This window comes from Acetobacter syzygii (assembly GCF_000964225.1).
GTDB classification, from domain to species: domain Bacteria; phylum Pseudomonadota; class Alphaproteobacteria; order Acetobacterales; family Acetobacteraceae; genus Acetobacter; species Acetobacter syzygii.
Map to the genome: position 1 here is coordinate 1 of NZ_BAMZ01000082.1, position 57,671 is coordinate 57,671.

Sequence of the window (57,671 nt, forward strand, 5' to 3'; positions counted from 1 at the left end):
GTGACGTGCCTGCCGTTGTATCTGGCGCATCATTCGGCGGTGCATCCGCAGGGGGAGCCTTTGCAGTCTGGGTCGGCGGTGCCGAGGGCTGCTTGGGCGGCGTGCGGGCCACATGCTTCATGGGGGGTTTGGGTGGAGGTGGCACCTCAATCTTTGGCGGCGGAATAAACGGCGGCGGCGGCACCGTCATCACCGGCGGTGGCGGAGGAGGAGGTGGTGGCGGCGGTGGCGGCGGTGGGGGTGGCAGAATGCGCGTCTGAATAGGCGGCTTGGGAGGCGGCGGTGGGCTATCGCCCTTCCCCATCCCACTGATCAGCCCCCATATGCCCAATATGTGCATCAGCAGCACAACCAGGAACGCAGTCACACCAACAGCAGCACTTGCCCGAAAGGCATATTTTGCCGAACCTGGCTGCTGCTCAGGGTTACTCATTTTGGCCCTCCCTTTTCAAACCGCCAGAACAGAAACAGTCTGTTCCGTTTTCCAATCACGAAAACATTCAGGAACTTGATCTGGCCGCTCGGACCAAAACTGGCATGTCTGCTGACCTGCCTTATCCATTGTGTTGATTGGGCAATCTGGCAAGGCAGATGTCAAGCCGGTTGTCAGAGAAATATTTGTGTATGAATCTTATGGTCTTAGCTGGCACGTATAAAAGAATAAAGGCGGCCTCCGGTGGGAGACCGCCTTTTTTTCTACCCGGATCAGAGCAGCCGGGTCCAATGCTGTGCAGGCTATTGCGCGCTAGCACTTGCCTCCGAACGGGTCGCACCCACCCGCATGGCCAATGCTGCAGCCATAAACGCATCCAGATCACCATCCAGAACGGCATCAGGATTACCTGTTTCCACACTGGTCCGCAGGTCCTTGACCATTTGGTAGGGAGCCAGAACATACGACCGGATCTGGTGCCCCCAGCCAATATCGGTCTTGGCGGCCTCAGCCTCTGCAGCCGCAGCCTCGCGCCTTTGCAGCTCGGCTTCATACATCCGCGCACGGAGCATCTGCATGGCCGTTGCACGGTTCCGGTGCTGCGAGCGGTCGGTCTGGCACGCCACCACAATCCCTGTGGGAATGTGGGTAATACGGATGGCAGAGTCCGTTTTGTTCACGTGCTGACCACCCGCACCAGACGCACGGAAGGTATCGACCTTCAGATCCGCATCATTGATTTCAATTTCAATCGAATCATCAATAACCGGATAGACCCAGACGGAAGCAAAAGATGTCTGCCGCCGCGCTGCCGCATCGAAAGGAGAGATGCGAACAAGGCGGTGTACGCCAGCCTCTGTTTTCAACCAGCCATAGGCATTGGGGCCAGAAACCAGAATGGTAGCGGATTTAAGCCCGGCCTGTTCACCTTCCGAACTTTCGATCAGCGTTACCTTGTAATTGTGCGCTTCCGCCCAACGGGTGTACATGCGCAGCATCATTTCGGTCCAGTCCTGCGCCTCCGTGCCACCGGCTCCAGCGTTGACTTCCAGATAGCAGTCGTTGCTATCTGCCTCGCCCGAAAGCAGGCTTTCAATTTCCCGCCGTTTGGCTTCCTCCGCCAGAGCGCGCAAATTCGCCACACCTTCGGACACCAGCTCGGCATCCCCTTCGGCTTCGGCCATCTCAATCAGCTCGGATGTATCGCGGACATTGGTTTCCAACGCCTGCACACCCTCGATCTGGTTTGCCAGAAGAGTGCGTTCACGCATCATTTTCTGCGCGGCTTCGGGGTCATTCCACAGATCAGGGTCTTCTGCCTGGTTATTCAGTTCCGCCAGTCTGGCTTCAGCGACATCCCAGTTAAAGATGCCTCCTCAGCAGTGCAACCGACTGCTTGATCTGCTCATTAAGGGCTTCTGTCTCGGCAGACATTGGGCCTGTTCTCCATCTTCTTGCTGGAAATTATCGTTTTGTTCCGCATCAATCGGCCTTCAATAAAGGCCGCCCATGCCAATGTCACCCCCAGAAGGTGGGGGAGGAGCCGCACCGGTCCCTCCGGGCTGGCTGGTACCAGCTGTTCCCTGCGCGCCCGCACCATTAACACTGGCTGCCATATCGCTTTCCGAATCTGGCATATTCTCGGCCCCTGTATCGCTCGCGCTCAGTTGCTGGGCTTCCACATTGCTCAACAGGTTGGTGCTGACACCGGGGAGCTGACCATCCTTAAAGGCATCAATCGCCACGCCACGCCCTGTGTCGTAGCTGACCAGTGTTACCCCATCGGGGGCGGCAAAATCCAGTTTGGGCTGGCCTTTCAAGGCGGTCTTCATCACCTTGTTCCACAACGGCCCCGCAATGGCACCCCCGGTTTCGTTCCGGCCAAGGGACTGAGGTGTATCAAACCCGACCCAGACCACCGTCACCAGTTCCGGCGTGTACCCAGCAAACCAGGCATCGTTAAAATTCTGGCTGGTACCGGTCTTGCCCGCCACGGGCACATCTATGCCCTCACCCGCCCGCACACCTGTGCCGCGACGAATAACATCCTGCAACATGGTCGTAATCTGGAACGCACTCTGCTCGGACGCCGCTCTTGGGCGGTCATCGCGCAGTGCGGGCAGGTCATCGGGCGTTAACACCACCACGGCGGGCTGGGCCACAGAAGCGTTATGAGCCGGAGCATTGGCCTCCGTATGCGGCTGTGGGGCATCCGGATGGATGGCGGCCTCCGCATCGGATTGAGCCGCAGGTGCAGTACCATCTGCCCCATTGACCAAGGATGCGGCTGACACAAGCGACAACCCCGATGCAGGCCGCCAGATCACACGGCCATCGCGGTCCTGCACATCATCAATCAGGGTTGGGGTAATTTTGCGCCCACCGGCGGCAAGGGCTGCGTAGGCTCCGGCCTCCTTGAGCACGGTGGTTTCAACCGCGCCCAGTGCTGCAGGCAGCACATGAGGCATATTATCCACCAGCCCCAGCTTGATGGCCGTATCCGCCACGGTGTTCATGCCCAGATGGGCAGCAAGGCGGATGGTTACAAGGTTGCGCGATTCACGCAGGGCATCATGCAGGGAAGTTGGTCCCCAGAAATCCTTTTCGTAGTTATTGGGGTGCCATGTGCCATAGGATACGGGAGAGTCATCAAACTCCTGAGACGGCGATATGCCCTGCTCCATAGCCTGCAAATAAACAAACGGCTTGAAAGACGACCCCGGCTGACGCAACGCCTGTGTTGCCCGGTCGAACTGTGAAGCCTGAAAAGACCAGCCCCCCACCAGTGCCAGAACACGCCCTGTGCGGGCATTCATGGTCACAATGGCTCCTTCCACAACGGGAATTTGCATTAAAGCCACTGTGGCCTGCCCGGTCTGGGGTTCAACCATGACAATATCCCCCGTCCGCAAGGGGCGGGAGCGACGGACCCAGGCCATATCCTTGGTCTGTATCTGCCCTGTATGGGGTTCACCGCCCTGCATGGTATTGCGGCGGACCACGCTGCCTTCCAGCCAGCCAACCTGCCCTTTATTCCCATCAAGCACGATTGCCAGCCGCCACTGGTCCAGCATTCCCGCAGGCGCACTGACTGTTCGCAGTGCCCGCACCCACTCCTCCTGCGACAGGGGAATCGGTGTAGACAGATGCGTAACAGGGCCATGCCAGCCACGATGCTGGCGGTCATACGCCATAAGACCCTGCTGCAAAATGGTCTGGGCAGCCCGCTGCAAGGGCAGGTCCAGACTGGTGTGCACATCCAGACCGCCCTGCATGGTTACGTCCTGACCATATTTTTCCAGCAGTTCGCGCCGGACTTCCTCGGCAAACCACTCGGACCCGGGAGCGGGGCCTGGGCGGGAAAAACTGGTGGTTGTCAGGGGTTCCGCTTCGGCCTGGCGGGCATCATCCTGCGTAATGGCTCCAATATCGGCCATGCGCTCCAGCACCCAGTTCCGCCGCCCACGCGCCGCATCGGGGAAGCGCACAGGGTTATAATTCGTGGGCGATTTGGGCAGAGCTGCCAGAAAAGCCGCTTCCGCATTATCCAGCTGATCAAGCGGTTTGTTAAAATAGGTCTGGGCAGCGGCACCAATACCGTAAGCGCCATTACCGAGATAAATTTCGTTCAGATAGATTTCGAGAATTTTTTCCTTAGGCAACACCTGCTCAATACGCATGGCCAAAAAAGCTTCCTTGGCTTTGCGTTTGAACGAGACAGCGTTGCTCCCCAACAGCATAACGCGGGCAACCTGCTGCGTAATAGTGGACGCACCAATGGGCCTGCGCCCTTTATCGCGCGTCAGGTCAGTCAGACCCGCACGAATGATGGCCGCAGGGTCCACCCCCTTATGGGTCCAGAATTTTTGGTCTTCGGCAGCGATAAACGCGCTTTTAACCCGGTCCGGTATGGCATTGGAGGGCACAAACACACGCCGCTCATCCGCCAGTTCGGCCACAAGCTGGTCGTCCCCCGCATAAAGGCGGCTCATAACCGGCGGCTGGTAGGACCGCAGGCCATCTACGGTTGGCAGGTCGGCAACAATGCTCTGGTACTGCGACCACACAACAACCGCGCCACCAGCGCTCCCCACCAGCAGCACGGCCGCAGCCGTGCCAAGGAGCATCCGCCACTGCCGAAAGCGGGGCCTGCGCAAAGGAGAAGATTGAGTTTTGTCCCGATCTTGCCGGGAAAAAGAATCCGGATCACCAGAAGGCGGAGTGCTTGTCATACCGGTCCTTTACCATTCCCATATCCAGTCGTCTCCTTGCCATCGCCATTCTCTGTACAATCGTGGCGGAATTCCGACCTCTGCTCCAACCTTTACCAGCCCTGGCAAGCTGCCTAACCCAGCAGTTCGCCCAGTATGCGTGCCGTATAGTCCACAACCGGTACCACACGCCCGTAATTAATGCGCGTTGGGCCAATAACACCAATGGCCCCCACAATTCTGTTCGCCTCATTCCGCGCCGGTGCCATAACAACGGACATGCCGGTGGTACCAAATAGCCCGCTTTCCGCACCAATAAAAATACGCACACCTTCCGAATTTTCGACCAGTTCCAACAGACGCAACATGGTCTCCTGCGCTTCCAGCCGGTCAAACAGGGTCTGGATTGCCACCAGCCGTTCCTGCCCATCCACATCCGCCAGCAAGCGGGACTGACCACGCACGATCAACGTGCCGCTACTCTCGCCCCGATCACCATTCCAGATGGCCAGACCACTTTCCACCACCTCGGCTGTCAGGCTGTTCAGCACGGTGCGGTTTTCACTCATCTCGGCACCCACGCGGGTGCGCAGGTCGGGTAGGGAAGCTCCCATGGCGCGTGCGTTCAGGTAGTTGGCAGCCTCTACCAGAGCAGAAGGCGGCGTGCCGGGGGGAATTTCGATCACGCGGTTTTCCACATGCCCGTCTGCTCCCACCAGCACAACCAGAGCGCGATTCCCCCCAAGTGCCACAAACTCAATATGTTTGATCCCGCCTTCCCCCTTTGGGGCCACCACCAGCCCCGCAGCATCGGACATGCCCGCCAGCAGGGAGGATGCCTCGGTCAAGGTATCCTGCAAGGAGCGTCCTCGCGCTTCAAGCGAAAGTCCGATGACCTTCTGCTCATCCTCCGATAAAGCGCCAAACTGGAGCAGACCATCCACGAACAGGCGTAAACCTTTTTCCGTTGGCAGGCGTCCTGCGGACGTATGGGGGGAGAACAGAAGCCCTGCCTCAGTCAGCGAGACCATGACATTCCGAATTGTAGCGGGGGACAACGGTTGCCCCAACCGGCGGGATAAGGTGCGGGACCCCACAGGCTCGCCACTGGCCATATACTCTTCCACAATCTCGCGCAGAATATTCGCGGATCGTCCATCCAGTTCAGGTGGTAACAGTGCTTGGGCGGGCAGCAGGCCACGCTTCATGGCGACAAAGCTCCTTCGTGCGGTCTGATACGCGTTTATAATGGCTTATTGCCGGTTTTACTCCTGCCAAAAGCACTTTATGTGCAGGCACAACCCTTTGTCATTTTTTTCAGGAGCAGCACCATGCGTCCATCAGGCCGCGAGGCCGGGCAGATGCGCCCCATTCTTATTGAGACCGGCTTTTCCCACCATGCGGAAGGCTCAGCCCTTATCCGGGTTGGCGGCACCGAGGTCCTGTGTACTGCCAGCGTGGAAAGCCGCGTACCTGCGTTCCTGCGGGGCAAGGGAAGCGGTTGGGTTACGGCAGAATACGGTATGCTCCCCCGTGCCACCCATGCACGTGGCAACCGTGAGGCCGCAAGGGGCAAGCAGTCTGGCCGTACGCAGGAAATCCAGCGCCTGATCGGCCGCTCGCTCCGTGCGGTAACGGACCTTAAAGCCTTGGGGGAAATCTGCATTACACTGGACTGCGATGTGCTGAATGCTGATGGTGGCACACGCTGCGCCTCCATTACCGGCGCATGGGTGGCGCTCCGCCTGGCCCTTGGCAAACTGGTTGCAAACCGCGTGCTGCCGCGCATTCCCCTGACCGGGCAGGTTGCTGCTGTCTCCTGCGGGCTGACCAATGCCGGTGCCGTGTTGGACCTTGATTACGCGGAAGATAGCGCCGCCTCCGCAGATACCAATTTTGTGCTGAGTGCCGACCACCGTATTGTGGAAATTCAGGCCACGGCAGAACAGGCGCCTTTTGCCGAAGATGCCTTTAACACCCTGTTCACCCTCGCCCGCAAAGGTGCGGGCGAACTGTTTGAAGCCCAGCTAAAAGCAGTCAACGCAGCAGAGCACCCCCGAACATGACCCAACCCATTCTTAAATCCGGTGACCAACTGGTGCTGGCAACCCACAATGCGGGCAAGCTGGCTGAGTTTTCCGCCCTTATGGCAGAATTTGGAATTACCGTTCTCTCTGCGGGGGAATTAAATCTGCCCGAACCGGAAGAGACCGCCACAACCTTTGCTGGCAATGCCGCCATTAAGGCACTGGCTGCGGCACAAGCGGCCAACCTGCCAGCTCTGGCGGACGACTCCGGCCTGTGTGTAAGCGCACTGGGGGGAGCACCGGGTATTTACTCCGCCCGCTGGGCCGGGCCGGACAAGGACTTTAACGGTGCCATGGCACGTATTGAGGAAGGGATCGGGCAAGATGAGCGGGACGCATGGTTTGTGTGCGTGCTCTGCCTTGCCTTCCCCGACGGACGGACCCAAAGCTTTGAAGGGCGGATTAACGGGCAGATTGTCTGGCCCCCACGTGGTGCCAACGGGCACGGATACGACCCTATTTTTCAACCCGAACACGAAACCCGCAGCTTTGCGGAAATGACCGATGCGCAGAAAAACGCCATCAGCCACCGTGCGCGTGCTTTTGCAGCGTTTCGTAAAGCCTGTCTCGCCTGAAGTCCGGCCTGGATAAAAAAATAGCGCCCCGGTGAGGGCGCTATTTTCTGCACGACAAATTTCTTTGCCAAACCGGGGCGGTGCAAACCACCCCGGTTTTTTGTGCTCAGTCTTCGGTGTTACGACGACGGATCGCCGCACCCAGAATATCACCGAGGGACGCACCGCTATCTGCGGAACCGTATTCGTTGATAGCCTGTTTGTCTTCTTCCACTTCGCGGCCCTTGATGGTCAGGGCAACTTTGCGGGAGGTACGGTCAACGGACACAACCTTGGCATCCACGCGTTCGCCAACGGCAAAACGTTCAGGGCGCTGTTCAGCTTTGTCACGAGCCAGTTCCGCACGGCGGATAAAGCCGCTCAGAACATCGTCAACCTTCACTTCAATACCGTTGGTCTGCACAGCGGTCACGATGCAGGTTACGATCGTGCCCTTCTGGATGCTGGCCAGCGCATCGGCTGCCGGATCTTCCTGAAGCTGCTTGATGCCAAGGGAGATACGTTCTTTTTCCACGTCCACGTCCAGAACCTTGGCTTTTACAACCTGGCCCTTTTCGTAGTTCTTCATGGCTTCTTCGCCAGCTTCGTCCCAAGACAGGTCGGACATGTGGACCATGCCGTCGATGTCTGCAGAGAGGCCGATGAACAGGCCGAATTCCGTAATGTTGCGGATTTCGCCTTCCACGGTGGAGCCAACCTTGTGCTCTTCCGCAAACTGTTCCCATGGGTTGCGCTGAACCTGCTTGAGGCCCAGAGAGATGCGGCGCTTGGAGCTGTCCACATCCAGAACCATGACGTCCACTTCCTGGGAAGTCGCAACGATTTTGCCCGGATGGACGTTCTTCTTCGTCCAGGACATTTCGGAAACGTGCACCAGACCTTCAACACCGGGTTCCAGCTCAACAAATGCGCCGTAATCGGTAATGTTGGTCACGCGGCCGGTAAAGCGGGCACCGGGCGGGTACTTCAGGGCAACATTTTCCCACGGATCAGCTTCAAGCTGCTTCATGCCGAGGGAGATACGCTGCGTTTCGGGGTTGAAGCGGATCACCTGCACGCGCACCGGCTGGCCGATCTGCAGAGCTTCGGAGGGATGGTTGATGCGCTTCCATGCAATGTCGGTCACATGCAGCAGGCCGTCAACGCCGCCCAGATCAACGAACGCACCGTAATCGGTGATGTTCTTGACCACGCCGTCAAGGATCATGCCTTCGGTCAGGCCCTGAATCAGTTCGCTGCGCTGTTCAGCACGCGTTTCTTCCAGAACGGCACGACGGGAAACAACGATGTTGCCACGTGCACGGTCCATCTTCAGGATCTGGAACGGCTGGGGCACACCCATCAGCGGGCCGACGTCACGCACAGGGCGGATGTCCACCTGGCTGCCGGGAAGGAACGCCATGGCGCCACCCAGATCAACCGTAAAGCCACCCTTGACGCGGCCATAAATGGTGCCGTTAACGCGCTGGTTGGCTTCGAAAGCTTTTTCGAGGCTGGTCCATGCTTCTTCACGGCGTGCTTTCTCGCGGGAGAGAACGATGCTGCCGTCGCGGTCTTCATAACGCTCGACGTACAGTTCGATCACATCGCCCGGCTGCACTTCCGGCTTAACACCGGGGGGTGCGAATTCACGCAGGGAAACGCGGCCTTCGCTCTTCAGGCCGACGTCAACAATAGCGTAGTCGTCCGTCAGGCGGACAACGCGACCGCGAACAACGGACCCGTCAAAGCCGGAATCGCGACCGAGGGTCTCGTCAAGAAGGGCAGCAAAATCTTCGCCACGGAAATGGTCCGTGGTCTGGGTGGTGGCTGAAGCCATGTGGTACCGTAAATCCTGAGCCCGCCAGCAACATGCCTGCAGACTGTTCCTGCGCCCCGCAACATGCGGCACGGCTTGCCTGACCATCGCAAAGGCATGGTTGCCCCCCGAAGACTTGGCCAGACCAGAGTGTTACCAAGAAAAACCCACCGCTGATGGCGGATTTCTGTTTGCACAGAGAACACCTACCCCCGGTTTGTCAACTCAAACCGCAGGGCAGGCGGCAAATAGGGGAAAAAAATGCGTTACTGTGTGGTTCACCCCACGTACGCACCGTTTGCTCTCAGCCACGTGTGGTCACGAGTCGTTCACGCGCAAACCGCAAGGCTTCGGCCAGAACGGCCTGTACATCCAGCGTATCCGTCTCAATCACATACGCGTCATCCGCCACGCACATGGGGGCGGAATCCCGGCTGGCATCGGCTTCGTCCCGCGCACGCAGGGCCTCCTCCATCTGGCCAAGCTGGGCCTGCGCATCTGCTGCGCTGGTATTCCCACCACTTTGCAAAAAACGCCGCAGGGCCCGTGTTGCGGGAGAGGCGGTGATGAACAGCTTGACATCCGCATCGGGAAAAATGGCTGTGCCAATATCGCGCCCATCCAGTACGGCCCCCCGCTCGGCGGCAAAACGGCGCTGGGTTTCCACCAGTGCAGCCCTTACGGCAGGTTGTGCAGCAACCTTGCTGGCCGCCAGAGCCACCTCCGGCGTGCGCAGGTCCTTGCGCTGCATGTCCGCCGGGGTCAGCGCCTGCGCAAACCTCTGTGCGGGCTGGGCGGGGTCCTGCCCGGCATCCAGCGCAAGCCGCCCAACAGCGCGGTAGAGCAGCCCTGTGTCCAGGTAAGGCAGTTCCAGTGCCTCTGCCAGCTTACGGGCCAGCGTGCCCTTACCTGCCGCTGCCGGACCATCCACGGCAATAACCGGTCCGCCACGCATCACAGTGTAAACCCTGCGCCAAGGCTGTTCATCAGCTGCAAATACCCCGGAAAGCTGGTGTCTATAAACGCGGTGTCATCAATATCCACCGGGTTCTGGGCAACCAGCCCCAGCACGGAAGCGCTCATGGCCAGCCGGTGGTCCATATGGGTCTCCACCACACCGCCACCGGGAATGGCACCATTGGTCCCGTACACCACCAGATCATCCCCTTCGACCGCCGTTTTAACGCCGTTATTTTCCAGCAGTGCCACCGTTGCAGCCAATCGGTCGCTTTCCTTCACACGCAGTTCTTCCACCCCGCAAAAGCGGGATACGCCGGAGGCATACGCGGCTGCCACGGCCAGAATGGGGTATTCATCAATCATGGATGGCGCGCGGTCGGCAGGCACCTCCACACCCTTGAGGGTGGATGCCCGCACGTGCAGATCGCCCACCAGTTCCCCACCTTCCGTGCGGACGTTCGTGACCTCAAGCTGTGCGCCCATTTCCTGCAAGGTCACAAACAGCCCGGTGCGCAGCGGGTTCAGCCCGACTGTAGCAATCACAACATCCGCCCCCGGCACCAGCAGGGCCGCAACAATGGGAAACGCGGCGGAAGACGGATCGCCCGGCACCACCACATCGCGCGCCACAAGGTCTGGCCGGCCCTGCAGCTTAATAACCCGCCCCCCCTTGAATGTTTCTTCCACCTCCACGTGCGCGCCAAAGTGGCGCAGCATATTTTCGGTATGGTCGCGCGTAGCTACGGGTTCTTCCACCCGTGTCTGTCCCTGCGCGTTAAGCCCGGCCAGCAACACGGCGGATTTAACCTGAGCCGATGCCACAGGCAGGCGGTAATCCAGTGGTTTGGGGTCCGCCAGACCACGAATGGCCATGGGCAGACGCCCCCCTTCTCGCGCCATAAAGGTTGCCCCCGTCCCCGCCAGCGGGTCCATGACCCGCTTCATGGGTCTGCGGCGCAGGCTGGCATCCCCCGTCATAACCGAGACCATACCGTGGCTGGCCAGCAGGCCGGACAACAGGCGGGCCGCCGTGCCGGAGTTGCCCATATCCAGCACATCATCCGGCTCGCGGAGTTTGCCAATGCCCAGACCATTCACACGCCAGTCCCCCGGCGCGTGCTGCACGACCTGTGCCCCCAATGCCCGCATGGCGGCTGCGGTGCGCAGAACATCCTCCCCTTCCAGCAACCCGGTAATATGGGTTTCGCCCCGTGCGAGGGACGCAAACATGAGCGCACGGTGGCTAATGGATTTATCGCCCGGCACACGGATGGAACCGGAAAGGGGAGCCTGCGCGCGCGTAACCCGCAGCGGACGGGCAGAGGGGGAAGATGCGTGTGTCATGCCCTTTTCATTCCGGCGGGATGGACCGCAAGTCAATCGGTAACAGGTAGAAAATGAGGTTGGCAGAGACAGAAAATGCGACCAGATGCAAACTCCGGGTTTGACAGAACCCGAAACACAGTGGCATTGGGCATCGCCTTAACAGTCTGGTTCGAGTCCTGCCGCAGCTTTGTGTGGCTGTTCAGGGTTCGTTCGTGTTCCGGGGCGTTGGCCCCAATATCTGCTCAGGATTGACAGGTAGCAAGATGTCCCAGCCCGATCTCGGCACCAAACGCGTCTGCGTGTCCTGTGGTGCCCGTTTTTATGACCTGAACCGCGCACCCGCCATTTGCCCCAAATGCGGAACGGAACAGCCTGCTCTGGTGCCGCGCCTGCGCCGCAACTCTGACAGCCTGTCCCCCGTTCCGGCGAGTGCAGCCCCCATCAAGAAAGCCGATGACGATATCGATATCGACACCGATGACGATACCGACGACGATGATGTGATGGAAGACACCGCTGATCTGGATGATGATGACGATGACATCAGTTCAGACATCGATGTCAGCACGGATTCGGAAGATCACGAATCCTGACCCCTTACGGGGTGCTGAACACCATCGTGTCAGACCAAAAAAAGCCCGCTGGATGCAGCGGGCTTTTTTTATGACGTAAAAATTTGGAATTGCATCAGCCGGAGGTGCAGGCCGGGCGGCGCTCTATTTCCACACCAACGGCCTCTATTTCCTCAAACACATCCAGCTTTTCTATACGCACCCGCACCACACGAACGCGGGCATCTGCCAGCACGCCAGATGCAATGCGCTCGGCCAGTGTTTCCACCAGACGCACATGGCCTTCCTGCACAATACGGTGCACAAGCTGTACAACCCGCTCGTAAGAGACGGTACGGCTCAGATCATCCGGCCCCACCTCAAGGTCAGTCCGGTCATCCACCCCAAAATGGACCGAAACCCGAATACGCTGGGTCACACCCTGCTCATGCGGGAACACGCCAATATGGGCGTCGAGCACCATATTTTTCAAAAACAGGCAACGCAGCGGCGGCTGGTCCGCCCATGGTGCAAAAACGGCCATTCTTTTATTCTTCCAAGGCATGTCCGGCCAACGGGGCCGGAGACCATTGCAGATGCTGTCCACCATCCAGAGCCAGCATTTGCCCGGTCACGGAAGGAAGAACCAAGAGGGCAAGGGCCGCACGGGCAACCTCATCCGGTGTAGTACCCTGGGCCAGCGGCACTGAGGCACATTGCCGGGCAAACTGCTCCTCCGTCTGCCGCGGACTGGGCAGGGCAGGGCCGGGACCTATGGCATTGACCCGAATTCCGCGTGGCGCAAGAGCCAGAGCCATGGTCTGGGTAAGCGTCCACAAAGCACTTTTGGACACGGTATAGCTGACAAAATGAGGCGTGAGTGACCAGACCCGCTCGTCCAGCATATTCAGCACCATGCCCTGTGCCCCTTGTGGCAAGCCTTTGGCAAAAGCCTGAATAAGCACAAAAGGCGCGCGCAGGTTGGGCTTCATATGCATCATCCAGCTTTCCAGCGAGGCATCATCCCACTCATCCCGCTCAAAGGTGGAAGCATTGTTGACCAGCACCCCCAAGGGACCGCCCAGCGCCTGCGTGGCCTGCCCGTACAAAGCCTGTACCTGCTCCTCACGCATCAGATCAGCCTGCAGCACGCACCCTGTGCGGCCCAGCGCCTGTACGGCTTGCAGGGTCTCCTCCGCTTCGGCCCTGTTGCTTCGGTAGTGAATGGCAACATCAAACCCGGCCTGAGCCAGCGCAAGCACAATGGCCCGGCCCAGCCGTGCACCGCCCCCGCTCACCAGAGCGCGACGCGGTATGGCCGGACTGATCGGCAGCATATCCACGGGCATGGTCTTTAATCCTTAAAATTGATGGCCTGTAGTTCAGGCAGGGCGGCGGGCACCAAGGGCGGCTGCCAGTGTGCCATCATCCAGCACATCCAGAGCGCCCCCCATGGGCACACCCTGCGCCACACGGCTGACGGTCAGCCCCTCGTAGGTTTCCAGCTGATCCATAAGCCAATGCATGGTGGTCGCACCTTCCACCGTTGCACCAAGAGCCAGAATAACCTCACGCACCGTTCCCTGATGCAGGCGGGTCAGCAGGGCAGACACATTCAGATCTTCCGGCCCAACACCCGCCAGAGGGGACAGAGTGCCCCCCAGAACCTGATAAACACCGCGGTGAACCCCTGCACGTTCAAGCGCCCACAGATCCCCCACCGTTTCCACCACACACACGACCCCCTTGTCACGCAGTGGGTCGGAGCAGATATGGCATGGGTCGGATGTATCTAGATTACCGCATGATGAGCAGGTGCGAATAGCCTCCCCCGCCCGCTCCATGGCTCTGGCAAGCGGAGCCAGCCGTGTATGGGGTTCCCTGAGCAGATACAGAGCCACCCGCCGCGCGGAACGCGGGCCAAAGCCCGGTAAACGCCCCAGCAGGCGAATAAGCTGCTCTATTTCCTGACCACCCATACCGGTGCGCTTTCCCCGCCTTACAAGGTTCTGTTACGTCTGTGGCTTAGAACGGCAGTTTCATGCCAGCGGGCAGGTTGAGGCCACCGGTCACCTTCTGCATTTCTTCTGCGGCTTTTTCGTCCAGTTTTTTGCGTGCGTCCGCACAGGCAGCCACAATAAGATCCTGCAGCATTTCCATTTCGGTCGGGTCAGCCAGCTTGGGATCAATCTTGATGGAGCGCATGTCACCTTTGCCGCTCAGCACAACGCTGACCATGCCTGCACCAGCGGAACCATCAATGCTCATGGCTTCCAGTGTGGACTGCATGGCTTCCATCTTGGACTGCATCTGCGTGGCCTGCTTCATCAGTGAGGCAAGGTTTTTCATGGTTATCCCCTAAGCTTGTCTATCTGCCGCATATGGTGCGGCATGGCGCACCCCAGTGGCGCATCATGTCTGTTTAATCTGGCCCAGAACGCGCGGTTTTGCCAGCCCGGACGCATCACTTCAGTCCTGCGAGGCTCCGGGGTCATACGGTCGCTCATCCTCATCCAGTGGTTCGGCATCCACTGGGGCAAACAGCAGTTCTGGTGGTTCTTCGGGTGGCAGCCCGTAATCATCCAACCCATGGTCGCGCACTTCGCCCAGTTCCGCATCGGGGAAGGCATTGAGGATGGCCCTGACCAGCGGGTGAGCCTCTGCCTCGCGCCGCCGGAACTGAATGACCTCCGCCCCTTGGGCATCCAGCGTGGGTTCGCCCTCCTCCACGCCGGTTTCAATCTGCCAGCTTATGCCGGTTGCCCGGTTCAGCACCCGGCGCAGTTGTGGAATAACATCACCGGGAACGCCGCGCTCAAAGCGCAGCACAATCCGGCCCTGGGTAAAAGAGATCAGATGGGCAGCATGGCGCAACTGCCCATGCAAAATGGCCTCGCGCTGGTCTTTGACCAGTGCCACCGCTTCCCGCCATGTTCTGGGGAGCGGGGGGGCCGATGGCTCCACTGGCACCACAGCAGGTGCCGCCACCATTGGCGCTGGCTGGGCCATAGCCCCAACTGCCATGCCGCCAGAACTGACCATACGCAGGCGTGGTGGTTCGTAACCACCAGCACCATCAGGCGTAAAAGCAGCGCCCCCCCCCACTGACTGAGCGGAGGGGGAGCTGGCCGAAGCCCCACCGGGAGGAACACCCACAGGCGCGGAGGAGGTTCCAGCGCGTGCATTCCCCCCCCCATCGGGCGCATTGGTCAGGCGTTTAACCAGATCTTCGGGTGAGGGAAGATCGGCCACATAACACAGGCGGATCAGCACCATATCTGCCGCTGCACGGCGGTCTGGGGCGGTTTCTACCTCCCGCACACCTTTAACCAGCATCTGCCACGCGCGCATAAGCACCGGCACGGCAAAGGCTCCAGCCATATGTGTGCCGCGTACACGCTCCGCCTCGGGCATATCCGCCGAATCCCCCAAAGAGGGAACCGCACGCAGGCGGGAAATAACATGCACCAGTTCCAGCATGTCCCCCAACACCAGCCCCGGGTCCGCACCACGTGCATAGGCGGCATCGAGCAGGGCCAGAGCAACATCGGGCTTGCCAGTCAGCACGGCATCGAGCAGGTCGAACACGACCTCGCGGTCAGCCAGCCCCAGCATATCGCTGACTATGGCGGCACCAATCTCCCCGCCTTCTTCCGTCAACCCGCTCCCTTGGGCAATCGCCTGATCCAGCAGGGACAGACCATCACGCACCGACCCGTCTGCGGCGCGGGCAATCAGAGCCAGAGCATCGTCCGATAGCCGGACCTGCTCCTTTTGCGCTATGCGCGCAAACAGCCCCACCAGATCGGCCTGTGGTACACGCCGCAGGTCAAACCGCTGGCAACGGGACAGAACCGTAACTGGCACCTTGCGCAATTCGGTCGTGGCAAAAATAAACGTAACCTGCGCTGGTGGCTCTTCCAGTGTTTTAAGCAGAGCATTGAAGGCATTGCGCGAGAGCATATGCACTTCGTCGATAATAAAGACCTTCATGCGCCCCTGCATGGGGCGGAAGCGTGTGGCCTCTATGATCTCGCGCACATCATCCACACCGGTGCGGGAGGCGGCGTCCATTTCCAGCACATCCGGATGACGGTCATTGAGAATGGCAACGCAGTTGGGGCATACGCCGCACGGGTCTGCCGTGGGACCACCGTTACCATCTGGTCCGGTACAATTCAGAGCACGGGCAATAATACGGGCCGTTGTGGTTTTACCCACCCCCCGCACACCGGTCAGCATAAAGGCGTGCGCCACACGCCCAAGCGCAAACGCATTGCGCAGGGTGCGGACCATGGCCTCCTGACCGATCAGGTCATCAAACGTTGTGGGGCGGTATTTGCGGGCCAGAACACGGTACGGCGTTGCCGGGGCATTGATGGGCTGAGGAGGAGGTGCAGCAGCCTGCGCGGGCAACTCGGGCTCGCCAAACAGGCCGGGGCCTTCCGGTTCCGGACTGGGAAGTCCCTCGTCGTGAGGAAACTGCTCGTCAGTCGTATCGCTCATGCCATGCCCGAAGAATGTAAGGTCACGCCCACATGTCCGGCCCGGCAGGCGCGGAATGGTCTGATCCACAAGGGCGGAAAATGCAGGTGGAAAGCCGGACAATAACCCGGGCGAAACTCACCATGGCTGCTTCCTTCCGGACCTGACCGGTTTAGCAAGGCGCCCGTCCACTGCCGACTTTCCGGCACCACACGTAGCACCAAATGCGCGCTCATGCCAACCCTGTTGGCAGCATTTGGGGTTGTTTCTTTACCTGCTGGACACAGACAGGCTAGAAAACCAGAGAATTGGTGTGTCCCGTCGCAGACTCAGGAGAATTGTGCTCGTGTCCGGTTTTCGTTTGTATCATGCCGTTATGGCATCTGCTCTTCTGGCTGGCAGTCTGGCCGTATCCCCCGCTGCCCGTGCGGATGGGGATGAAACAGCCCCACGCAGCAACGTTAACAACATCCAGTTACAAAAAGAACTTTCTGTTCTGCACATGAAACCCGAAGCTGCTGGCCCTGCCTGCATTGACTCACTCAAGGAACTGCACAAAACGCAGGATCTTTTGGCAAAAGAACAGGAAAACTCCCACGATCAGGATCTGACTGTTGCGGAAGACGTTCTTGAATCCGACTTTGAAAATTCGATCGAAGCCTGCGCAGGGGATGTGGAAAAACTGTGCGAAACCCACAATCCACAACCCGAACTTGTTAAGGCGTGCGAAGCCATAGACAGCCTGCCATCCAAAGATTCACAGGCCGCGGACTGAGACGCACCCATCCAGTTTGTCCTGAATTGTATTTTGGCACACGACTGACTACGCCGGGGGGGGGAAATGAGCAGCAGACCCGCATGATCTGAACGCTCATTGCGCCCCAGTAGGCCGAATGCTTGATTTTCCGACAGCGTGCGCCACACACCAGTATTTTTGAAAATGATTTTGAAAATTCCATGATATTTAAAAAGAATTTTTAATTCCCATAAATTAAAATACCTCAGTTTTACTGATTTTTTGATAGACGATGATTTTTTCGATATTTATCTGAAAAATTTACGCCAAAACTCTTCACAACAGAAATTAAATTCGAACAAAATAGACTCAAACTACTTTATTTTTGCATATTTTTTCACAAATTTTTCTCATACATCTCGCCACAATCAGAGCGCACAACAGCTCTGTTTTTATAACAGTCAGATTTTTAAATTTACGCGTATGAATTAAAAAACCATTCTCATAGTCTATGCTTTCTCTTATCATAAAATATATTTTTCACACGAAACACATTATCAACAAGAGTTCAGTGGACCAGTAAGACATGACCATCACAACTCCCACCAGAACTGAACTCAAAGGGCATCTGGTCTTGCCGGACCGTATTATGCCCGGCCGCATTGCTTTTACCGACCACATACAGGCCGTAATGCCAGATCATGCGGCTATCCCTGATCGTTATATTCTGCCCGGTTTTATTGATTGCCACGTACATGGCGGCAACGGAGCCGATACAATGGATGGTGTACAGGCCATTCATACACTTGCCCGCTTCCATGCCCGCCATGGCACCACCACCATTCTGCCCACCACCATTACCAGCCCGTGGTCGCATGTTATCGAGGCTCTTGGTGCCATTGCAGAGATAACCGGCACCACCATTCCCCATGGCCCCAACATACACGGGGCCCATCTGGAAGGGCCGTTTGTCAGCCCCCACAAGCTCGGCGCACAACCCCCCCATGCTCTTGCCCCTACCCCCGAACGTGTAGCGGAAGTTCTGGCATTGGGGTGTGTACGGGTTGTAACTCTTGCCCCCGAACTCCCCCATGCTGCGGATGCCATCCAGCTTTTTGCACAGGCTGGTGTGCGGGTCAGCCTTGGGCACACAGTCGCCGGGTACGAACAGACCGAGCGGGCAATCTGCCAGATCTGCGCTGCCGGGGGCACAACAGGTGCTACACATCTGTTCAACGCCATGCCAGGCATAGAAAGCCGCAAACCCGGGCCTGCAACAGCCTTGATGTGCAGCGATGCCTATGCCGAACTGATTTTTGATACACACCACGTACACCCAGCAACATTCCGCTTGGCCCAACGCGTTATGCCGGACCGTCTGCTTTTTGTAACAGACGCCATGCGTGCAGCAGGGCTACCCGATGGCCCAAGCCTGCTGGGTGGGCAACAGGTTGTGGTGGAACAGGGGACTGTGCGCCTCCCTAGCGGTCATCTGGCTGGAAGTGTGCTCACTTTGGATGCCGCATTACGCAATGCTGTAGCAGCCGGGGTGCCCCTGCATCAGGCAACTGTGTTGCTAACGCGCAACCCGGCCCGGTACCTTGGCTTAGAGGACCGTGGCCGCCTGCACACAGGCAGGCGGGCAGATTTTGTTGTTATGGATCCGGCACTCAACGTGCTGGAGGTCTGGGTTGCAGGTCAGCAGATAGGCTGACCCCCTCTTCCTCCGCACGGATCTAACAAACTGCCAGAATGGGGCAGGAGTGCCTGCTTTTATGCTTCTGGCAAATGCAGGATCAGATCCACCCCTTTGCGACTCCCCAGCACAGCAGCTTTTTCCTTGAGTGTCAGGCGGCTTTCTGCCGCACCAAGGCTCGGTGCTTCCTCCAGCTTGACCAGCCCAACGAGTTGATGGGCGTCAATGGGTTCTCCCACCCGGCGCTCGGCTGGCAGCATGGCAATATGTGCCTGACAGAGCGCGGGGTCAGCCCGCAAGGCCCGCAAGGCATCATCCGGCAAGGAGGGGGACTGGTCCTGTGTCTCGGCCCGTTCCAGCTTTTTCAGCACATCTGGCGCATTGGTCTCTTCCGGGACCAGCAACAGACCAGCCCGGCGGAAACGCAACCCAACATCGCGACTACTGGTAAACGCCACAAGCGGGATGGAAAATACCAGCCCCAGCAAAACAGGGGTCATCCAAAAAAACAGGGAGGGAGAAACAACCCACGCTCCAATACCCAGCACAAGACCGAAAAGCGTAAAGCGTGCGTATTGCCGCACCACTTCCATGAACGGAATGCCACCATCATCCCGCCGCTGGGTATTCCAGCCGGAATCATGCCCGCTCAGAATGGAAATAACGCCAGATGTCTGAATCAGCATGGCAATGGGCGCGATAAGCCCGCCTATGAGAGTTTCCACCAGAACGGACAGCGCCGCCCTAACGGCACCACCACTGCCACGCCGCATTTCCGGGTCCAGCAGCAGTGCTATGTAGGCCAGAAGCTTGGGTGCAAGCAGCACAATCATGGTGCCAATAAACACGTATTTGGCCTGCACCGGGTCCACATGGGGCCAGTGCGGATACAAAAGCTTGGTATCGCCAAAATATTCAGGCCGCTGAAAATGCGCCTGAAGGGAAATGAGAATACCGGTCAGCAGGAACACCAGCCACAGGGGCGAGGTCACATACGCTCCGATCCCCACCACCATGTGCATACGGCTCACCCAGTGCAGCCCCCTGGTTGGCAGCACCTTGACGTGTTGCAGGTTGCCCTGGCACCAGCGCCGGTCCCGAATAGCAACATCCGTTAGCGATGGCGGACTTTCTTCATACGATCCATCCAGCGCGGGAATCATGTGAATGCCCCATCCGCCACGGCGCATAAGGGCTGCCTCAACAAAGTCGTGGCTTAGAATATGCCCACCAAACGGGGGCTTACCAGGCACATGGGGCAACCCCGCCTGACTGGCAAAGGCACGGGTGCGAATAATGGCATTGTGCCCCCAGTAATTGCCCTCCGCGCCATGCCACCATGCAATGCCGTAAGCAATAATGGGACCATACACACGCCCGGCAAACTGCTGGAGTCTGGCAAACAGGGTTGTACCGCCCACAATCACCGGCAGGGTCTGGATAAGACCAACGCCGGGGTTGCGCTCCATGGCATCCGCCATACGGACCAATGTTTGGCCGGACATAATGGAATCCGCATCCAGCGTGACCATGTGGTCATAGGCACCACCAAAACGGCGCACCCATTCCCCCACATTCCCGGCCTTACGTTCAACATTTTTGTGCCGACGCCGATAAAAAATGCGATCATACCCACCAACCTGCTCCCGCAGGGCCAGAAAGGCAGCTTCCTCCTGCACCCACACATCCGGATTGGTTGTGTCGGAGAGAATGAACAGGTCAAACCTGTCTAGCTGCCCGGTTTCTTCCAGACTGGTGTAAATGGTCCGTAACCCGGCCATAACACGGTGGGGTGGTTCGTTATAAGTAGGCAGCAGCAGGGCCGTTTTGCGCGTAAGCTGAGGTAGCGGGCCGGAACGGCGGATGCCAAGACCCAGCCCCCCATGCGCCACCAAAGAACAGAACCCCGCAACAGACGATGTAAACGCCAGCGCAATCCACATAAACAGCGCAATAAACAACACCAGCATAATAATGCCCAAGGCAGACACACCCGCCTCGTCCATAACCATATGCGTACGCCATGCGCCATATGCGGTCAGCGCCAGTGCCGAACCAATCACCGAAAAACGCCGCAGGGCAATGCTGGAAGGCGATGTGGCTGGTGTGCGACCGCGCCCTTCCATGTTGGCAGGTTTGCTCAGATTCTGGACCGGCATTCCCAGCCGGGATTCAGGCGGAAGGGCGTGAAAAGGCTGCTGCTGGTTACCCGTGTTCGATTCCGGCATTGTTACGGCGTCCACCGATACAGCCATTGTTCAGAAATGGGGCCGGAATCTGTTTCCAGCACAGCACTCAGATCTGCCACCTTGGCATCCCCCGGAACGAACTCGAACGTGGTCCGGATTCCGTTGATTGCAGGATTAGGCTCAACCACCACGTTCTGAATTTTACCCGCCGATGTTTTGGGCGTTACATGGAAGTGCGTGTCCTTGGGCAGGTGCTCAAAGGGTGTGCCCATAAAGTCTATGGCAAAAAAACGGGCATCGTTATTATCCACCACCGAACCAACGCGGGTAGCGCCTATACGCGCCAGTGGCGTGGGGAAGGGGGCATCCCACCCCCAGTACATCCGATAGGTAAAATGGTATTCCTGCCCGGCACGCAAGGGTTCCTTGGGCCGCCAGAAGGAGACAATATTATCGTTCACCTCATTCGGGGTGGGAATTTCCACCAGATCGACCCAACCAGCCCCCCAGTCTCCGATCGGTTCGATCCATAGGGAGGGGCGTTTTTCATAATGGAGCGCCAGATCCTCAAAATCCTGGAAGGTCCGTCTGCGCTGCATCAGCCCAAACCCACGGGGAGAAACATCCGAAAAGGTTGAGAACTGCAAATCCAACGGGTTACGCAAGGGGCGGTAAAGCTGCTGGTCGGCACCAGTCCACATTTGCAGGGCTTCACTGTCATGCGCGGCAGGGCGCCAGTCATCCACGTGGTTATGGTCGTTGACATCAAAATAGAACATGCCAGTCAGCGGAGCGATGCCCGACTGTTCGATTTTGGTGCGGGGGAACAGCGTTGTCTGCACGTCAAACACCGTGTTGTCACCCGGACGAATGGTAAAGCGGAAGGCCCCTGTGACCGCGGGGCTGTCCAGCAGGGCATGGACAACAATGGATTGCACACCCGGCTGGGGTTTTTCCAGCCAGAATGCGCGGAAAAGAGCGAATTCCTCACCCTTCGGGTCCCCTGTGCCGTTGGCAAACCCACGGGCTGAAAGACCATAGTCCTGCCCTTTGGCAACAGCCCGGAAGTAGGATGCCCCCAAAAATACACAGAATTCTTCCATCACACCGGGAGTGTTAATGGCTGTACGGAACCGGACGCCTGCAAACCCCAGATCATCCGTAACCCGCAGGGCGGGGTCGCTGTAGGTGAACAGATCAGCCGAATAGGGAACAACGCCAGACTGCCCGTCCTTGACCTCATAAATTTCGATCCGGGGGCGGTAGAGAAAACCACGGGGGAAAAATTCAACATCAAAGGCCAGATTATCACCCGCCCACAAGGCGCGGTCAGGGCGGTAGGCTATGCCGCGGTACTGGTCGAATGTCAGGTTATCCAGCGCTTTGGGCAGACTCTGCCCCGGCGGGTGGTATTCCGCATTGGCCAGTCTGCGGGCAATCTGGATTACGGTGCTGTCATCAAACTTACCGGTGGCGCCACTCAGCCCCTCCGCGCGCGCCTTGCGGGCGACTCCGCCAACAAGCGATGCCAAAGTCACGCCTGCCCCGGCCCGAATGACCCCTCGTCGCTGTACGTTTGATGACACTTTGATCTCCCGCTATTGCCGAAATTATCTGGCGTAATTCTACCTACGCTCTGTAATTTGTCACTCAGATAAGGTTTTTTGGAGGCATTCCGCCTTTGGAGCCAGCAAGGCTTGCATCTGGTCAAGCCCGGATCTGGTCGCCTGCGCTGCATCCTGCTCGATCTGGCGATAAAGAGCCAAAACGGTTTTACCCGTCTCGGTCAAAAATGCGCCACCTCCGCCCCCCGGTCTGGTCATGACCAGTGGCTCCACAAAAAGCTGGTTCAGATTATCCACCAGAAGCCACGTCCGCCTGTAAGACATACCCATGGCGCGGCCTGCGGCGGATATGGAGCCTGTTTCCGCCAACTGCTCAAGCAGGCGGATTTTGCCATGCCCCAATGCGGCACGGTCATCGGCGTCGATCCGCAATGTCAGTCTCAGTCGCCCTGTCATGATCTTCGCTTTTCAGTCATAAGTGGCTCCGTGCAACACCACGCATAAACAGCGGAACCTTGGTATGAACACTTCGCGCGCAGATACCATCTGGCGATTAATGGCGCCAGATGATCTTGGTCACGTTACAACACTGGCCGCCAGAGTGCACCCCGACTACCCCGAAGATACAACTATTTTTGCAGAACGTCTGCGCCTTGCCCCAGCAGGCTGCCTGAGCCTGATGCTAGATGGCCAGTTTGGCGGCTACCTGATCAGCCATTCATGGCGGGGGCTGCTCTCCCCCCCGCTGAATACCCTGCTGGGGTCTTTACCCACACCTGCTGATCGGTGGTACATTCATGATCTGGTCGTTGCCCCGCAAGGGCGCGGGCAAGGCCATGCGCAAGTTGCCATAACACTGGCCGAAAATGCCGCCCGCCAAGCCGGATTACCCACACTCACCCTGACATCCACCCGCCATGCCCTGCAGTTCTGGGCACGGCAGGGATTTGTGCCAGAGGAAATCAGCGCAGAGGAACAGGCCATTCTGGCCTCGTACGACCCACAGGCCTGCCTGCTCTCCCGCCCTGTTGGCTAGTTAGTCTTCGTCCGCATCGTCATGTTCTGGGGCGACCATCATCGCCTCAGCCACAACACCGGCGTGTTCGCGCACCTTGCGCTCAATATCAGCCGCCATCTCGGGGTGGTCACGTAGGAACTGCTTGGCGTTCTCACGCCCCTGACCAATGCGCTGGCTATCGTAGGAGAACCATGCGCCCGATTTTTCCACAACACCGGCCTTAACACCAAGATCTATGAGTTCCCCCACCTTGCTGATGCCTTCGCCGTACATGATGTCAAACTCGACCTGACGGAACGGGGGAGCCATTTTGTTTTTAACAACCTTGACCCGGGTCTGATTACCCGTGACCTCATCCTTGTCCTTAATCGACCCGATCCGGCGGATATCCATACGGACGGATGAATAGAACTTGAGCGCATTGCCGCCTGTTGTGGTTTCCGGATTACCAAACATGACGCCAATCTTGAGCCGGATCTGATTCAAAAAGATCATCAGCGTATTGGAACGTGCAACCGTGCCAGTCAGCTTACGCAGGGCCTGGCTCATCAACCGGGCATGGAGGCCTACGTGGCTATCGCCCATATCGCCTTCAAGTTCAGCGCGGGGCACAAGAGCGGCAACACTATCCACCACCAGCACATCAACAGCGCCAGACCGCACCAGTGTATCGGCTATTTCCAGCGCCTGTTCGCCTGCGTCGGGCTGGCTAATCAGCAGATTATCAATATCCACGCCCAGTTTTTTGGCATAACCGGGGTCCAGCGCGTGTTCCGCATCGATAAAGGCACAGGTGCCACCGCGCTTTTGTGCCTCTGCAATGGCATGAAGGGCCAGTGTGGTTTTACCCGAGCTTTCCGGCCCGTAAATTTCCACCACGCGCCCACGCGGCAAACCACCAATACCCAGAGCAATATCCAGCCCGAGCGACCCGGTGGAGATGACATCTGACTGTTCCTTGGGCCGTTGGCCCAGCCGCATGACGGACCCTTTACCAAAAGCCCGTTCAATCTGCCCAAGAGCGCCTTCCAGCGCTTTTGCCTTATCCATTCTCTACCATTCCCTCAGCATATGGGCCGAACAACCAGACCAGAGCCCCGCATAACCCGCGCCATAAAGCCTAAAACCTGCTGGTTCAGGTTTAAAACCCCTGCCACAAACATTTTTGCTCCGCAACGCGCAGTCGCACTGTTGGGCTTTAGGCTCAGACTCCGTTAAGAATTTGGACCCGTTTTGTTCTAAAATAGAACAAAACAAAAACTTGGCAAGGGGTGGCATCTATAACGAGCCACCCCGCTCCATGTTTTTCTCCATAATTTCAAAATTTAATGCGCGACTGACACACTACCGACCGCCAGACCGGCACCACGCGGGTCCGTCCAACCAAAACAGCGACCAGAATCCGATGGCAAACCACCGGGGCAGGACACAAAATTGGCCCGACCATTGCCATTGGTCACCTGTGGCCGCACGCCAGCAAGTGCTGCCTTCAAGGCAATGGCCGCCGTATCGGCCGCCACATTCTGCCCCGATGCCGCTGCCGCCGCGCGGAACTGCATTGTGCCCTGATGAGCAATTGCCGCAGCCAGCAGGGGTTGCGGCCTTTGTGCAGGGGAAGCGCCAAGCACAATCCCGGTCGAACCCGCAATACGCCCCGTACCAAACAGGTTGTTCATGCTCAATGCGCACGCCACGGTTTCGCCCTGCCGGTCAGTTACCACAAACGAGGTAGAAGCTGGCAACGCTGGCAGTGCTCCACCAGCAGACAGACTGCCAGAGTTAAGCAGGGATTGCGCATCAGCCACACTGACACTGCTCCCTTTTCCACTTTGCCGCGCCCGCCATGCAGCCACAACACGATCACCACCGCGGCCATTGGCAAGGAAGGAGGCAGCCATGCCCAAACCCCCATCGGCTGGTGGTGGCAAAAAGCTGATGTCCACCCCATTGGCATGGACCGTAAGCGGTGGTTCCGCCACGGGCACATCCGCCCGCAGATCCTTGCCAGAAAGCCCGCCACCGGCCCCCTGCGCACCCTCTACAAAGGTCTGGGCCAGTGCCCCTGTGTACAGGTCACCAACTCCAGCAATGCGCAGCCGTTCCAGAGAACCCGCCAGACGGGACTGGACCATCACATCATCCACCCCCAGAACATGACCGTTCTCGTTGCCAAAAACCGCTCGCGCCTTGTCATCCGCCAGAAGCGAAGACTGCACAGCTGCCAGATCCGCCGCCAGAAGCCCCCCCACCGGCACCCCATGCGAGGCCATGTTACGCGCAGGCACAACAAGGTCTGCAAAATCCACGCTGCCATAGCGCATCTGCATAAGAAAAAGACCACGGGCAAGCATGGGGACAGACGCAGGCCGATCCGATGCCGCATCAGACTGGCTGGCACCCTGAGGCAGAAAAACAAAAGCCTGCCCCCCGGACTCGCCCGGCCGCCATGCAAGGCAGGCCCCGCCCCCGCCAAGAGACGCGCGAGAAGGCAGGGAGACGGACAGTGCCAGACCCAGAGCAGCCGCTGCATCGGCTGCATTCCCACCCTTAGCCAGAATATCACGCGCAACCAGAGCCGCACGCGGCTCGTCAGCCGCTACTTCGCCTACAAATCCGCCAACTACGGGCTGGGTTACCTGCCCATCAGGCCCCCCGCACGCAGCGAGTGTGCCTGTTAGAGCCAGCGCCAGCGCTGCCGTGCGAAAACGACCGGGCAAGCCGGTGCGGGACGGAACAGAACGGTGTTTCTTGAATCGGGCAGCCACGCCTAGCTCTCTCCACTTCTGGGCCCGTCCGGCGGGCAGACGTTTTGGTATTTTAATCTCTTTGCTGGATTACCCTGCTTTCCGGCTGTCAGCAACAGACTTGCTTGGCACCCTTGCCATGGAACACAATTGTATTCCCTTGCCCCAAGGGGGCACACGCCGTAGCGTCCTGCTTTATGGATAAGGACACCATGCAGAAACTGCTCTCATCATTCTATCGTCTGACAGCATCAGGCGCACTGGCAACCCTGTTTGCGTTTGGCGGCCTGCCCGCAGCACACGCAGCAGCAGCAGACAGCTTTACTCCCGCACAGCGGGCAGAAATTGTTGCGATTGTTCGGGACGCGCTAAAAACTGACCCCTCCATCCTGACCGATGCCGTAGCGGCCATGCAGACCAAGGCATCAGAACAAAAGGCATCCTCCGCACTGGATGTGATCCGCCGCAACAAAACACAGTTTGGCAACAGCACCAGCGATATTGTTCTGGGCAACCCGCACGGCACGCTGAGCATTGTGGAATTTTACGACCCACGCTGCCCATACTGCCGCAAGGTTCTGTCTGACCTGGATGCGCTGGTCGCTGCGGAACCGGACCTGAAACTGGTGGAAAAAATTATTCCCGTACTGGGGCCAAACAGTGTGCTGGATTCTCAGGCCATTTTGGCCGCTGGGCTGCAGAATGCCTACAAACCTTTCCAGCACGCCCTGATGACCGACACCAGCGCACCGGGCATGGAACGGATTCGCCATGCTGCCGGTCAGGTTGGGCTGGACGTGGAACGTCTGGTCAAGGATATGAAGAGCACAGCCGTAACCACAGCACTGGCCCAGAATATGGCCCTTGCCCGCTCAATTGATCTGGACGGCACCCCGACCTTTATTATTGGCGAACAGCAGATTATTCCCGGCGCAGTTTCTCTGGAAGACCTGAAAGCTGCTGTGGAAAAGCTCAAACAGAAACACTAACTTCCAACGGACCAGATTCCGTATCTGGCAAGGCTGGAGTGCAGCCTTGCCAGCCCCCCCGCACACGGTGCGGGATATTCAAACAAAAATCCCACATACAGATATAAGGCAGGGCTATTCCCCCTACCTGCCATTCCCCGCCGTTTTATCCAAAAGGGCTAACCACTCCCTGCGGGGTACGACTTAAAACTGTCACTTTACTCCCTTAAAAAACTGATCTTATCCTTAATACATCGTTCATTTTTAACAAAAATTTGAAAAAATGACCCTGCCGAAAACATTCGACCGACTCAGCATGGGGTCCCTTGCGCAAGACGGATTCAGGCTTCATCCCTCAGAATCCGGTAGCGCGGTGATGGATATTTTTAAAAATCATCCAGACACCCACCATATTTGCATTATCAACACCAAAAACATTCCAGTTGGCGTAGTGGAAAGGCAAAAATTCCTTTCCCTTATGTCCAGCCCGTTTTCCTACGCATTGTATCACAAACGCCCTGTTACTCTTCTTATGGACGACAAGCCGCTCACTGTGGAAGCCAGAGTGCCTATTCTGGATTTTACAAAGGAGGTTTTGAACAACAAAATTTCTGATATTAACAAATCTTTTATTATTACCCACAATCAGGCCTACGTTGGCACAGCAACACCTTTTGATCTTATGCGGATGTCCTACATCCACAGCACGCATATTTCTGATACATTACAGACCAGAACCAGAACCCTGCATGAAACACTCAACAGGATTCAGGTTGCCACACGGTCCATTAACGAAGAATCACGCAATCTTAAAGATGAATCGGAAAACCTTTCCGAGCGGAATATGACGCAGAACAGGCACCTGCTTGAATCAGACCAAAAAATAAAATCAACAATTCAAAAAACAGAAGATCAGAACATAAAAATGGAGCAATCGAGAAATTATATTCAGCACGCTTCAACAAATATTCGAGAATCCTGCATAAAAATAAATGACACCATAGAAAAATTTAAAAAAATATCCGAAGCATCAGAAGATATTGGAAAAATTCTTAATATTATGAAAAGCATTTCATCCCAGATCAATATTCTGGGCATCAATGCCACCATAGAGGCATCCAAGGCTGGCCTTTACGGTGCAGGGTTTGGGGTTGTTGCACAGGAAATTCGTAACCTTGCACGCATGACATCCGAATCCCTGCAACGCACAAGGGGTCTTATTGCATACTCACAGGATGCCATAACCACCTGCTCTGAATCCATGAATGACAACTCTCAGACTTTAGCTGGAATCATCCATCATGTTGAAAAAATAAGTCAGTCATTCAAGGAATTTGAAGAAACATCACTTCTGCAAAAGGAGGAAATCCACCAGCTCCACCAGATTATGCAGAAACTGAATGTTTCCACCGCAAAAAACAATGAAACTGTGAGCAACACCAACAGTATTTGCGACAATCTGTTCATAAACGTGTCAGAACTTGCGCAGATCACAACCAATATGACCAGCCTGCCTACCCATTATAATCTACAATAAAAAAAGACCCTCCATACATAAGCATGGAGGGTTTTTTATAAACCGATCAGCTCTTGAGCTCGGAGGTCAGTCAGGCGACCTTTTCAATCGTCTGGGTTGCCGGTTCTGGAATAACCCCTTCCTCACGCAACAAAAGCGCAAGGGCACGCACCATATCATCCATCATCTCGTCCGTGTGGAACGGTCCGGGTGTCAGGCGCAGGCGCTCCGTTCCCTCGGGCACGGTCGGGTAATTGATTGGCGTTGCATAATGGCCAAATTCTACCAGAAGGCGGCGGCAGATACGCTTGCAGCGTTCAGCATCGCCAATGGGAATAGGCACAATATGGCTTGGCGTCATGGTAAACGGCACACCGGCAGCCCGCAAACGCTGGCGCATGGTATGCACCCGCTCAAACAGGGACTCGCGCCGCCAGTTTTCGGCCCGCACCTTGCGTACACTGGTCAAGGCAGCACCCACCACGGAAGGCGGCAGGGCGGTGGTAAAAATAAAGCCCGAAGCCGTTGAACGCAGGAAGTCCACGATCTCGGCTGAAGCCGTAATATAACCACCATGCACGCCAAACCCTTTGGCCAGCGTACCTTCAATAATATCCACCTGATCCGCAACACCATCCCGCTGCGAAACGCCGCCACCTTCCTGACCATACAGACCGACCGCGTGGACCTCGTCCAGATAGGTCAGGGCATTGTATTTTCTGGCCAAAGCACAGATTGCCCCTATGTCCGCCATGTCTCCATCCATGGAGTACACGCTTTCAAACGCGATCAGCTTGGGTGCCTCTGCGGGGGCCGCTGCCAGTTTTTCTTCCAGATCCTTCAGGTCATTATGTTCAAAAATAACCGTCTGCGACCCACGTGCCCCTTTGATGCCTGCAATCATGGAGGCGTGGTTCAACCGGTCGGAAAAACAGATCCAACCGGGCATGGACATCAGAATTGTCTGCAAACTGGCCTGATTGGACACATAACCGGAAATAAAGAGCAGCCCGGCCTCCTTGCCGTGCAAGGCGGCCAGTTCGGCCTCTAACTGGTTATGCAGGGGGCTGGTACCCGCAATATTGCGTGTTCCCCCCGCACCGGCACCATGCTCACGTATGGCAGCAATGGCGGCTTCCTGCACTTCGGGTACAACACCCATGCCCAGATAGTCGTTGGTGGACCAGACGATAACCTCCCGCCCTTCGGGCAGATTGGCCACGTATTCCTCATAAAGGGGAAAGCGTTCTGCCTGACGCGCCAGCGGCGTAAAGGTTCTGTACCGCCCCTGCTGCTTGATCCGCTCCAGCGTTTCCTCACAATGTTCGTAAAAAGGATGCCGGGCGTTCTTGATCGCTCCCACGCTTGAATTCTCCTCGCTTCTCGTCAGAAACGGTCGGGGCATGGGCTTACCCATCGGCCGTCTGGCCTTTTGTCTTCTTAACAGTGTGTGTGTTTCGGTTACGTAACCTACCGCACATACACCCGTACGGTTGGCTTCGTCACCGACGAATCCGGCATAGCGGACATTTCCACCTGCGGTTCAGGTGCCCCGGCATCGATCAGCTCCTGCATAACGGCCCGGCCATCGTGCTGGACCAGTTCCAGCAAGGCAGACTGTTCGTTATCCTGATTAGCCTGTGGCGGCACCAAGCAGCTTACAACAAACAACACATCTTTTTTGCGGCTCAGCGCCTCGCGGGCAATCTGGTCCACCGGCGCTTTCCATTGAGTCTGGGGCGTGCCAGCCACAAGCTCGATCAGCGGTGGCACGGGCGGCGGACCGGGGGGCGGGGGCGGAATATACGGTTTTGGTTCAACACCGGCAGAATGGTTGAACGTTTTCTGGTCAACCAGCTTGCACCCGGCCATGCCAGTAAGCAGGCAGATGGCAAGAGCGGCCCGAACAGCGCGCCCCTTTTCTGCGGCATGAAAAACAGACAGCATGACCGGACTATTCTCCACTCAAACATATGGTGTGCGAAAGCACGTATTTTGCAGGGTTCACCCCTCTTCTTTCGCGCTCCCACGCGTCAGGCGCAAGCCCTTACAGCTCCATCTTGCCCCTAAAAACACGTCATGGACCTTAAAACTGCCTCTTGCCGTTACCATTTGCTCTCTGGTTAACTACACAGACGCGCCAGGTCCGTTCTGCCGGGCGCGCACTTGAGATGACAGGACTCCCCTACTGGCAGACATAGGGCTGATGGCCAGCACGCCTTCCTCAGACCAGATTACCGCATCCTCCTCCCCCATGCACGATGCCCTTGTGCTACGCATGGACAAGGCGGCCCGCACACTGCTGACCTCCGCTACAACCGGGGAGGATATTCAGGCAGAACTGCAGACCATGTGCCTGCCCATTACCGCACTGTGGTGCCGTATTCTCCGCTTTGACCCAGCCGTGCCAGACTGGCCAGACCGGGACCGGTATGTGGTGCCCTCCGCAGCCATGTTACCCCTCCTTGCCGCCATGCTACGGCTCACCGCACCGGGGGCGCAGGAACTCAGCCCCACATTGGAATACGGGCAGCACCCTGCGGTGGAAATAGCCGCCGGGCCAGCCGGGCAGGGCATGGCAGCAGCAGCTGGCATGGCTTTGGCCGAACAGCAGCTTGCCAACCGTTATGGGCGTTCTCTGGTCAACCACCGCACATGGGTTCTGGCGCGCGACAGCGACCTTGCCACAGGTGTTGCGCTGGAAACCGCGCAACTGGCCAGCCGCTTTGGCCTGAACCGCATGGCTGTTCTGGCGTGCCCGTCCCCTCTGGCTGACCCTGCTGATTTTTCGGACTCACTGGCCCGCTTCCATGCCTCGGGGTGGAGTGTACGCAAGGTGAATGCACACGACCTTGGGGCGATTATGAATGCCCTGCAAGCCGTGCTGCGCGCCAGAAAGCCAACCCTGCTGGCCTGCATTCCCGCAAACAGCCCCGCCCAGCCCGACATGCCAGCAGAGGACGAACTGACCGGCCCATGGAGCCCCACCGCACGGCGCGGCAGTTCCATCCGCCGGTCATGGCTGCGCAGGCTTGCACAGCACCGTGCCCGCGCGGACTTTGAACGTGACCAGATGGGCAGGTCCCGCCATACCATGCGCGAAGACTGGGGGCGGTTATGGCGGCAGACAATGCGCAGCACCCCCGATGGATCATCCCAGCAAGCCGCCTTTGCCGGGCTGCGTTCGCTTGCCCTGCTCCGGCAGGATGTGTCCATTCTGGCCGCCACATCGAGCACCAGCAGTTCACGCAGCGCCAACCTGCCCATGCCGTTTGGCCACGCGGCACAGCCCTGCGGCATACAGGAACATGGCATGGCTGGTATGCTCAATGGCATGGCACGGCACGGCGGTGTTCTGCCGTGCGGCGTTGCGGGTATGATGACCATTGACCGTATGCGCTCCGCTTTACGCATGGCGGCACTCATGCGCAGCAAGGTGCTCTACCTGCTGACCGATGACGGGCTGGCCCTTAGCGACAACGGAGGAGGCTGGCAGCCGGTTGAACAGTTGGCCAGCCTGCGCGCCATGCCGCATCTGGCAGTATTCCGCCCGGCCTGCGCGGAAGAAACCTTTGCCTGCTGGCAAACGGCCCTGAACTGGCCGGAAGGCCCGGCCATGCTGATCCTGTGCCCCCACCCACCTCCACACCGCACAGGCAGGCGGAGCGGGCATTATGGCGGACCATCGCACGGTGGCTACCTTATAAGCTGCGGGCAGGGCCCCCGGCACGTAACGCTGATGGCATCCGGCCCAGAGGTGGCCATTGCCACACTTGCGGGGCAACATCTGGCGGAACAGGGGCTGAACGTGGCCATTGTTTCCATCCCCTGCTGGGAGGTTTTTGCACAGCAGCCAGCCGCCTACCGCACAGCCGTGCTGGGAACAGAAGGCTTGCGCGTTGGAATAGAAGCCGCAAGCAGCTTTGGCTGGGAACGCTGGCTTGGCACGGATGGAATTTTCGTTGGCATGGACGATTTTGGCATATCCGCCCCCGCCAACGCGGTGTATGAACGTTTTGGCATTACAGCCGGAGCGATCTGCCAGAAGGTGCTTGCGCGTCTTCTGGCATCTGGTGCGCAAAAGGGCCTGTCCCCCAGCGCGCCATCCCCGTCCCGGCTGGAAGACCTGGACATGTCACTAACGATAACAAGATTATAAAAAATACGGAGACACATCCCATGGCAGTCAAAATCGCCATCAATGGCTTTGGACGTATCGGTCGCCTTGTTCTGCGCGGCATTATTGAAAGCGGGCGCACGGACGTGGTGCCGGTGGCCATTAACGATCTGGGCAGCGTTGAAGATAACGCCCACCTCCTGAGCTATGACAGCGTACATGGTCGCCTGCCTGCGGATGTGCGGGTGGAAAATGGCAAGCTGGTCATTACCGCCAATGGCCGCACGTGGGGCCCGATCACCGTTTCTGCCGAGCGTGACCCTTCCAAGGTTCCTTTTGAAGGTGTTGACGTGGCCATGGAATGCACCGGCCTGTTCACCACAAAGGAAAAAGCCCAGCTCCTGCTGGCTGCTGGCGCCCGTAAGGTTATTGTTTCCGCCCCGGCAACGGATGTGGATGCAACCATTGTGTACGGTGTTAACCAGGATGTGCTGACATCCGACATGACCGTTATTTCCAATGCGTCCTGCACCACCAACTGTCTGGCTCCCATTGCCAAGGTTATGGAAGACGCCTTTGGCATTGAACGCGGCTACATGGTGACCATCCACTCCTACACTGGCGACCAGCGCACGGTGGACACCCTGCACAAGGACCTGCGCCGCGCCCGCGCCGCTGGCATGAACATGATCCCCACCTCCACCGGGGCAGCCCGCGCCGTGGGTCTGGTTCTGCCGCAGCTCAAAGGCAAGCTTGATGGCACGGCCATTCGCGTGCCCACAGCCAATGTTTCCGTTGTTTCACTCGACTTTGTGCCAAAAACCGCGCCTGGCAGCGTTGAAGAGGTCAACAACGCAATCAAGGCTGTTGTTGAATCCGGCGTTATGAAAAACGCTCTGGCTTACAACGACGCCCCTCTGGTCAGCTCCGACTTCAACCACGCCATTGCATCCTCCACCTTCGATGCAACACAGACCGCGCTGGTGGACGGTGGCAAGCTAGTGCGGATCTGCTCCTGGTATGATAACGAATGGGGCTTCTCCAACCGTATGTCCGATACGGCAGCCCTGTTTGGATCACTGTAATGGCGACCAACCTTCCCTTTGCAACACTGGATAAGCTTGACCCCAAGGGCAAGCGTATCCTGCTCCGCGTTGATCTGAACGTCCCTATGAAGGACGGTCAGGTTACTGACCAGACCCGTATTGAGCGTATTGTTCCCACCATTGCGGAACTGGCGGACAAAGGTGGACGGGTTATTCTGCTCAGCCATTTTGACCGCCCCAAAGGGCAGGTCGTGCCCGATATGTCGCTCAAGCCGATTGCAACCGCACTGGCCACCGCACTGGGGCGCCCGGTCAGCTTTGCGCATGACTGCATTGGCCCCGATGCCGAGGCCGCAGCACGCTCCCTGACGGATGGCGAAGTACTGCTACTGGAAAATACCCGCTTCCAGCCGGGTGAGGAACAGAACGATGCGGGCCTGTCCGCAGCACTTGCCAGCTTGGGTGATGTGTATGTGAACGATGCGTTCTCCGCAGCGCACCGGGCCCACGCTTCCACCGCTGGCGTTGCAACCCATCTGCCCTCCTTTGGTGGCCGTCTGATGGAAGCAGAACTGCAAGCCCTGTACGCGGCACTGGAAAACCCCGAACGGCCCGTAGGCGCCATTGTGGGGGGAGCCAAAATTTCCACCAAACTCCAGCTGCTGGAAAATATGCTGGAAAAAGTAGATATGCTGGCTATTGGCGGCGCCATGGCCAACACGTTTCTGGCAGCTCAGGGGCTCAATGTCGGCAAGTCGCTCAAGGAAGATGACATGCTGGACACGGCCCGCCTGATCATGGCGCAGGCCAAGGCCAAAAACTGCGATCTGATCCTGCCTGTGGATGTTGTTATTTCCGAGGACTTCATGGCAGGTGCGCCGACCAGCACCGTGCCGGTAACCGCTATTCCAGATGGCTGGATGGCGTTGGACGTTGGGCCAGAGACGGTCAAGCTGCTCAACAGCAAACTGGCAGGCCTTAAAACACTGGTCTGGAATGGCCCACTCGGCGTATTTGAACTCCCGCCGTTTGACGAGGGTACAAACGCTGTTGCGCAGCTGGCTGGTAAGCTGACCAAAGCCGGAAGCCTGAAAACCGTAGCAGGGGGAGGAGATACCGTATCCGCCCTCCGCCATGCAGGTGTGCTGCATGACATGACCTATGTTTCCACCGCAGGTGGTGCTTTCCTTGAATGGCTGGAGGGCAAAATTCTGCCCGGTCTGACCGCCATTAGCACAACACTGGAAAAAACCCTGCCGATCTAACTGGCCCGGTTTTTAGTCCATACAACCGTCGGAGGTTCTGGCTTCCGGCGGTTTTTTATGTGTTTTTCAGCAAGCTCTATGCCACCAACACATATAGGCTACTCTCAGTCCTGCCCATCAGGCAAAGTTACAGGCACTTTACGAAGTCGCCCGTAAGTCTGCATCAGCACCACGCCTGACAAAACCACACCACCACCAATAAGCGTTCTAAGGGCCGGGACTTCGCCCGTCATCAGGTAAGCCAGCACCAGTGTTGTGGGGGATAGCAGATATAAAAAGCCCGATGAGCGGGCCACACCCATCTGCCCAACCACATGCGCCCACGCCGCATACCCCAGAATGGCAGGGAAAGCCCCCAGCAAAAAAGCCAGAAACCACGGCCATAACCCCTTGCCCTGCAACGCCATAACTCCGGCAGGTAACCAAGGCAGCAGCACAACCGCACCAATAAGCAAGATCCATGCCGTGGAAACCAAAGCGCCATACCGCGCCACAAGGGGCCTTTGCAGCAAAAAATACAGGGCTGAACAGAATGCCGCCGCCAATACGGTCGTTGCGCCAGAGCCAAAAGCAAAGCCTCCGGGCTGCCCGCTGCCAATCAGCACAATACCAGTAAAGCTGACAACCGAGCCAACCCACCCCCATAAGGGAAGAACCTCACCCATAAAAACCACGGCAACAAAGGCAGACATAAAGGGTGCAAAGTTGATCAGCAGGCTGGTTGCACCCGCAGAAACCGTCTGCTCGCCCGTATTGAACAAGATATTATACAGAGCAATCCCCACCGCCCCACACAGCAAAAAACGCGGCAGATCCTGCCAATGGGGCAGTGCTGGCCGGCGGGCGCAAAACCACCCCACCACAAGCAGGCCAGCAACAGCATAACGCAAGGCCGCAAGAGGCACAGGTGGCACGTAAGCCAGCGCCATGCGCACAAGGGGGTAAGCACTGGCCCAGGATAAAATAGCCGCACATACGGCCAACACCGGCACATTGCGCGGTGTACCGGCCGTATGCTCCATTTTTCTTATCCTTGTTAAAAAGACTTCTATTCTCTTCTCAGGACCTGATCGGTCAGAAAAGATGCAATCCGGCCTGCCACAAAATCCTGTTTAAGGGCGACCTCATCATACTCATCCCGCACCCAGTCCATGAAGGGGATACGCCCTTCAGCCTGAGCCTGATACCGTAGAAAAAAAGCATCCAGAATACCCGTGCGGGAACGACGGAAATGCCCATACCGCCATGAAAGCTCGCCCAGAGCCTGAGCAGCACTCCCCCCCTCGAACATGATCACCAGTGCCGAGGCAAGCCCCGCCCGGTCTGCACCAGATTTACAGTGCATCAACATAGGGAACTGCAACTGGCCATACATTTGCGCAAACCGCAAAATACGGTCCCTATGCGGTGCGCCCCTGCTTTCAAACGCCATATCCAGATGGGCAATACCAATTTGCTGCGCTGCATTGCGCGAAAGCGCGTCCGACCCACATTGCCTGTGCCCACGCAGATTGACCAATGTGCGCAGACCAAGCTTGCGCACAGCCTGCCGCAAGCGCGCAGGAGTAGGGTGGTTGCAGCGGTAAACCTTGCCAGGAATAACCGCATGGAGGTTGGTCCAGACCAGACGAAAAACAGCGTGGTCCACAAACAGGCTGTCCGTCCAGGCTCTGGCACGGCCGGTCATGGAAGAAAGATGGCCGTTAAACACGCAACCCCCTTGATGTCATGCAGGTAATATGGCTGCCCATCATGTTCCACCTCCAGCCGTGTGCGTCAACATGAGCCAAAAATCTGATGACAACGCACATGCCAGCAGAACAGAAAAACCCGGCAGAAAGACTTTCTGCCGGGTTTTTCCTGATAAGCGCTGAACCGAGCCGATACGCTCAGATCTTACGTTCGATCTGCAATTCCTTAATCCGACCAATCGCCTTGGCCGGGTTCAGCCCCTTGGGGCAGGTCTGGGTGCAGTTCATAATGGTACGGCAGGCATAGAGCTTGAACGTGTCCTCCAGTGAATCAAGGCGTTCACCGGTATGTTCATCACGGCTGTCTGCAATCCAGCGGTAAGCGGCCAACAGTACGGCCGGACCAAGATACTTGTCCCCGTTCCACCAGTAGGACGGGCAGGACGTGGTGCAGCAGAAGCACAGAATGCACTCCCACATCCCATCCAGCTTGGCACGCTCTTCAATACTCTGGCGACGTTCACCATCGGGTGGCGGCGCGCTGTCTGCCTGCATCCAAGGCTGAATGGAGCGCAACTGCGCATAAGCACCATCCAGATTGGAAACCAGATCCTTGACAATAGGCATATGGGGCAACGGATAAATCCGCACATCCCCCTCAATGCTTTTGATCGGTTTAAGGCACGCCAAGGTATTTTCGCCATCAATATTCATGGCGCAGGAGCCGCATATCCCTTCTCGGCAGGAGCGCCGGAAGGTTAAGGTCGGATCAACCTCGTTTTTGATATGGATAATGGCGTCCAGCACCATTGGCCCGAATGTGTCCAGATCAAGCTCGTATGAGTCTATGACCGGGTTTTTACCATCATCCGGAGACCAACGGTAAACCTTGAAGGTTTTAACATTTTTTGCGCCGGCCGGAGCGGGAAAGGTTTTGCCTTTCCCTACGGTGCTGTTACGCGGCAGTCTGAGTTCGACCATGTTCGCCTCCCTTTGCCCTGCGGATCAGTAAACGCGCTTTTTGGGTGGGAAAACCTCGACATCGTCGGTCAGGGTTTTCATATGCACCGGACGGTAGGTCAGCTTTACGCCGCCTTTATCATCCAGCCAGGAAACGGAATGTTTGAGCCATTCCTTGTCATCACGCTCAGGAAAATCATCGCGGGCATGTGCGCCACGGCTTTCGTGCCGGGCAAGACCACTTTCCAGCGTTGCAGTTGCGTTGGCGAGCAGGTTCTCAAACTCCAGCGCTTCCATCAGATCGCTGTTCCAGATCAGTGAGCTATCCGCCACGGAAATATCGCCCAGACCACCCCAGATTTCACGGATCTTGTTAACGCCTTCCTGCAGGCTTTCTTCCGTACGGAACACTGCCGCATGGGCCTGCATGTCGCGCTGGAGGCGGTCACGCATGGCGGACACCTTGGTGCCGCCCTTGGCGTAACGCAGCTTGTCCAGACGGTCCAGCGCAGCCTCACCCGCACCAGCGGGCAGAGGGCGGGCAAAGTCGCTGGGCTTGACCACTTCCGCTGCCCGGCGCGCTGCCGCACGACCGAACACGATCAGATCGAGCAGGGAGTTCGTGCCAAGGCGGTTTGCACCATGCACGGATACGCAGGCAGCCTCGCCCACGGCCATCAGACCCGGCACTACGGCATCGGGGTTTTCGGCACTGGGGCGCACGACTTCGCCGTGAATATTGGTGGGAATACCGCCCATGTTGTAATGCACGGTCGGCAGAACTGGCACGGGTTCCTTGGTAACGTCCACACCCGCAAAAATACGCGATGTTTCCAGAATACCAGGCAGACGTTCGTGCAGAAGATCGGAACCCAGATGTTCCAGATGCATCATGATGTGGTCCTTTTTGGGACCACAGCCGCGCCCTTCCTTGATCTCAATTGTCATTGCGCGGGACACCACATCGCGCGAAGCCAGATCTTTTGCCGTAGGCGCATAACGCTCCATAAAGCGCTCGCCCTCGGAGTTGGTCAGGTAGCCACCTTCACCACGGCACCCTTCGGTCAGCAGGCAGCCTGCTGGGTAAATGCCGGTAGGGTGGAACTGCACAAACTCCATATCCTGCGTAGGCAGACCTGCACGCATGACCATGCCGTTACCATCACCCGTACACGTATGGGCAGATGTGCAGGACTGGTAAGCACGCCCGTAGCCACCCGTCGCCAGCACCACCATTTTGGCGTTAAAGCGATGGATTGTGCCATCATCCTGACACCAGGCCATAACGCCACGGCAAGCGCCTTCGTCATCCATAATCAGGTCAATAGCGAAGTATTCGACAAAGAACTCCACATTATGCTTCAGGCACTGCTGGTACAGCGTGTGCAAAATGGCATGGCCCGTGCGGTCAGCCGCAGCGCAGGCGCGGGGCACCGGAGCCTTGCCAAAATCGCTCATATGCCCGCCAAACGGACGCTGGTAGATTTTACCATCTTCCGTGCGGGAGAACGGTACACCAAAGTGTTCCAGTTCCTGCACGGCAGGCACGGCCTCGCGCACCATAAATTCAATGGCGTCCTGGTCACCCAGCCAGTCAGACCCCTTAACGGTGTCATACATGTGCCAGCGCCAGTTATCCTCGGCCATGTTGCCAAGGGAGGCCCCAATACCACCCTGCGCGGCCACCGTGTGGCTACGGGTGGGAAAAACCTTGGTAATGCAAGCCGTGCTCAGGCCTGCGGCCCCCATGCCCAGCGTTGCACGCAGGCCCGAACCACCTGCACCCACGACCACAACATCGTATGCGTGATCAACAATCCGGTAAGCTCCCCGTGAAGGAGAGGAATTGGCATTCATCGTGACGGCGCTCCCATATGCGTTCGGCCTGTCAGTCGTTCAGGTTCATGCCGCCGCGTATCCGACCTGTCCGTCGGCGGCACAAGGCTCTTTTATATTTGGGCAGATGCCCCGGTTATTTACCGGTGCTGCTCCGCGCCACCAGCTTGATCACGGCAAAAACGCCCAGCAGCCCCAGAAGAGAGGTGCCAATCTTGACCAGCAGACGGGTAGGCAGATGCGCCTTGCCGTGCACATAATCGTCCACAATAACCTGCAGACCAACCTGTGCATGGTAAAAGGTGGTAATGATCAGCGCTGCCAGCATGGTCGCGTTAACGGGCTTGCCGCCCCATTTAACCACCTCGGCGTGGTCTGCGCCGCCAAGGCGGAACATCTGCACCACAAACCATGTGGAAAGTGGTAGCAGGCTTGCGGCAGAAACGCGCTCGGCCCACCAGTGACCAACACCGGAATGCCCGGCGCCCAGGCCGCGTGCACGCCCAAGCTGGGAGCGCATGACTTCAATATGTGGAACAGAAGCGTTCATGTCAGGACACCTTCCCGGCTTTGGCGCGTTTGCTTCTGCGGCAACCCGCCACAGCTAGCAGGGCAGCGGCCAGCACGGTGCTCACACCGGCTGTAACACCCACCGCCACTGGGCCATCCTTGTTCAGCTCTTCCTTGTCATACCGGTAGCCTGCATCCCAGATCAGATGCCGGATGCCACCGACTGTGTGGTAAACGACCGAAGCCAGCCACCCCACCAGCACCAGCTGGCCCAGCGGGTTGCCCGTTACCTTACGCGCCGTGGCGAATGCCTTTGGCCCTTTGGCAGCCGCTCCAAGCCAGAACACACCCAATGCGGCTCCGGCTGTTGCGATCACTCCCGTGATTCGATTCGAAATGGAAAGAACCATGGAAAGCCGGTAACGGTACACCTGCAAGTGCGGCGACATGGGCCGCTGGATCAGTGTGCCGTCACTTCGGCTCCCTACATAGAGGGCCTTACGGATATCCTGCATTGTCAGCCTCGTACCCCGTGTCTATCCCTGTGCGCTGGTTGCATCCAGCGTTTTGCATCGTTTTTGTCCTACGCCCCGTGCCTCAGCCCGGTCAATTCAACGGATCAACACGAGACCGAGAGGGACGGGATTCTCACTCAGGCGTGTCTGGGCAGAAGGTCGAGCGCGATCATGGTTTCAGCAATCTGAACCGCGTTCAAAGCCGCGCCTTTCCGCAGATTATCGGCAACGCACCAGAAGGCCAGACCATTCGGTACGCTGGGATCGACACGAAGGCGTGACACATAGGTTGCATCCTCACCCACGCATTCCAGTGGCGTAACATATCCGCCATCTTCGCGCTGATCGAGCAGAACAACACCCTCGGACTCCCGCAGGGCCTCACGCGCGCGCTCAAGGTCTACCGGCTCGGCAAACTCGGCAACAACAGCCTCGGAATGGCCAACAAACACCGGCACACGGACGCAGGTTGCCAGAACTTCCACATCCGGATCGAGAATCTTTTTGGTCTCGACTCGCATCTTCCATTCTTCCTTGGTCGCACCGTCATCCATAAAACGGTCAATCTGGGGAATGCAGTTAAAGGCAATCTGCTTCTGGAACTGTTCGATTTTTGGCGGGTCGTTCACAAAGCTGCCACGGGTTTGGGAGAACAGCTCGTCCATGCCGTCCTTCCCTGCGCCAGAGACCGCCTGATAGGTGGAGACCACCACACGCTTGAGCGTAAACAGGTCGTGCAATGGCTTAAGGGCCACCACCATCTGAATGGTCGAGCAGTTGGGGTTGGCAATAATATTGCGCTTCATGCTCTTGAGAGCCAGAGGATTGACCTCCGGCACCACCAGCGGCACATCCGGCTCCATGCGGAAGTGAGATGTGTTGTCGATCACAACACAGCCAGCCTTGGCGGCAATCGGTGCATATTTGGCAGATACAGCCCCACCGGGGGAAAACAGCCCCACATCCCAGCCCTTGAAATCAAAGGTTTCAAGGTTCTGTACTTTCAGAACACGGTCCCCGAACGAGACTTCGCGTCCTGCGGAGCGGGGGGAGGCCAGTGCGACAATATCATCCACCGGGAATTCCCGTTCGGCCAGTGTCTTGAGGATTTCCCGTCCCACAGCACCTGTTGCGCCTACAACAGCAACCCGATAACCCATAATCCACCTTTGATTCAGAGCACGTTAAAAGTCAGAAAAACGGTCACCCGCATGGGGTCCGCCCGATCGCGCGAACCCTAGACCATTCCGCCTGCAAATGGAATTGCCGCCCCCCAGTTTCCACTCCCCACACCGGAGCGGAGGCAGCATTCCTCCATGCAGCCTGCACACACCAGACCACCAGAGCAGGATTGTGAGAAATACTGCCTGAAACTTATTTATAAAGTGCAATAATGAAAAAAATAATTTTATATCCCGTGTGAAAGGTTTCTTTGACGCATATCAATGCAACCTTTCACAGATATGCTTGTCATATCAGCCAGAAAAGTTGTGGAGGAAGACCGTTTTTCTACCCTGCCATCCCGGTCCCTCCTCACCCCATACAGAATGCATTGGGAAAAGAACGTGACCGTTAAAATTGCCATCCTGAAGGAAACGCAGCCCGACGAACGCCGGGTTGCCATGATTCCCGCGGTAGCACAGCGCTTAGCCAAGCTTGGGGCAAATCTTGTTCTGGAGCAGGGAGCCGGAAGTGCTGCAACCTATACAGACGATGCCTATACAAAGGCGCAGGTAACGCAGGAGCCCGATATTGGGAAACTGGTTGCCGATGCGGACATTGTGCTGGCCGTCCAACCTCCATCGGTCGATACCGTAAAAAAAATGAAGCCCGGCGCTCTGCTGATCTCCTTCATTTACGCCCAGACCCAGCCCGATCTGGTCAAGGCTTTGCGGGATGGCAAGATTACCACGTTTGCCATGGAGCTTATTCCGCGCATCAGCCGTGCACAGGCCATGGATGCCCTGTCCAGTCAGGCGGCGCTGGCTGGGTACTATGCCCCCCTGCTGGGCAGCGTGCATATGCAGAAAATCCTGCCCATGATGACCACAGCCGTTGGCTCCCTGCGGGCTGCGCGCGTGCTGGTCATGGGGCTGGGGGTTGCCGGTTTGCAGGCACTGGCCACAGCACACCGCCTGGGCGCTGTGTGTGAAGGCTACGACGTGCGGCCAGAAACCAAGGAAGAAGCGGAATCCGTTGGTGCCAAATTTGTGGACACCGGGGTGGATGCCCGTGGCGCTGGCGGCTACGCCCGCGAACTGACCGCGGATGAAAAAGCCAAGGTGCGGACCGCCCTTTCCCAGCATATTGCACAGGCGGATCTGATTATTACCACAGCCGCCGTACCGGGCCGTAAAGCACCCCGCCTGATTGATGCCGAACAGCTTGCTGGGATGAAGGAAGGCTCCGTGGTGGTTGATATGGGTGCCCCCAACGGCGGCAACTGTGAAGGCACCAAAGCGGGCGAGACCGTAAAGGTGGGACCGGTGATCATGGTTGGCCCGACCAACCTGCCCTCCAGCCTGGCGGCACAGGCCAGCGAGCTTTACGCCAAGAACATTTACAACCTGCTTGAGCAGGTTCTGCATGATGGTGTGCTCAAACCCGATTTTACCGACGAAGTCATAACCGGCACCACGCTGACCCACGACGGCAAGATTACCAATGCCGCGATCCAGAAGGTCATCGAAGGCACACCAGCGGAGAAAGCATAATGGATTCCGTAACATCCATGACCTTTATTATCGCCCTCTACATCTTCATGCTGGCCGCGTTTACCGGCTACGTGGTGATTAGCCGGGTGCCGTCCATCCTGCATACGCCGCTTATGTCCGGCTCCAACTTCATTCACGGTATTGTGGTGGTCGGGGCGCTGGATGCCCTTTTTAACGCCACCACACTGACGGGGCAGATTATCGGGTTTGTCGGCGTCTTTCTGGGTGCTGGTAACGTTATGGGCGGCTACGTAGTGACCGACCGTATGCTGGCAATGTTCCGCCCCAGCCAGAAACAGACACCAGAAAAAAAGGGCCAGCAGTAACATGTTTATTGAATATATTGTTGGTCTGAGCGGACTGATTGCCGCAGGACTGTTCATTTACGGGCTGAAGGCCATGTCCTCCCCCGTAACCGCCGTATCGGGTATTGTCACCGCTGGTTACGGCATGGTGTTTGTGGTTGGGGCAACATTCCTCAACCTGTTCAATGTCAGCCCGGATGCCCGCCCGCACCTGCTGGTCAATGTGGCGCTTGCCGTGGTTGCCCTGCTGCTGGGCTGCCTGTGGACAGGCTGGCGCGGACGCACCGTGCAGATGACCGCCATGCCGCAGATGGTTGCCATCTTTAACGGCATGGGGGGTGGTTCCGCTGCATCCCTTGCTGCTGTCAGCCTTCTATCCGACCATGCAACATCCGGCCTGCACCTGAGTGTGACCATTGTTGGTGCGCTTATTGGCTGTATCTCCTTTACCGGATCGATCATTGCATGGGCCAAACTGGATGGCCGTATGAGAAAACCCGTGCGTTTTGGCGGGCAGCGGATCTTTAATGCCGCCCTGTTCCTGATCGCTCTGGTTCTTGGTGCTCTGACCGTCATGCAGTATGGCACGCCCACTGGCGCTCTGCCGGGCATCCTGTTCTTTGGTGCGGCGCTGCTGTTTGGTATTTGCATGACCCTCCCCATTGGTGGGGCGGACATGCCTGTGGTGATCTCGCTCTACAACGCCTTTACCGGTCTGGCCGTGGGGCTTGAAGGGTATGTCATGGGCAACCCTGCCCTGATGATTGCAGGCATGGTGGTTGGTTCCGCAGGCACACTGCTGACAGCCCTTATGGCCAAAGCTATGAACCGCTCGCTGACCAACGTTCTGTTCAGCAACTTTGGAGACACGGCCAGCTCCGCCAAAGGCCCGGAGGGGGAAATGAAATCCGCCGATCCGTCGGATGCCGCAACCTCCATGCGTTATGCTTCCAGCGTTATTATTGTGCCCGGCTATGGTCTGGCCGTGGCGCAGGCGCAGCAGAAGCTCTATGAATTTGTTAAAATGCTTGTAGCAGATGGTGTGGATGTAAAGTTTGCCATCCACCCCGTGGCAGGCCGTATGCCGGGGCACATGAACGTGCTGCTGGCCGAAGCTGGCGTTCCATACGACATGATTTACGATATGGACGATATTAACGACAGCTTTGCCACCACCGATGTTGCTCTGATTATTGGTGCGAACGACGTGGTCAACCCCGAAGCCCTGACCGACAAGTCCTCCCCCATTTATGGTATGCCAATCCTGAATGCTTACAAGGCACGTCAGGTCTTTGTTATCAAACGTGGGTCTGGGACCGGTTACTCGGGGGTTCAGAACCCTCTGTTCTTCCAGAAGAACTGCACCATGGTCTTTGGGGATGCACAGGCCGTGCTCTCCAAAATGGTCGAAGCCGTCAAGGCGCTCGGCTCAGCCTAAGGGCAAGCGGGAGGGAACCAGAAGGTCCCTCCCATTTTTTTTGTTTGCAAAAAAAGGCGTAGATTATGTCAGGCAAGATGAAAGCCGCTGTTGTCCATGAATTTGGCAAGCCGCTCACGCTTGAAGAACTGGACATTCCCTCCATCAACACCAACCAGATTCTGGTCAAGATGATCGCCTGCGGCGTCTGCCATACGGACCTGCACGCAGCCAGTGGTGACTGGCCCAAAAAACCCACACTCCCGTTTATTCCCGGGCACGAGGGGGTGGGGACCGTAGTAGCAGTTGGCAGCAATGTGGACTGGATAAAGGAAGGGGATGTTGTTGGCGTTCCGTTCCTGTATTCAGCCTGCGGGCATTGTGAACACTGCTTTGCAGGGTGGGAAACCCTGTGCCAGAAGCAGGAAGAGACCGGCTATTCCGTTAATGGCTGCTTTGCAGAATACGTGGTGGCAGACCCCAATTACGTTGCCCATATTCCAGCTGGTGTGGACCCCATTAAGGTCGCACCCGTGCTGTGCGCAGGCCTGACGGTTTATAAGGGTCTGAAAATGACTGACACACGCGCAGGCGACTGGGTTGCCGTCTCCGGTGCGGGTGGTCTGGGCCAAATGGCAATCCAGTATGGTGTTGCCATGGGTCTGAACATGATCGCTGTCGATATTGATGATGCCAAACTTGAAACAGCACGGAAACTTGGCGCCGTACACACCGTTAATGCCAAGACAACTGACCCGGCTGCCTTCATGCAGAAGGAAGTTGGCGGTGTTCACGGGGGATTGATTACGGCGGTTTCCACCAAGGCGTTCTCGCAGGCCATGGGGTATGTACGCGCTGGGGGCACACTGGTCCTGAACGGCCTGCCACCGGGGGACTTCCCCATCTCCATTTTTGATATGGTCATGAACGCCATTACCATTCGGGGGTCCATTGTGGGTACCCGGCTGGACATGATCGAAGCGCTCTCCTTCTTTGCTGAAGGAAAAGTGACATCAGTTACCAAGACAGACAGGCTTGAAAACATCAATAACATATTTGATGATCTCAAGAATGGTCGTGTTGAAGGACGTGTTGTTCTGGACTTCAGAAACTAACGCTCTCAACAGCTACGAACAAAAGGATTTTTCCATGGCTTACGCAACGACAAACCCTTTTACTGAAGAGCAGGTCAAGGTTTTTCCAAGCCCGACGGATGCCGAAGTTGATGCAGCGCTGGACAAGGGCCATGCCGCCTTTAAAAAGTGGAAAAGCACCTCCTTTGCAGAACGCGCACGCATTCTGCAAAAAGCAGCCGACCTGCTGCGCGCCAATGTAGACGAATACGCAAAGCTGCTTACGCTGGAAATGGGCAAGCTTTACGCAGAAGCCAAGGCAGAAACCGAGCTGTCTGCCGCAATTTTTGAATATTATGCCGTTAATGCAGAGCGGCTTCTGGCACCCGAAGTGCTCCCTCTTGCTTCCGTCAAGGAAGGGCGTGCCAAGATCGTGTTCGAAGCACAGGGTATTCTGCTGGCGATCGAACCGTGGAACTTCCCCTACTATCAGGTTGCCCGCATTATTGCGCCGCAGCTTTCTGCTGGGAATGTTGTCATTCTCAAACATGCGTCCAACGTGCCGCAGTGTGCTGCTGCCATGGAAAAGCTGATGCATGATGCAGGACTTTTGGAAGGTGGATTCCAGAACCTGTACCCCACACGCGACCAGTTGGCCAAAATTATTGCCGACCCACGTGTACGTGGTGTCGCCCTGACAGGCTCCGAAGGGGCTGGTGCCAAAGTGGCATCCGAAGCTGGGCTGGCTCTTAAAAAATGCACCATGGAACTGGGTGGGTCTGATGCGCTGATCGTTCTGAACGATGCAGACGTGGAAAAAGCCGCCAAATGGGCTGTTTATGGCCGCCACTGGAATGGTGGACAGGTGTGCGTCAATGCCAAGCGCATGATTGTGGAAGATGGCATTTACGACAAATTTGTTGAGCTGTACCGCAAGGGTGTTTCCGCACTCCGTATGGGCGACCCCATGGACCCGGCAACAACGCTGCCTCCTCTTTCCTCCCGCGGGGCGGTAGAGGGCCTGAAGCAGCAGGTTGCTGATGCCGTGGCGCAGGGTGCAAAAGCGGAAGAAATTCCGTTGGAAATGCCCAACAAAGGCTGCTTCTTCCGCCCGGTTATCCTGACCAATCTGGAAGAAGGCAATCCGGCACGTCACACAGAATTCTTTGGCCCGGTTACCATGCTATTCCGTGCAAAAGATGCTGACCACGCCATTGAAATTGCCAATGACTCCCCTTACGGCCTGGGTGGCTCCATCTTTACCAAAGATGAAGAACGTGGCGCGGAACTGGCTCGCCAGATCGATACCGGCATGGTTTACATCAACCATCCGACCATGGTTAAGGCTGACCTGCCGTTTGGTGGTGTCAAACGATCCGGTTTTGGCCGCGAACTGCTGGGCCTTGGCCTGAAAGAGTTTGTGAATGCCAAGCTGATCGACATTGTGGACATTGATGCACCGTTCTAACTTTTACTGAACGCGCTCTCTCTAAAAAGGCGGAAGGAGTAATCCTTCCGCCTTTTTTATACCCCCTCCGAAGGGGAGATGAATAATTCCTTTATAAAACATACTTTTTCAGGAATGATTTAAACTCATTCAATCTCATACTCACAAAAATAGGCCATGTGCCGCGCACATGACCTTTTAAATCCGTTACAGAATTCCAGAGTGCGTTTTACGCAGGTACAACCTGTGCAAAGGCCCAGTCCAGCCAAGGGAGCAGTGCAGCCACATCTGCCGCTTCTACCGTTGCCCCACCCCATATGCGTAAGCCCACCGGAGCATCGCGGTAGCTGGCAAGGTCAAAGGCAATGCCTTCCTTATCCAGCACAGACAGCATTTTTTTGACTGTTGCGGTCTGTTCGTCCCGCTCCAGCGCCAAAAACCATGGCGCAATAATACGCAGGCAAATTGCGGTGGATGAGCGCTCTGCCTCTTTTTCTGCCAGAAAAGTGACCCACTCGGTCTTTTGCACCCAAGCAGCTACGGCCGCCAGATTAGCCTGAGAACGTGCCTTAAGCCCTTCCAGCCCACCTACGGATTCCGCCCAACGCAGGCTGTCCAACGCATCTTCCACACACAGCATGGAAGGCGTGTTGATCGTGTCTCCCTTAAAAATACCTTCGATCAGGGCATTTTTGGCCGTCATACGAAAAATTTTTGGCAACGGCCGTGGAGCCTTGAATGTTTCCAGCCGTTCCACAGCTCGGGGCGAAAGGGCGATCATACCGTGTGCGGCTTCTCCGCCCAGAGCCTTCTGCCAGGACCAGGTGACCACATCCAACCGGTCCCATGGCAGGTCCATGGCAAAGGCTGCCGATGTTGCATCGCAAATGACCAAGCCGTCATGCTGGGCGGGAATAACATCGCCCGCAGGCAGGCGCACGCCAGAGGTGGTGCCATTCCATGCCAGCACCACATCATGCGCCCAGTTGACCTCCGACAGGTCAGGTAACTGGCCATATTCCGCCTTGAGCACGCGGGTTTCTTCCAGCTTCAGCTGGGTTACAATATCCTGCGCCCAGAGAGCAGAAAAACTTTCAAACGCCAGCACATCAACCGGGCGCTCACCCAGCAATGACCACAACGCCATTTCCACAGCGCCCGTGTCGGATGCTGGCACAATGCCAACCCGCCAGCCTTCCGGCACACCCAGAATTGTGCGTGACCGCACAATAACGTCGTTCAGCCGTGCACGCCCTTCTGGCGAGCGGTGCGAGCGCCCCACCAGCGCGTTGGACAGTGCTGCCACGCTCCACCCCGGGCGCTTGGCGCAGGGGCCGGACGAAAAACAGGGATTGAGCGGGCGGATGGCCGGACGGGACGAAGCAGAGGGGGAAAGGGCGTTCATTACCTTGGCCGAGAAGAGGAAGGGACAAGTCTGGTGCGAGAGAGGGGACTCGAACCCCTAAGCCCGTAAGGGCGGTCGATTTTGAGTCGACTACGTCTACCAGTTCCGTCACTCTCGCGAACTGCTTTTCCCCTACCAGCAAATTGCCACATGGAAAAGAGTTGTTGGCAGCATTTATCGCACAAAAGCGGTCCAAGCAGCCCTTAATACCTATCGGCAGACGCGTTTTGTGCCATCGGCTGCAATGTAGGTGCCTGTCTGGGTATTAAAGCACGCGCTGCGCACGCAACTGCCACCCGATGCAAGAGGCTGGGGATAATTTTGTACAGCCATGGCCATAGCCTCCCGCGCGGCAGCACCACACAGGGGAGTATTGGCCGGGGCTGACGGATCATTCACCAGTTGGCTCTCATTGGCGGGGGCAGGGGATTCCGTGCTCAAACCCGGCGCAAAACTCTGGGGGGGAATACGGGCTGGCTGGCTGGCACACCCGGCCAGAAAACCCAGAACAAGGCAGGACCCCAGCGCCCTTGTGCGAACATGGATGAACATGCACTTCGGTCTTTCAGCACAACAAGGCTCATGGCCTTACATGGTTACAGAAAAGCCAGCATACCCCTGTTGCCAGCCTATGCCCACTCCGGGATTTACAGGTCCAGCCTCCCCTGCACAGGTCGGCCCCCCACAACCGCGCGGCAGGAACCATCGCCAAAGGTCAGTTCAACCTGCTGCCCGACTTTTAACCCCGCAGCCTTTGTAACCGGGTGACCATCTGCCGTAACCAGCGCATACCCCCGTGCCAGCACTGCCTGAGGGGACACGGCCTCCAACTGCCCAACCATACCCGCCAGCGCAATCCGCCTCTCACGCAGGAGCGCCATAAGGGGAGCGGAGGACACACGGCTACGCCCCAACCGCACCTCCTGACGTTGTAGCGTATGCTGCATTCCGCTCTGAAAAGCCCCGGCCAGCACCACCACACGTGTTCTGCGACCAGACAAAAGCGTTTCCACCGCTGGCATATGCCGCTCTACAGCGACCAGATCAGCCTTGCGGCGCTGTACAAGGGCTGGCAAAGCCACATCCAGCCTGCGACTACGGTCATCAAGCTGCATACGGGCGGTCTGCATGAGCGCGGGCAGGTCTGGCAGACTGGCTGCTGCGCGGTCCAACCGCAAGCGGGCGGTTTGCATCTGTCGCGCCAGCGCGCCCATTGCGCGGGCTGCACGGTGCTCAATATCGGCCAGCAACTCGCTGCGTACGGGCACGGCCATTTCTGCCGCAGCCGTTGGGGTTGGAGCCCGCCGGTCAGATGCAAAGTCGATCAGGGTTGTATCGGTCTCATGCCCTACTGCCGAAATCAGCGGAATGGAGCACGCTGCTGCAGCCCTGACCACCCCTTCATCATTGAACGCCATAAGGTCTTCGAGCGACCCGCCACCGCGTGCCACAATCAGCACATCCGGGCGAGGCACAGCCCCCTTGCCATCCAGCGCGGAAAACCCGTTAATGGCCGCCACAATCTGGGCTGCGGCCCCTTCCCCCTGCACAGGCACAGGCCAGACCACCACAGGCCGGGGAAAACGCCTTTTGAGTGTCGTGCAGATATCATGCAGCACTGCACCCTGGGGGGAGGTTACAACCCCAATCACGCGAGGTAACAGCGGAAGAGGGCGTTTACGGGCGGGGTCAAACAGCCCTTCCTCCCCCAGTTTAAGCCGCAGGCGCTCAATCCGGGCTAAAAGCGCGCCTTCTCCCGCATATTCCATGCGCTCTACAATAAGCTGGTAGCTTGAGCGCTCGCCGTAAGCAGAGACCTTGCCTGTTGCAATAATTTCCAGCCCATTCTCTGGCACCAGTCCAAGGCGGCTTACGCTGCCACGCCAGACCACGCCGGAAATCTTGCCCTGCTCGTCCTTGAGCGAAAAATAAATGTGCCCTGACGGGTAACGTTTGAACTCGGTAATTTCACCGCGCACGCGCACGCGGCTGAACGAACCTTCCAGCGTGCGGCGGATGGCACCGGAAATTTCCGAAACCGTATACTCAGGGACATTGCCGCCAGAAGGGGTGGCGGCTCCAAACTCTTCGTGCATTCGCCTAACCTATGCTACAGACGCTCGCCCTGAAAGAGCAGACATGAACAGCAGGAGAAAAGAATTGCGCGTACTTCTGGTTGGCTCCGGCGGCCGCGAACATGCCATGGCCGAAACACTTGCCCGCTCGCCAGCACTTTCTGCGCTGTTCATTGCCCCCGGCAACCCCGGAACAGCCCGCTGCGGCGTAAACGTTCCCATAGGGGCGCATGATGTGGAAGCACTGGTTACCTTTGCCCGTGAGCAAAAAATTGATCTGGTAGTCCCCGGACCAGAGGCCCCTCTGGTCGCAGGACTGGCAGATGCCTGCGCGCTGGTAGGTCTGCCCTGTGCAGGCCCCACACAGGCCGCTGCCCAGCTTGAAGGCAGCAAGAGCTTTACCAAGGAAATATGCGATGCCGCAGGTATTCCCACCGCTGCATGGGAACGCTTTACGGATGCTGCCTCCGCCATTGCCTATGTGCGCCGCAAAGGTGCGCCCATTGTAGTCAAAGCCGATGGCCTTGCTGCGGGTAAGGGCGTTGTTGTTGCTGCATCCGTCACCGAAGCCGAAGCTGCCATTACCGACATGATGACCGGCGGCGCACTGGGAGAAGCCGGGCGCAGTGTGGTAATTGAGGACTGCCTTGTAGGGGAAGAAGTTTCTCTTTTCGCATTCTGCGCGGGAGAGACAGCCTGCCTTATTGGCGCGGCACAGGACCACAAACGCATTGGCAATGGGGACACAGGCCCCAACACCGGCGGTATGGGTGCTGTATCCCCCCCAAAAGGCTTTGGCCGTGCGGAGCAGGAAGCCGCTCTGGACCTGTTGGTCCGCCCGATGCTGCGTGAAATGGCACGCCGGGGCACGCCCTTCCGTGGGGTTATTTTTGCAGGCCTGATGCTGACCGACAAAGGGCCATCCCTGATTGAATATAACGTACGCTTTGGCGACCCGGAGGCAGAAGCCCTGCTGCCACGCCTGACATCTGACCTGCTGCCCGCACTGACTGCACTGGCCGAAGACCGGCTGGATACGGCCCCCATCACTTTTTCCAATCAGGCATCGGTCTGTGTGGTTATGGCAGCGCATGGTTACCCCGGCACACCCGAAAAAGGTGCGGTTATTCATGGGCTGGACAATGCCAATACGCTTGAAGGGGTGCGGGTTTTTCAGGCCGGGACCACGCAGAACATGGCGGGGGATCTGGTTGTTTCTGGTGGACGTGTTCTTGCTGTCTGCGCATTGGCGGACACGGTGGCAGAAGCCCAGACACGTGCTTACGCCGGGGTCAATGCCATTACATGGGAAGGGGCTGTCTGGCGTACGGATATTGGCAACCGCGCCTTATAACGCGCTCAGCCCACGCAGCGTGGCAGGTAGGCTAGCACTCTGGCCTGCCTGTTTCTTGCACGGAGCGCCCTAACACCAGAGCATCCGAGCCATCGGAATAATAGGCCCTGCGCACCCCCTGTTGCACAAACCCTGCCTGCGTATATGTTTTTTGCGCAGGCAGGTTGCCAACAGAGACTTCCAGAAAAATCATTTCGGCTTTTTGGGCCGCAGCCTGGGCAAGACTCCAAACAACAAGCTGGGTAGCCAGCCCTTGCCGCCTGTAGTGTGGCAAGACGCAAAGGGTCAGAATTTCTGCCTCGCCGGCAACGCAACGCAGCATAACAAAACCAGCCGGATTGCCAGCCACCTGCACAAGCCCGACACAAACACCGGCTGACCCCAACAGACTGGTCATGGCAGCAGTATTCCACTGGTCTGCTGGCACAAAGCAATCTGTATGCAGGCTTGCCAGCACTGCCGCGTAGCTGCCCCCCACGGTCTGAACAACACCCATTATATAGGCGCAGCCCGTAACCCATTGGCTGGCAACTTGGCCTCTGGTGGGTCTACATACAAAGGTAGCGCGCAACGTTCGGGCAATTCGCCCCGCAACCGCTGCAATGCCGCCGCTGCAACCTGCTCTACATCAGGGTGTGTGAGCGCGCACGATACAGCGGAGGGGAAAGCCAGAACCGAGCGCGCCTCCCCTGCGACTAGCCATTTCCCCTGCGGAGCAACCCAATCCGCTATGTTTATGGCCCGCGCTCCTTGCGGGTCTTCCACAAACACACGACCACGACGCGCAGCAGTCACCACAAGCCAGCCGGACAGGTCCGCACCTGCGGCCGCAAGAGCCGCATCCAGTTCTGGGGCCAATGCTTCGGCCCGTGTAACCCCGACCACCGGGCAGCCCACACCCACGGCATACCCCGCCGCAGCCGCACAGGACGCCCGCAGACCGGTAAATGACCCCGGCCCAACCACAACAGCGACCAACTCAGGCGCATTCCCCTGAGCGAGTGACCAACCTGCCTGTTGCAACACTTCGGCCGCCAGCAGGCTAACCCCTTCAGCCGCCTGCTTACCAGCCTCCTGCCGGATAGCCAGAACCCGTAAATGCCCATTGTTCTGAACAACACAGGCGGCCGTGCCACACGCGCTCTCCCCTGCCGGACTACCATCCAGCACCAGAATACGCTGCACCACTTATTCTACAACCCGGCAGGCCTGATCGAACTCAAGCCGTGGTGCCCGTTCAGGCAGGCCATCAAAATCTGCATAGCCAAGGCAGAGCAGAAAATTGGCGCGCCAACCCTGCTCTACTAAAAAAGCATCTTCCACCATAGATTGGTCAAAGCCGGAAACAGGCAGAACATCCAGCCCAAGAGCACGGGCGGCCATAATCATATACGCGCCCTGGAGCGTGCCATTGCGAAATGCCGTTTCTTCCGAAAGGCCAACATCCGCGGCAAACCATGCCCGCAGTTCCTCGCCGGGACAAAGATAGGGAAGCTGTTCAAAAAAAAGCGGATCATGGGCAACAATGGCAATAACAGGTGCCCCCATTACCCGATTGACATTCCCGGCGGACAGGGCAGGGCGCAGTTTTTCACGCCCCATTGAGCCTGTAATAAAAACAATGCGGGCAGGGCTGCAATTCCCCGAAGTCGGTCCCATACGCGCCAGATTATAAACCTGACGCAAGGTACCCTCCTCTACAGGGCGAGTCGTCCAGCGCAGGGGGGTACGCGCTTTTGTAAACAGCAGATCTAACCCACTTGCGTCCAACATGTTCTGTTCTGCCTCCAGCCGCGCCAGGTTGTTTGGGGCGCGTTGCTGTATTCTTTACGGCAAGCGCCCCGCACAGAAAAGAGTCCCGTTTGGCAGCGGTTCAGTCCACCTGCTCAACAGAAACCACTTCTGGCACGTAATGCTTGAGCATGTTTTCCACCCCATGTTTGAGTGTGGCGCGCGATGATGGGCACCCCGAACATGCGCCCTGCATGGTCAGGCGGACAATACCATTGCGGTACCCGCGAAAAACAATATCGCCCCCATCCCCGGCAACCGCCGGACGAACCCGCGTATCAAGCAGTTCCTTGATCTGAGTCACAATCTCTGCATCTTCGGGGGCAATATCATCCTCCCTTACGGCAACGCCTTCAGCCACTACGGGCAGACCAGCCACAAAATGGTCCATAAGGGCAGAGAGCACCAATGGGCGCAGTTCTTCCCAATCCGCATTATCCGCCTTGGTGACGGAAACAAAGTCGTTACCCAAAAAAACACGGGCCACGCCGGGCAGGGCAAACAGGGCATCGGCCAGAACCGAACGCCCTGCTACGGCATCGGCATCAATAAAATCTATGGTGCCTGCATCCCCCACAACAGCCTGACCGGGCAGGAACTTGAGCGTGGCGGGGTTGGGAGTGCCTTCGGTTTCTATGAACATGGCGGAAGTGTCCGATCTGTAGGGTAAGCCTGTAGGATTACCATTCAGTTGGCATCAGAATGAGGACAGAACAAGTTCTGTATAAAAATTTTAGACAACGTCCCGCTCATATCCGGGTGGAAAATGGCTGTTTTGCGGGATTTTGAACCGATCTATCAGCAAGTCTGCCATGCAGGGAGCGATATTCGGGTTCACTTTTGGCGCCTTAAACCTTTTGCAAGGAGAGGAGACGCGCGCGCAAAGCCGGGTCGTGTGCATAAAGATATAGCCCCTTAACGGCACGGGTCATGAGCACATTCATCGCATTCAGCATAATCTGCTCCATGGTCTGCTCCGGGCTGGCAAAACCATTCCGGCCAGCAAATGCAGCACCATCCTCATACCGGGCGGGGTCCAGCACCAGCCTGTCCGTCTGGGCATCGTACCGGACAGACGGCCCAAGCAACAGCCCCACATAATTCAGGTCAAACCCCTGCACGGTATAAACAGAACCAACCTCATCAATCGTATCGGTCCGCTCGGCCCACGGTAGTCTGGCTTCTGGCTTGGCAATATCCCATTTCAGATGGAAGCGCCCTTCCGTTACAAAATGCTCTTTACCGTCCAGCCGGTAAGGATAGTCATATGTTGCAACCATGCGGGACAGGCCGAATTGTGTGTTTTTTTGACACACCTCCTCATACATAGCCTGCGCGTCCTGAAAAACTCTCAAATCAAACGATGGGTCCTGATGAATGGGATCAATTTTTTTCTTACAGAATTTTTCTATCCAACGGCAGGTCTGTGCTCCTGCCTGCATACGGAACTGGTTTTCAAGCCGATATGTTTGAACATTTTTATGCAGTAAAATTTCCGATAATTTATTATTATCCCAATGACTTTTAAATTTAAGAACCTGTTTTTCATCAAAAACCAGTACAACGACTTTCGCACATTTCAGAATTTCCTCAAGATGATTGTCCTGAGAAAACCTATTGTATTTATCTGATTTTGTTAAAAGAAGATGTGCCTCGTCAATCACAACCACATCTGCAACGTGACCAGTTTTGTGCATGGTGTTGATAAAGCTTGTTGGTCTTTCAAAATCCTTCTTTTTTGTAAAAGAGTTCTGTTCTGAAATATTCCTGTAAAGCTTCATCATTTCAGGATGATTGACCAGAAGGTAGTTTTGGGTTCCTGATAAAGGGTTTATACTATTTTTATCTCTGGATTTTTTTTGTATTTCATTAAAAATTTCGTTGATAACAAGGCTTTTCCCTGTTCCCGCATCACCTTTAATAACAAAAACAGCATGACCCTGCACAATATGCTTACAACAGAAATCCAGAACATTTGCACACAGATTTTCCTGCTCAACCGAAAGCTGTTGATCAGGAGAAAGTTTTTGCAAAGCCTGATTGTTGTTTATAGCCATAATCATGCACCCCAAAATAACAAAAAAGCCTTTTCCCGTTTATGGGAAAAGGCTTTTCATCAATCCAGAAAAACCATTCCGGTTTAACGCAGAATACCCGTATGCCCAATGGAATAACGGCCCGGCTGTGGCCACACGGTCAAACCATGAGGTTCCTGCCCAACGGGAATGCTGATCATTGATCCATCATCCGTGTTAATCCGGTACACCACATCATCAAACCGACCAGACAGCCACAGTGCTTTGCCATCCGCACTTACATTGCCCATATCCGGGCTGCCACCACCGGGAATAGGCCATGTTGCCACAACCTTGTTAGTTGCAAAATCAATAACCGAAACACCACCACCCTTACTGTGAGGGTGACCATGAATCAGGTGCGAACCACGGTTTGCAACGTACATTTTGGTTCCATCGCGGCTGGGGTACAGCCCGTGTGCACCAAGTCCTGTACGAATAAAGCCAATCTCGCGGAATGTATCTCCATCTACCAAAAAGACGCCATCGGCCATCATGTCGGCAACGTAAAAGATTTTCCCGTTAGGGGAGACCAGAATATCCTGCGGCATACCGCCACTGGAAAGTTTAAGGTACCCCATAACTTTTTTATCAACCATATCTACCTTGACCAGATGGCCACCAAATTCACAGGTAAAAATGGCATAACGCCCATCTATGGAAAAATCGGCATGGTTTACGCCTTTGCATTCGGGCACATCCACCGACTGTTGCAACTGCATACTATGCGGGTCACGGAAGTCCAGGCGTTTACGGGCCTCTGCCACCACAATGGCCGACTTACCATCCGGCGTAAAATACATATTATATGGGTCATCTACCGCAACGGATGGACCGGGGCGACCAGTGCGCGGGTCAATCGGGGTCAGGCTACCATGAATGGTGCCTTCGGCATTATTGGTCACCCACAATGTCCGCAGGTCCCAGGATGGCACAACATGCTGTGGGCTTTTGCCAACCGGAAAGCGATCAACAACCTTGTTGGTAGCCGGGTCGATGACGTACACATCATTCGACCGCAAATTGGGAACATATACCCGTGCCGGGTCCAGCGCGACTTCTGGCGCAATATGCCCGACACCTGTCTCGCTATACAAATTGTCAGGGTTGGAGACTGCTGGCATCCCGGGAATAGTCTGCACAAGAGGGGCCGCTGGCGCCACACCTTCGGACGGCGCAGCAACATCCTGCGCCCAAGCCGACATGCCGCTGGCATT

The 57,671-nt window shown here is 57.2% G+C and carries 51 protein-coding genes, 1 tRNA gene, 1 other RNA gene and 1 pseudogene (1 of these 54 running past the window's edge); 17 read left to right on the plus strand and 37 right to left on the minus strand.

Annotation, left to right across the window (positions count from 1 at the left end; genetic code table 11):
• From Absy_RS11730 to hrcA, 4 genes and pseudogenes are all read right to left on the minus strand, one after another.
• A pseudogene (locus Absy_RS11730) lies at positions 1-433 on the minus strand (energy transducer TonB); the annotation flags it as partial.
• A 302-nt stretch (positions 434-735) separates the two neighbouring features.
• A protein-coding gene (gene prfB / locus Absy_RS11735) for a peptide chain release factor 2 (RefSeq protein ID WP_143221482.1) occupies positions 736-1,867 on the minus strand; the annotation gives its coding sequence in 2 pieces (ribosomal slippage) (positions 736-1,797 and positions 1,799-1,867; 1,131 coding nt in all).
• Positions 1,868-1,926: 59 nt separating this feature from the next.
• Positions 1,927-4,665 carry a penicillin-binding protein 1A gene (locus Absy_RS11740; protein ID WP_048854943.1) on the minus strand — a complete coding sequence of 913 codons (2,739 nt, stop codon included), beginning with the start codon at positions 4,663-4,665 and terminating at the stop codon, positions 1,927-1,929.
• 113 nt (positions 4,666-4,778) lie between these two features.
• Positions 4,779-5,852 carry a heat-inducible transcriptional repressor HrcA gene (gene hrcA / locus Absy_RS11745; protein WP_048854944.1) on the minus strand — a complete coding sequence of 358 codons (1,074 nt, stop codon included), beginning with the start codon at positions 5,850-5,852 and terminating at the stop codon, positions 4,779-4,781.
• A gap of 123 nt (positions 5,853-5,975) precedes the next feature.
• On the opposite strand from hrcA, the gene rph reads away from it, so the two are divergent.
• Positions 5,976-6,710: a ribonuclease PH gene (rph, locus tag Absy_RS11750; protein WP_048854945.1), complete on the plus strand. Its 735-nt coding sequence runs from the start codon at positions 5,976-5,978 to the stop codon at positions 6,708-6,710.
• Positions 6,707-7,306 (plus strand): RdgB/HAM1 family non-canonical purine NTP pyrophosphatase, encoded by a 600-nt coding sequence (gene rdgB, locus Absy_RS11755; protein WP_048854946.1) that lies wholly within the window; start codon positions 6,707-6,709, stop codon positions 7,304-7,306. The genes rph and rdgB overlap by 4 nt, the downstream gene beginning before the upstream one ends.
• Positions 7,307-7,412: 106 nt before the next feature.
• Here rdgB and rpsA read toward each other — a convergent pair whose 3' ends face one another.
• From rpsA to aroA, 3 genes are all read right to left on the minus strand, one after another.
• A complete protein-coding gene (rpsA, locus tag Absy_RS11760; RefSeq protein ID WP_048854947.1) occupies positions 7,413-9,125 on the minus strand; it encodes a 30S ribosomal protein S1 in 1,713 nt (570 codons plus the stop codon).
• Between the two features lie 283 nt (positions 9,126-9,408).
• The gene (locus Absy_RS11765) at positions 9,409-10,062 is read right to left on the minus strand and encodes a (d)CMP kinase (RefSeq protein WP_181015906.1); all 654 of its coding nucleotides are present in this window, start codon (positions 10,060-10,062) and stop codon (positions 9,409-9,411) included.
• Complete coding sequence (gene aroA, locus Absy_RS11770) at positions 10,059-11,408, minus strand: 3-phosphoshikimate 1-carboxyvinyltransferase (protein WP_048854949.1); 1,350 nt, start codon at positions 11,406-11,408, stop codon at positions 10,059-10,061. The genes Absy_RS11765 and aroA overlap by 4 nt, the downstream gene beginning before the upstream one ends.
• Before the next feature lie 245 nt (positions 11,409-11,653).
• Between aroA and Absy_RS11775 the strand changes: the two genes are divergently transcribed.
• A complete protein-coding gene (locus Absy_RS11775) occupies positions 11,654-11,983 on the plus strand; it encodes a TIGR02300 family protein (RefSeq protein ID WP_048854950.1) in 330 nt (109 codons plus the stop codon).
• Between the two features lie 94 nt (positions 11,984-12,077).
• Here Absy_RS11775 and folB read toward each other — a convergent pair whose 3' ends face one another.
• From folB to ffs, 6 genes are all read right to left on the minus strand, one after another.
• Positions 12,078-12,485, minus strand: a complete 408-nt coding sequence (gene folB, locus Absy_RS11780; protein WP_048854951.1) for a dihydroneopterin aldolase — start codon at positions 12,483-12,485, stop codon at positions 12,078-12,080.
• A 4-nt stretch (positions 12,486-12,489) separates the two neighbouring features.
• Entirely contained in the window at positions 12,490-13,290 is an 801-nt protein-coding gene (locus Absy_RS11785; RefSeq protein WP_048854952.1) for an SDR family oxidoreductase, read from the minus strand.
• Positions 13,291-13,323: 33 nt separating this feature from the next.
• The gene (gene recR, locus Absy_RS11790; RefSeq protein ID WP_048854953.1) at positions 13,324-13,920 is read right to left on the minus strand and encodes a recombination mediator RecR; all 597 of its coding nucleotides are present in this window, start codon (positions 13,918-13,920) and stop codon (positions 13,324-13,326) included.
• A gap of 46 nt (positions 13,921-13,966) precedes the next feature.
• Positions 13,967-14,290, minus strand: coding sequence for a YbaB/EbfC family nucleoid-associated protein (locus tag Absy_RS11795; RefSeq protein WP_048854954.1), 324 nt, complete (start codon positions 14,288-14,290; stop codon positions 13,967-13,969).
• A gap of 120 nt (positions 14,291-14,410) precedes the next feature.
• Positions 14,411-16,447, minus strand: a complete 2,037-nt coding sequence (locus Absy_RS11800; RefSeq protein WP_048855079.1) for a DNA polymerase III subunit gamma/tau — start codon at positions 16,445-16,447, stop codon at positions 14,411-14,413.
• 85 nt (positions 16,448-16,532) lie between these two features.
• Positions 16,533-16,630, minus strand: an RNA gene (gene ffs / locus Absy_RS11805) — signal recognition particle sRNA small type.
• 142 nt (positions 16,631-16,772) lie between these two features.
• Between ffs and Absy_RS11810 the strand changes: the two genes are divergently transcribed.
• Both Absy_RS11810 and nagA read left to right on the plus strand, forming a co-directional pair.
• Positions 16,773-17,201 (plus strand): hypothetical protein, encoded by a 429-nt coding sequence (locus Absy_RS11810; RefSeq protein ID WP_245614837.1) that lies wholly within the window; start codon positions 16,773-16,775, stop codon positions 17,199-17,201.
• 547 nt (positions 17,202-17,748) lie between these two features.
• Complete coding sequence (gene nagA, locus Absy_RS11815) at positions 17,749-18,876, plus strand: N-acetylglucosamine-6-phosphate deacetylase (protein ID WP_048854956.1); 1,128 nt, start codon at positions 17,749-17,751, stop codon at positions 18,874-18,876.
• A gap of 59 nt (positions 18,877-18,935) precedes the next feature.
• Here the strand turns inward: nagA and mdoH are convergent, their stop codons facing one another.
• Genes mdoH through Absy_RS11830 form a run of 3 tightly spaced genes read right to left on the minus strand, consistent with a single transcriptional unit; the run spans position 18,936 to position 23,068 of the window.
• A complete protein-coding gene (mdoH, locus tag Absy_RS11820) occupies positions 18,936-21,086 on the minus strand; it encodes a glucans biosynthesis glucosyltransferase MdoH (RefSeq protein ID WP_048855080.1) in 2,151 nt (716 codons plus the stop codon).
• Positions 21,087-21,088: 2 nt separating this feature from the next.
• Positions 21,089-22,633 carry a glucan biosynthesis protein gene (locus Absy_RS11825; protein WP_048854957.1) on the minus strand — a complete coding sequence of 515 codons (1,545 nt, stop codon included), beginning with the start codon at positions 22,631-22,633 and terminating at the stop codon, positions 21,089-21,091.
• Positions 22,634-22,693: 60 nt separating this feature from the next.
• A complete protein-coding gene (locus Absy_RS11830; RefSeq protein WP_048854958.1) occupies positions 22,694-23,068 on the minus strand; it encodes a winged helix-turn-helix domain-containing protein in 375 nt (124 codons plus the stop codon).
• 64 nt (positions 23,069-23,132) lie between these two features.
• Here Absy_RS11830 and Absy_RS11835 point away from each other — a divergent pair, with 64 nt between their 5' ends.
• Positions 23,133-23,648, plus strand: coding sequence for a GNAT family N-acetyltransferase (locus tag Absy_RS11835; RefSeq protein WP_048854959.1), 516 nt, complete (start codon positions 23,133-23,135; stop codon positions 23,646-23,648).
• Here Absy_RS11835 and recA read toward each other — a convergent pair whose 3' ends face one another.
• Both recA and Absy_RS11845 read right to left on the minus strand, forming a co-directional pair.
• Positions 23,649-24,680, minus strand: coding sequence for a recombinase RecA (gene recA / locus Absy_RS11840; RefSeq protein WP_048854960.1), 1,032 nt, complete (start codon positions 24,678-24,680; stop codon positions 23,649-23,651).
• Positions 24,681-24,955: 275 nt separating this feature from the next.
• Positions 24,956-26,395, minus strand: a complete 1,440-nt coding sequence (locus Absy_RS11845; protein ID WP_048854961.1) for a gamma-glutamyltransferase — start codon at positions 26,393-26,395, stop codon at positions 24,956-24,958.
• Positions 26,396-26,586: 191 nt separating this feature from the next.
• On the opposite strand from Absy_RS11845, the gene Absy_RS11850 reads away from it, so the two are divergent.
• Together Absy_RS11850 and Absy_RS11855 are read left to right on the plus strand one after the other, a co-directional pair.
• Positions 26,587-27,363, plus strand: a complete 777-nt coding sequence (locus tag Absy_RS11850) for a DsbA family protein (protein ID WP_048854962.1) — start codon at positions 26,587-26,589, stop codon at positions 27,361-27,363.
• 511 nt (positions 27,364-27,874) lie between these two features.
• On the plus strand, positions 27,875-28,879 hold the full coding sequence (locus Absy_RS11855; RefSeq protein ID WP_219810140.1) for a methyl-accepting chemotaxis protein: 1,005 nt from the start codon (positions 27,875-27,877) through the stop codon (positions 28,877-28,879).
• Positions 28,880-28,949: 70 nt separating this feature from the next.
• On the opposite strand, the gene hemA is transcribed toward Absy_RS11855, so the two are convergent.
• Positions 28,950-30,263 carry a 5-aminolevulinate synthase gene (gene hemA, locus Absy_RS11860; protein ID WP_048855081.1) on the minus strand — a complete coding sequence of 438 codons (1,314 nt, stop codon included), beginning with the start codon at positions 30,261-30,263 and terminating at the stop codon, positions 28,950-28,952.
• A gap of 65 nt (positions 30,264-30,328) precedes the next feature.
• Positions 30,329-30,805, minus strand: coding sequence for a hypothetical protein (locus Absy_RS11865; RefSeq protein WP_048854964.1), 477 nt, complete (start codon positions 30,803-30,805; stop codon positions 30,329-30,331).
• Between the two features lie 259 nt (positions 30,806-31,064).
• Between Absy_RS11865 and Absy_RS11870 the strand changes: the two genes are divergently transcribed.
• From Absy_RS11870 to Absy_RS11880, 3 genes are read left to right on the plus strand one after another with little or no spacing between them, the layout of a single operon-like run.
• Positions 31,065-33,017, plus strand: coding sequence for a transketolase-like TK C-terminal-containing protein (locus Absy_RS11870; RefSeq protein WP_048854965.1), 1,953 nt, complete (start codon positions 31,065-31,067; stop codon positions 33,015-33,017).
• Between the two features lie 20 nt (positions 33,018-33,037).
• On the plus strand, positions 33,038-34,060 hold the full coding sequence (gap, locus tag Absy_RS11875) for a type I glyceraldehyde-3-phosphate dehydrogenase (RefSeq protein ID WP_048854966.1): 1,023 nt from the start codon (positions 33,038-33,040) through the stop codon (positions 34,058-34,060).
• Complete coding sequence (locus Absy_RS11880; RefSeq protein WP_048854967.1) at positions 34,060-35,286, plus strand: phosphoglycerate kinase; 1,227 nt, start codon at positions 34,060-34,062, stop codon at positions 35,284-35,286. Before gap ends, Absy_RS11880 begins: the two co-directional genes overlap by 1 nt.
• A gap of 104 nt (positions 35,287-35,390) precedes the next feature.
• Here the strand turns inward: Absy_RS11880 and Absy_RS11885 are convergent, their stop codons facing one another.
• The 7 genes from Absy_RS11885 to Absy_RS11915 form a co-directional block, all read right to left on the minus strand.
• On the minus strand, positions 35,391-36,308 hold the full coding sequence (locus tag Absy_RS11885; RefSeq protein WP_048854968.1) for a DMT family transporter: 918 nt from the start codon (positions 36,306-36,308) through the stop codon (positions 35,391-35,393).
• A gap of 26 nt (positions 36,309-36,334) precedes the next feature.
• Positions 36,335-36,997, minus strand: coding sequence for a tyrosine-protein phosphatase (locus Absy_RS11890; protein WP_048854969.1), 663 nt, complete (start codon positions 36,995-36,997; stop codon positions 36,335-36,337).
• A gap of 178 nt (positions 36,998-37,175) precedes the next feature.
• Positions 37,176-37,958 (minus strand): succinate dehydrogenase iron-sulfur subunit, encoded by a 783-nt coding sequence (locus Absy_RS11895; RefSeq protein WP_048854970.1) that lies wholly within the window; start codon positions 37,956-37,958, stop codon positions 37,176-37,178.
• 24 nt (positions 37,959-37,982) lie between these two features.
• Positions 37,983-39,794 (minus strand): succinate dehydrogenase flavoprotein subunit, encoded by a 1,812-nt coding sequence (gene sdhA, locus Absy_RS11900; RefSeq protein ID WP_048854971.1) that lies wholly within the window; start codon positions 39,792-39,794, stop codon positions 37,983-37,985.
• A gap of 115 nt (positions 39,795-39,909) precedes the next feature.
• Positions 39,910-40,323, minus strand: a complete 414-nt coding sequence (gene sdhD, locus Absy_RS11905) for a succinate dehydrogenase, hydrophobic membrane anchor protein (RefSeq protein ID WP_048854972.1) — start codon at positions 40,321-40,323, stop codon at positions 39,910-39,912.
• A gap of 1 nt (position 40,324) precedes the next feature.
• Entirely contained in the window at positions 40,325-40,798 is a 474-nt protein-coding gene (gene sdhC / locus Absy_RS11910) for a succinate dehydrogenase, cytochrome b556 subunit (RefSeq protein ID WP_048854973.1), read from the minus strand.
• Between the two features lie 137 nt (positions 40,799-40,935).
• Complete coding sequence (locus Absy_RS11915) at positions 40,936-41,958, minus strand: aspartate-semialdehyde dehydrogenase (RefSeq protein WP_048854974.1); 1,023 nt, start codon at positions 41,956-41,958, stop codon at positions 40,936-40,938.
• A 405-nt stretch (positions 41,959-42,363) separates the two neighbouring features.
• On the opposite strand from Absy_RS11915, the gene Absy_RS11920 reads away from it, so the two are divergent.
• The 5 genes from Absy_RS11920 (at position 42,364) to Absy_RS11940 (ending at position 47,775) form a co-directional block, all read left to right on the plus strand.
• Positions 42,364-43,512 (plus strand): NAD(P) transhydrogenase subunit alpha, encoded by a 1,149-nt coding sequence (locus tag Absy_RS11920; RefSeq protein ID WP_048855082.1) that lies wholly within the window; start codon positions 42,364-42,366, stop codon positions 43,510-43,512.
• Positions 43,512-43,838 (plus strand): NAD(P) transhydrogenase subunit alpha, encoded by a 327-nt coding sequence (locus Absy_RS11925; RefSeq protein ID WP_048854975.1) that lies wholly within the window; start codon positions 43,512-43,514, stop codon positions 43,836-43,838. The genes Absy_RS11920 and Absy_RS11925 overlap by 1 nt, the downstream gene beginning before the upstream one ends.
• A 1-nt stretch (position 43,839) precedes the next feature.
• Positions 43,840-45,255 carry an NAD(P)(+) transhydrogenase (Re/Si-specific) subunit beta gene (locus Absy_RS11930; protein WP_048854976.1) on the plus strand — a complete coding sequence of 472 codons (1,416 nt, stop codon included), beginning with the start codon at positions 43,840-43,842 and terminating at the stop codon, positions 45,253-45,255.
• A 65-nt stretch (positions 45,256-45,320) separates the two neighbouring features.
• A complete protein-coding gene (adhP, locus tag Absy_RS11935; RefSeq protein WP_048854977.1) occupies positions 45,321-46,349 on the plus strand; it encodes an alcohol dehydrogenase AdhP in 1,029 nt (342 codons plus the stop codon).
• Between the two features lie 34 nt (positions 46,350-46,383).
• A complete protein-coding gene (locus Absy_RS11940) occupies positions 46,384-47,775 on the plus strand; it encodes an NAD-dependent succinate-semialdehyde dehydrogenase (RefSeq protein ID WP_048854978.1) in 1,392 nt (463 codons plus the stop codon).
• A gap of 208 nt (positions 47,776-47,983) precedes the next feature.
• Here the strand turns inward: Absy_RS11940 and Absy_RS11945 are convergent, their stop codons facing one another.
• The 4 genes from Absy_RS11945 to xseA all read right to left on the minus strand — a co-directional run bounded on the left by Absy_RS11945 (position 47,984) and on the right by xseA (position 51,255).
• Complete coding sequence (locus Absy_RS11945; RefSeq protein ID WP_048854979.1) at positions 47,984-49,159, minus strand: phosphoserine transaminase; 1,176 nt, start codon at positions 49,157-49,159, stop codon at positions 47,984-47,986.
• Positions 49,160-49,190: 31 nt separating this feature from the next.
• Positions 49,191-49,277: transfer RNA gene (locus tag Absy_RS11950), tRNA-Leu, on the minus strand.
• Positions 49,278-49,369: 92 nt separating this feature from the next.
• A complete protein-coding gene (locus Absy_RS11955) occupies positions 49,370-49,711 on the minus strand; it encodes a hypothetical protein (RefSeq protein ID WP_048854980.1) in 342 nt (113 codons plus the stop codon).
• A 95-nt stretch (positions 49,712-49,806) separates the two neighbouring features.
• The gene (xseA, locus tag Absy_RS11960) at positions 49,807-51,255 is read right to left on the minus strand and encodes an exodeoxyribonuclease VII large subunit (protein WP_048854981.1); all 1,449 of its coding nucleotides are present in this window, start codon (positions 51,253-51,255) and stop codon (positions 49,807-49,809) included.
• A gap of 43 nt (positions 51,256-51,298) precedes the next feature.
• Between xseA and purD the strand changes: the two genes are divergently transcribed.
• Positions 51,299-52,588, plus strand: a complete 1,290-nt coding sequence (gene purD, locus Absy_RS11965; protein WP_179287851.1) for a phosphoribosylamine--glycine ligase — start codon at positions 51,299-51,301, stop codon at positions 52,586-52,588.
• A 31-nt stretch (positions 52,589-52,619) separates the two neighbouring features.
• Here the strand turns inward: purD and Absy_RS11970 are convergent, their stop codons facing one another.
• The 6 genes from Absy_RS11970 to Absy_RS11995 form a co-directional block, all read right to left on the minus strand.
• Complete coding sequence (locus Absy_RS11970; RefSeq protein WP_048854983.1) at positions 52,620-53,084, minus strand: GNAT family N-acetyltransferase; 465 nt, start codon at positions 53,082-53,084, stop codon at positions 52,620-52,622.
• Positions 53,084-53,776: a tRNA (adenosine(37)-N6)-threonylcarbamoyltransferase complex dimerization subunit type 1 TsaB gene (tsaB, locus tag Absy_RS11975; RefSeq protein WP_048854984.1), complete on the minus strand. Its 693-nt coding sequence runs from the start codon at positions 53,774-53,776 to the stop codon at positions 53,084-53,086. Before tsaB ends, Absy_RS11970 begins: the two co-directional genes overlap by 1 nt.
• On the minus strand, positions 53,777-54,361 hold the full coding sequence (locus Absy_RS11980) for a malonic semialdehyde reductase (protein WP_048854985.1): 585 nt from the start codon (positions 54,359-54,361) through the stop codon (positions 53,777-53,779). It lies immediately after the preceding gene.
• Between the two features lie 100 nt (positions 54,362-54,461).
• On the minus strand, positions 54,462-55,022 hold the full coding sequence (locus tag Absy_RS11985; protein ID WP_048854986.1) for a NifU family protein: 561 nt from the start codon (positions 55,020-55,022) through the stop codon (positions 54,462-54,464).
• Positions 55,023-55,227: 205 nt separating this feature from the next.
• Positions 55,228-56,442 (minus strand): DUF2075 domain-containing protein, encoded by a 1,215-nt coding sequence (locus tag Absy_RS11990; protein ID WP_048854987.1) that lies wholly within the window; start codon positions 56,440-56,442, stop codon positions 55,228-55,230.
• 77 nt (positions 56,443-56,519) lie between these two features.
• Positions 56,520-57,671, minus strand: the 3' portion of a protein-coding gene (locus tag Absy_RS11995) for a YVTN family beta-propeller repeat protein (RefSeq protein ID WP_048854988.1). Its footprint extends 48 nt past the window's final position; the window shows 1,152 of its 1,200 coding nt (coding positions 49-1,200); its start codon lies beyond the right edge, outside the window — the gene reads right to left on this strand; it ends in the stop codon at positions 56,520-56,522.

Excerpts from the sequence above, each read along its gene's own strand:
- sdhD (WP_048854972.1), bottom strand. The coding sequence starts at position 40,323 with ATGAACGCTTCTGTTCCACATATTGAAGTCATGCGCTCCCAGCTTGGG.
- Absy_RS11880 (WP_048854967.1), top strand. The coding sequence starts at position 34,060 with ATGGCGACCAACCTTCCCTTTGCAACACTGGATAAGCTTGACCCCAAG.
- rpsA (WP_048854947.1), bottom strand. The coding sequence starts at position 9,125 with ATGGCTTCAGCCACCACCCAGACCACGGACCATTTCCGTGGCGAAGAT.
- Absy_RS11895 (WP_048854970.1), bottom strand. The coding sequence starts at position 37,958 with ATGGTCGAACTCAGACTGCCGCGTAACAGCACCGTAGGGAAAGGCAAA.
- Absy_RS11915 (WP_048854974.1), bottom strand. The coding sequence starts at position 41,958 with ATGGGTTATCGGGTTGCTGTTGTAGGCGCAACAGGTGCTGTGGGACGG.
- rdgB (WP_048854946.1), top strand. The coding sequence starts at position 6,707 with ATGACCCAACCCATTCTTAAATCCGGTGACCAACTGGTGCTGGCAACC.
- Absy_RS11855 (WP_219810140.1), top strand. The coding sequence starts at position 27,875 with ATGGACGACAAGCCGCTCACTGTGGAAGCCAGAGTGCCTATTCTGGAT.
- Absy_RS11990 (WP_048854987.1), bottom strand. The coding sequence starts at position 56,442 with ATGATTATGGCTATAAACAACAATCAGGCTTTGCAAAAACTTTCTCCT.
- rph (WP_048854945.1), top strand. The coding sequence starts at position 5,976 with ATGCGTCCATCAGGCCGCGAGGCCGGGCAGATGCGCCCCATTCTTATT.
- Absy_RS11955 (WP_048854980.1), bottom strand. The coding sequence starts at position 49,711 with ATGTTCATCCATGTTCGCACAAGGGCGCTGGGGTCCTGCCTTGTTCTG.
- sdhC (WP_048854973.1), bottom strand. The coding sequence starts at position 40,798 with ATGCAGGATATCCGTAAGGCCCTCTATGTAGGGAGCCGAAGTGACGGC.
- hemA (WP_048855081.1), bottom strand. The coding sequence starts at position 30,263 with ATGCCCCGACCGTTTCTGACGAGAAGCGAGGAGAATTCAAGCGTGGGA.
- Absy_RS11835 (WP_048854959.1), top strand. The coding sequence starts at position 23,133 with ATGAACACTTCGCGCGCAGATACCATCTGGCGATTAATGGCGCCAGAT.
- Absy_RS11885 (WP_048854968.1), bottom strand. The coding sequence starts at position 36,308 with ATGGAGCATACGGCCGGTACACCGCGCAATGTGCCGGTGTTGGCCGTA.
- sdhA (WP_048854971.1), bottom strand. The coding sequence starts at position 39,794 with ATGAATGCCAATTCCTCTCCTTCACGGGGAGCTTACCGGATTGTTGAT.
- Absy_RS11800 (WP_048855079.1), bottom strand. The coding sequence starts at position 16,447 with ATGAGCGATACGACTGACGAGCAGTTTCCTCACGACGAGGGACTTCCC.
- adhP (WP_048854977.1), top strand. The coding sequence starts at position 45,321 with ATGTCAGGCAAGATGAAAGCCGCTGTTGTCCATGAATTTGGCAAGCCG.
- recA (WP_048854960.1), bottom strand. The coding sequence starts at position 24,680 with ATGGATAAGGCAAAAGCGCTGGAAGGCGCTCTTGGGCAGATTGAACGG.
- Absy_RS11945 (WP_048854979.1), bottom strand. The coding sequence starts at position 49,159 with ATGAACGCCCTTTCCCCCTCTGCTTCGTCCCGTCCGGCCATCCGCCCG.
- xseA (WP_048854981.1), bottom strand. The coding sequence starts at position 51,255 with ATGCACGAAGAGTTTGGAGCCGCCACCCCTTCTGGCGGCAATGTCCCT.
- Absy_RS11930 (WP_048854976.1), top strand. The coding sequence starts at position 43,840 with ATGTTTATTGAATATATTGTTGGTCTGAGCGGACTGATTGCCGCAGGA.
- Absy_RS11740 (WP_048854943.1), bottom strand. The coding sequence starts at position 4,665 with ATGACAAGCACTCCGCCTTCTGGTGATCCGGATTCTTTTTCCCGGCAA.
- Absy_RS11830 (WP_048854958.1), bottom strand. The coding sequence starts at position 23,068 with ATGACAGGGCGACTGAGACTGACATTGCGGATCGACGCCGATGACCGT.
- gap (WP_048854966.1), top strand. The coding sequence starts at position 33,038 with ATGGCAGTCAAAATCGCCATCAATGGCTTTGGACGTATCGGTCGCCTT.
- Absy_RS11785 (WP_048854952.1), bottom strand. The coding sequence starts at position 13,290 with ATGCCCGTGGATATGCTGCCGATCAGTCCGGCCATACCGCGTCGCGCT.
- Absy_RS11870 (WP_048854965.1), top strand. The coding sequence starts at position 31,065 with ATGGCCAGCACGCCTTCCTCAGACCAGATTACCGCATCCTCCTCCCCC.
- Absy_RS11970 (WP_048854983.1), bottom strand. The coding sequence starts at position 53,084 with ATGGGTGTTGTTCAGACCGTGGGGGGCAGCTACGCGGCAGTGCTGGCA.
- Absy_RS11865 (WP_048854964.1), bottom strand. The coding sequence starts at position 30,805 with ATGCTGTCTGTTTTTCATGCCGCAGAAAAGGGGCGCGCTGTTCGGGCC.
- Absy_RS11850 (WP_048854962.1), top strand. The coding sequence starts at position 26,587 with ATGCAGAAACTGCTCTCATCATTCTATCGTCTGACAGCATCAGGCGCA.
- Absy_RS11795 (WP_048854954.1), bottom strand. The coding sequence starts at position 14,290 with ATGAAAAACCTTGCCTCACTGATGAAGCAGGCCACGCAGATGCAGTCC.
- Absy_RS11980 (WP_048854985.1), bottom strand. The coding sequence starts at position 54,361 with ATGTTGGACGCAAGTGGGTTAGATCTGCTGTTTACAAAAGCGCGTACC.
- hrcA (WP_048854944.1), bottom strand. The coding sequence starts at position 5,852 with ATGAAGCGTGGCCTGCTGCCCGCCCAAGCACTGTTACCACCTGAACTG.
- folB (WP_048854951.1), bottom strand. The coding sequence starts at position 12,485 with ATGGCCGTTTTTGCACCATGGGCGGACCAGCCGCCGCTGCGTTGCCTG.
- Absy_RS11925 (WP_048854975.1), top strand. The coding sequence starts at position 43,512 with ATGGATTCCGTAACATCCATGACCTTTATTATCGCCCTCTACATCTTC.
- mdoH (WP_048855080.1), bottom strand. The coding sequence starts at position 21,086 with ATGCCGGAATCGAACACGGGTAACCAGCAGCAGCCTTTTCACGCCCTT.
- Absy_RS11775 (WP_048854950.1), top strand. The coding sequence starts at position 11,654 with ATGTCCCAGCCCGATCTCGGCACCAAACGCGTCTGCGTGTCCTGTGGT.
- aroA (WP_048854949.1), bottom strand. The coding sequence starts at position 11,408 with ATGACACACGCATCTTCCCCCTCTGCCCGTCCGCTGCGGGTTACGCGC.
- nagA (WP_048854956.1), top strand. The coding sequence starts at position 17,749 with ATGACCATCACAACTCCCACCAGAACTGAACTCAAAGGGCATCTGGTC.
- recR (WP_048854953.1), bottom strand. The coding sequence starts at position 13,920 with ATGGGTGGTCAGGAAATAGAGCAGCTTATTCGCCTGCTGGGGCGTTTA.
- purD (WP_179287851.1), top strand. The coding sequence starts at position 51,299 with ATGAACAGCAGGAGAAAAGAATTGCGCGTACTTCTGGTTGGCTCCGGC.
- Absy_RS11940 (WP_048854978.1), top strand. The coding sequence starts at position 46,384 with ATGGCTTACGCAACGACAAACCCTTTTACTGAAGAGCAGGTCAAGGTT.
- Absy_RS11985 (WP_048854986.1), bottom strand. The coding sequence starts at position 55,022 with ATGTTCATAGAAACCGAAGGCACTCCCAACCCCGCCACGCTCAAGTTC.